Source organism: Bryobacter aggregatus MPL3 (assembly GCF_000702445.1).
In the GTDB taxonomy this organism is placed as follows: domain Bacteria; phylum Acidobacteriota; class Terriglobia; order Bryobacterales; family Bryobacteraceae; genus Bryobacter; species Bryobacter aggregatus.
This window is the reverse complement of the sequence record NZ_JNIF01000003.1, coordinates 2,932,033-2,989,703: the sequence shown is the minus strand read 5'-3', so window position 1 is coordinate 2,989,703 and position 57,671 is coordinate 2,932,033. Positions and strand designations below refer to the sequence as shown.

Here is a 57,671-nt window from a genome sequence, read left to right as displayed (position 1 = left end):
GCGCTCGCTAAAGACCACACTGGTCAACATCGAATACTGCGCCTCGATCACCTGTCTCTTGCGAATGGTCTGATCCTTGCGCAACATTCCGGACTGCTCCAGTTCCTGCTCGCGCTTGGCCGCTTCAATACCCGCACTGCGATCAACCACGCGAAAGCAGCCACTCTGCTGCATCATCAACCGCATCAGTGAGAGCGGCGATGGCAAGGCATAACGGGACATATACGCATAGCCGCTCGGGTCTTCCACCAAGGCAATCGTCGCGATGGGAGCCGCGCAGCGCATCAGGTCTTTTGCCGCGTTGTGCGCGCCTGCGCTGCCAGCCGATCCAGTCACCTCACTCCCCCCTTGCCCTTTTTCCGTTTGACGGCAAGAGATCTGGGCCAGAACAAGAACCACCAATAGCAAACGAGACATCTCTTAAGAGATTACACTCCACTGCGACCCGATCTCGTAAGGAATGACCCGATCCGTATGGTTGCCGAGTTTGTTGAGAAAGCGCTCGATTGGCTCCCGTACCGGCTCCACGCCGAGACTAAAAGTCTGGTGGTGCACCGGCAGGATGCGATCGGCATTCGCCCAGTCTGCCATCTGGATGGCCTCCTCCGGCGTACAGTGTGCCTGGATCCAGGGATTGTAGGCACCAATGGGCATGATCGCTAAGTCCGCAGCTTTGGCGCCGGCGGCTTCGCGAAACAGCGGCGTGAAGGCTGTATCGCCTCCGAACAAAACTTTGTAGCGGCCTGCTTCGATGAGGTATCCGTTGTAGCCGCGATACGTGTCGCGCCGCACCCGCGCCCCCCAATGCCGGACCTCCAGCGCCTTCACCCGGACAGGGCCAACCGAGCGGCTTTCACGCCACCCCAACTCCTGGATCTCCCCCCACTTGGCAGGGTTCAGCAGGTCGGAGGTCTGCCGCGCACAGATCACCGGAATCTCTTTTCCGGCAATGGCTTTCAGGCTGGGAATGTCCCAGTGATCGAAATGCGCATGACTGAGCAGCACCAGATCGATGCGTGGAAGCGCATCAATCGTAAGCGCGGGCTTCACAAGCCGTTTGGGGCCAATCGTTCCAACGAAGACATCGACACCGACACGATCGCTGAATACCGGATCGATCAAAATATGGAAGCCATCGATCTTCACCAGACTCGTCGAGTGCCCCAGCCAGGCGACATGCAGGCCCCGGTCAGGCCAGTCTTTTGGAGTCGGTCGATGGGGTGCTTCTGGAATGACACGAGACATATCGTCGTACAGTTGCCTCCAAAAGAAGGGCGGAGCTTGTTTGTAGGCGGCATAGCCGAGAGCCGCAAGAGAAGCCGCGCCCGTCGCGCTGAACAGCAAACGTCGACTAATAGCCAAAACGCTCCTCCTTCCAGGGATCCCCGTGATTGTGATATCCGTTCCGCTCCCAGAAACCCGGCTTGTCTTCAGCCAGCAACTCGAGGCCACCCAACCATTTCGCGCTCTTCCAAGCATAGAGTTGAGGGACAATCAATCGGGCCGGCCCGCCGTGTTCCGGCGCCAAGGCAATGCCGTCGTGGTCAATGGCGACCAGCGCATCGGCCGAAAGAAAATCCGCAATCGGAAGATTCGTCGTCCACCCGTAGTCATAACCCAGAGCACTGACAAACTTGGCCTCCGGCTTGACCCCGCCAGCCAGCTCCATCAAGGTAGAAACCAAGACGCCACCCCAGGTATTGTCCAAACGGCTCCAGCGGGTGACACAATGGAAATCCGCAAAAACTTGAGCCCGGGGGAGTGCGAGAAAGTCTTCCCAACTGAGGCTGACTTCGCGCTCGACCAGTCCGAAAATGTCCAACCGCCACTTGCTCAGGTCAATCGGCGGAGTGCCGTTCGCATCTAATACCGGCCACTTGACGGTCTGACTCTGCCCCGGCGGGATTCTTTGCTCACGTTGCGTGTCCGGAGAAATGATCATCTGTCTATTAGGATGCAGCACTTTCGGCCCGGGCTTCGAAAGGTGGGTCCGGATACCCCCATCAGTTCCAAGAAATACCCGCATTCACAGGATGCCGCCCCAATCCAGGACCTGTTAGTCTCGAAACAATTCAAGCGAGAAGATTCTCTAGTCTGCATAACTATATTCCCAGAGGGAATACAACATTGCAGAGCCTGAAATGGATGGTGCTACTCATCGTCTCGCTGGTTACCGCCGACGCTGCGGAAACCAAAGCCAAATTCGTGGGTGGAACCCTGGCGAACTTTAAGAGTGGCCAGGATGGCGTTTTGGGAATGAATCGCGCCGAAGTGATGTCTTTCGGCTTCAGACAGGAACTTGTCGAGATTCCCTACGCGCAAGTCCGCTCTCTCGAATATGGGCAAAAAGTAGACAGGCGATATTTAGAAGCCCTGCTGATCTCCCCGATGTTTCTCCTGGCAAAGAAACGAGATCACTACCTGACAATACATTTTCGAGACTCCAAAGGTTCCGACCAGGCGATCGTGCTGCAACTGCCGAAAAGCATTGTGCGGCCCACGCTCGCAAGCCTGGAAGCACGGACCGGATTAAAGGTGGTCGTTCAAGATGATGAAGCAAGGAAGACGTACCGCAGCTAAGCAGCTATTGCTCAGTTTTGGCTGGAGCGGCATGGCCCTGGTGGGCGCCGAACACAACACTCCCGGCATGGCAGACGCCGCAAGAGTCACCCCGCCCGGCACTCCACTGGAAGATGGGCTCTCCCAACTGGCGGCGGTCCGCCGGCTGCACATCCAGGAACTCAGTGGAGGAGAGGCCGCCCTGCAAATTCGCGACATGATTATCGCCGCCATCCAGGCCGCCGGCTTCTTTACCGTCACCGAAAACCCCGAGCGGGCCGACGCTTTTCTCCGAGGCACCGCCGAAGATTTGGTTTTTACCGATCAATTTGCGTCGCACGACTCGGTTGGCGTCCGCAGCGGAGCCGCCATCGGCCGCGGCAGCACGAATAGCCGGAATTCGGAGCGGAACTCAGCCTCCGTTGGGTTTAACCAGAGCGAAGATGTCAAAATCGCCGAGCGGAAACACGAAGCCGTTGCCGCCGTACGGATTGTCAACAAAGAAGGCGATGTCCTGTGGTCCACAACGCAAGAGAGCTACGGAGCCAAGTTCCGTGGGGCCTCCGCGGATGTCGCCGAAAAGATTACCCGCCAACTCCGGGCGGACCTGGACCGCGCGCGGAAAATTCCGCGCATCGGCGCACAACGTGAAACCAGAGCGAGCCTCTGGGTTTCAAAGGCCGGCTAGGCGCACTTGCTTCCTGGTTCCGGTATGTCCGGCAATGACCTCAACGCTCGACTTGGCTACAGAGAAGTGCGCCGCCAGCACTTTGCAAAGTTCTTCGTTGGCCTTGCCATTCTCCGGCACTGCCGCGACCTTCACCTTGAGGGCTCCGTCGGCCATGGTTCCGATCACTTCACTACGCACCGCGCGGGGGATTACTTTAACGTGAAGAACCATTGCTCGCCAGCCTTGATCTCGACCGGATGCGGCAACGCCACCTGACCACGTTGGCCACCCAGTTCGAGGAAGGCAATCTTCTCTAGCAAGCAGGAACCTTTGCCGTAGCAGGCAACGCCTACTTGCGTCACCGAAAAAAGCTTCGTGTTGGGAGGCAGTTCGAGAGCCAGCCGCATCCAGCCGCTTCGCTCCACGCTCAAACGCGTGTCGCCGAGGTGGCTCATGTACATCGGCTTCTCTGCCCCGCGCAACTGGATGCCGAAAGCCACCCGGCCTCCATCGCGTTGGGTCGACTTGAACTCCATGTAAGCATAATTCGCGGGGTCGGAGATGTCTTCACCACGAATGGTGCCGTAAGGCCGCAACTTGCCTTCGCGGGCTAGTTCTTCGCGCATCACCTTCCAGGTTTCCGGCTTCAAGTCCATCACATACTCGCGGGAGTGATCGCGCAGGTCGACCAGCATGGGGTCAAAATCGTAGCGTTCGCCCTTCTTCTCCGTGACGGCATCCACCATATTGTTGCGGGTCACCGGCACGAGCAGGGGCCGGTCGCCCTCGAAGGGGCCATTGAAAGGAACATCCTTATGGTCGCGAGTCTGGATCTCGCGGCGTGCAGCCGAACCGTCCGGCTTGAGCCACACCTTGTACAGATACTCGATGTCGGTGGTGCGGCCCCAGCGGGCCATCAGCGCCCGGGTGGAGGTGCCGCCATCTTCGTTGGAAAAGATCACCGTATAGGTGAGGGAGTTCTCGTTTGCATCCCATTCGACATACATCAGGAGGGGGATGTCGGATTGCGTGCCGATGGTGTCGGCCCGCTGGTAGAGAATCGGCGCGTGACGCTTCAAATCCGCCGGTTGGCCCAATCCCGTCATTGCAAACAGCAGCAGGAGCAGCAAAGCCTCGAGAGTCCGAAAGAGTAATCCCGTCGAACAAGGTTTTTCCAAAATCGCGTCCACCATAGCCCCTTCTTCCCTGCCTCGCAGTTCTTCCACCGCGCCGCTCAACACTACCACTTTCGGGCTTTCTTCAGAATTGCGCAATGCGCGGATCTTCGCGAGGCCATCAGCCAGGGTCGGAATCCGCAGATCCATCAGAACCAGATCCGGGGAATCGTGAACCTCGACAACCGTGTAGCCTTTCGCCTCCAACAACATGCCCCGGAGTTGCCGCTGGTCCGGGTCATCTTCGATCAAGTGAATTTTGGGCTTCACTCGAAGACCACGCGACCGATGACCATTTGCGGCATCGCCTGGCTCCAGCTTTTGGGAATCTGATCAAAAGGCAAACGGAAGTCCTTGGTTTCATGCGCCTTCAAGCCACCGCGATCCGGGCGGACAATCGAGACGGTCTCCCGGAGGACCACCTGCTGATAGGGATCATGAAAGATGCAGATCAGGTCGACCCGGCGGAGCGGTTTCTCCCCCCGGTTCGTAATCTTTCCGGTAATCTCTACCAGCTGCTGACCGCCGAAACTCTCCGCGGCCTTCATTTCCACTCCGCTCAAAGCCAAATTCCGGATGTAGTCTTTCGCTTCTTCCGGACTCGCCGGAGTCCCTTCGGACCCCGAATTACATCCGAGAAGTGTGACAAACAGAAACAGAGCGACGAACTTCATCTCCTGACAGGATATACGCAGTGTGTTGCCACCACGCCAGAAAATATATTAGCAATAAGCACTCATATAAATAGACAATATAAGACTAATGACCTATTCTAAGGATGTAAGGCATTATGGACTTCAATCGCTTCACAGAAAAGGTTCAAGAATCACTGCGTGCAGCGCAGGGATTGGCGCTTCGCCAACAGAACCAGCAAGTTGACGTGGAACATGAAATCGTCGCCCTTCTGGAACAACAGAATGGGTTGGCGCAGGCGATTCTCAGGAAAGCTGAGATCCAGCCTGAATTATTGAAGGAGCGGCTGGAACGCGAGATCGACAAGCTGCCCAAGGTTTCCACTCCGAGCGGCGGACCCGATCAGGTCTACATCACGAGCCGGCTTACCAAGCTCTTCTCCGATGCAGAGGAGGAAGCGAAAAAGCGTAAGGATGATTTCCTGAGCGTGGAGCACATTCTTCTGGCCGCAACAGGAGATAGTGGAGCCACAGGAAGGCTGCTGAAAGAAGCCGGCGCCCGCAAGGACAAACTCGAAGCGGCCATCCAGAGCGTCCGAGGAGCCCAACGCGTGACCACACAGAACCCAGAAGATACCTACGAATCCCTCGAAAAATATGGCCGGGACCTGACGGCAGCCGCCTCCCAGGGCAAATTGGACCCGGTGATCGGACGCGACGAAGAGATCCGCCGCGTGATTCAGGTGCTTTCGCGCCGCACTAAGAATAATCCGGTGCTGATCGGAGAACCCGGCGTCGGCAAAACCGCGATCGCCGAAGGCTTGGCGCAGCGGATCGTTCGCGGCGATGTCCCCGAGGGCTTGAAGAACAAACGCGTGGTTTCGCTCGATATGGGCGCGCTGATTGCAGGCGCAAAGTACCGTGGTGAATTCGAAGAGCGGCTCAAGGCCGTGCTGAAGGAAGTAACGTCTTCCAATGGCCAGGTGATTCTGTTCATCGACGAGTTGCACACGGTCGTGGGTGCGGGAAAGACCGAAGGGTCGATGGACGCGGGCAATCTGCTGAAACCGGCGCTGGCACGTGGCGAAATGCATTGCATTGGCGCGACAACGCTCGATGAGTATCGCAAGTACATCGAGAAGGACGCCGCGCTCGAACGCCGTTTCCAGCCGGTCATGGTCGATCAACCCTCCGTGGAGGACACAATTTCCATCCTGCGTGGCTTGAAGGAGCGCTACGAGGTCCATCACGGCGTCCGCATCAAGGATGCTGCGCTGGTGGCTGCCGCGGTGCTGTCCAATCGCTACATCACCGATCGTTTTCTGCCTGACAAGGCGATCGATCTGGTGGATGAATCGGCCGCCAAGCTCCGTACCGAAATTGATTCGATGCCTGCCGCTCTTGACGAGATCTCCCGCCGTGTCATGCAGCTGGAAATCGAGCGCACGGCGCTGGCCAAAGAAGACGACCCGGCATCAAAAGACCGCCTGGAGCGCCTGGAAAAAGAGCTCGCCGACTTGAAGAGCGATGCTGACGGGCTGAAAGCACAGTGGGATCTCGAAAAGGGAGGCGTCGACCGGCTCCGTTCCATTCGCGAACAGTTGGAGCAGAAACGCGCCGATCTCGAGAGAGTGGAGCGCTCCGCCGACTACAGCGCCGCGGCGAAGATCAAGTTTGGCGAGATTCCGCAACTGGAACGCGATCTCGCCGATACCGAAGCCAAACTGGCTGCCAATCAGGGGCAGGCCAAGATGCTGAAGGAGGAAGTGGACGAAGAAGACATCGCCGACGTTGTCGCCCGCTGGACCGGGATTCCGGTTTCGAAACTCCTCGAAGGCGAGATGCAAAAACTGCTCCACCTGGAAGCCGAGTTGCACAAGCGCGTCATCGGCCAATCGGAGGCTGTCACCGCCGTCTCAGAAGCAGTACTGCGGGCCCGCAGCGGCATCAAAGATCCCAAACGCCCCATCGGCAGCTTTATCTTCCTTGGTCCCACCGGGGTGGGGAAAACGGAGTTGGCGCGTGCGCTGGCCAGTTTTCTGTTCGATGACGAGAAGGCGATGGTGCGCATCGACATGACCGAATATCAAGAGAAGCACAATGTGTCGCGCCTGCTAGGCGCGCCTCCGGGATATGTCGGCTATGAAGAGGGAGGCCAGTTGACCGAACTCGTGCGGCGCCGTCCCTACTGCGTGGTGCTCTTCGATGAGATTGAGAAGGCGCATCCCGATGTGTTCAACGTCCTCCTGCAGATTCTCGATGAAGGCCATCTGACCGATGGACAGGGCCGCCGGGTTGATTTCAAGAACACGATCATCATCATGACCTCCAATCTCGGCTCACACCGCATCCTCGAGTATCGGGGAGACTCGGAAGATAACTTCGACGGTGTCGAGTACGAAATGATGAAGATCTCGGTGATGGAGGAGTTGCGACACTTCTTCCGGCCGGAGTTCCTCAACCGTGTCGATGAGACGATCGTCTTCCACTCTCTGACCGAGGAGCATCTGAAGCAAATTGTTGAGATTCAGCTGGAAACGTTGCGGGCTCGTCTCGCCGATCGCAAGATCACGCTAATTCTCACGGACGCGGCACGTGCGCATCTGGTGATGATCGGTCATGATCCTGCATTCGGAGCGCGGCCGCTAAAGCGGGCCATCCAAAAGGAGATCGAAACGCCGCTGGCGCGGAAACTCCTGAGCGGGGAGGTGCGCCCGGGCATGGAGGTCGACGTCGATCTGGATCATTCGACAGGAAATCTGCGTTTTGATCCGGTCTTGTTAGCCTAAGGATTCATGGACGACTTACAGTTTGAGAAGGCAGAGTTTTCGAATCCGGCCGGAGTCGGGCCCTGCGTGGTGTGCGGGGCCCGCATCCATGCAAGCTATTACACGGTCAACGGCCAAGCTGCCTGCCCCAATTGCGGGGTGAACTTGAGCAAGTCGCAAGAGGCGCCGCAGAAATCGGTGTTGCTGCGTGGAATCCTATATGCGCTAGGGGCGGCGGTGGCCTGCTCGATCGCCTATGCCGCCATTCTCACCATCACGAATTATGAACTCGCGCTGATCTCGATTGCAGTCGGCTGGCTAATCGGCACCGCCGTGCGCAAGGGAACCAATGGATTGGGAGGCCGGCCGATGCAGATCATTGCGGTGGTCGCGACCTATGTCGCCATCTGCGGCAGTTGGTTCTTCCAGGCTGTCTGGGACTTGTACCAGTCCGGACGCGAACCTGTGTCCAATTCCGGATATGTAATCATGCTTAGAATTTCGATGGCCAAGCCTTATCTGGAGATGCGGGGAGATGGCTTGAGCGGCATTCTCGGGATTGCCATTCTGTTCTTTGGTCTCCAACAGGCGTGGCAGCAAACCGGCAATGCGCAACTGAGCATCGCAGGTCCTTTTTCGACCGCGGTCGCTAAACAGGAGAGTTAGTGGAACAGCCAGAATTTTGCCAGGAGTGTGGGAACACACTTCCCTCAGGAGTCCTTGCCTGCCCACAATGCCAGCGATTGGTCTTCACCAAAGAACTGCAAGAGCTGAATCAGCGTGCCCAGGCAACTCTCGCGGTGGGCAACATCGATGCGACGCGCGATCTCTACCAGCAGATGCTTGCGCTGTTGCCTCCGGGATCGTCCCAATTCCAATCGATCATCGCGCGGCTCAACGAATTGCCGCCCCCGAAAATGGAGCATCCGGTTCCTGAGGATCAACCCTGGAAGAAGCTGGTGGGCAGCCTGGGCGTCGCTGGCGCCATTCTCTGGAAGTTCAAGACCTTCGCACTCATCCTTTTGACCAAGGGGAAGTTTCTGTTCCTTGGGTTGACGAAGATGCAAACGGTTTTCTCCATGTTTGCCTCGATGGGCGTCTATTGGGCGCTCTATGGCTGGCGCTATGCCGTAGGCCTGGTGGCCAGCATCTACATCCACGAAATGGGCCATATGTGGGCTTTCCGGCGTTTTGGCATCCCTTCGTCCGCGCCGATGTTTATTCCGATGTTCGGCGCGTTTATCCGTTCCGAAGCGGCGATTCGCAATCCGAAAGAGGATGCGCGCATCGGGCTGGCGGGCCCCTGGTGGGGCTTTGGCGCGAGTCTGTTTTTTGAAGGGATGGCGCAGCTTTTTGACCAACGCTGGATGTCTGCTGTCGCCCATACCGGCGCGGTGATCAACCTCTTCAACCTCTTGCCCGTCTTTGGGCTTGATGGCAGCCATGCCTACAAAGTGCTCGGCAAACGGCAGCGCGGGATGCTGCTGGCGACGATGCTGCTGCTCTGGTATTTGAGCGGCGAGACGATGTTCTTTCTGGTCTCACTCGGCGCGGGCTACAAGTTGTTCACCAAGGACTTGCCAGATGAAAACGACGAAGGAATCTTTCTCCAGTTTGTCGCCCTCCTTTGCGCCTTCGGACTGCTCAGCGTACTGACAGCGCATTGGGATCGTGGCCTGTTGAGTGGCGCTTAAGACATGGAGCGAGTTCCTTTTCGCGCGACAAACGCCGCCACCACCTATGACCACATCCAGAAGCTGCCGGTCTCGCTGTTGCTCGACAACATCCGCAGCATGTACAACGTCGGCAGCTTCTTCCGCACGGCCGACGGAGCTGGCATTGAAAGCATCTACCTGAGCGGCATTACCGCGCGCCCACCGAAGAACGCCATCACCAAAACCGCACTCGGCGCCGAAGAGAATGTTCCTTGGATCGACTGCCCGGATGCACTCGAGACCACCAGCGCGTTGCAGTCGCGCGGCTACGAAATTGCCGCGATCGAGACGGCCGTTACGGCGGTGGATCTTTTCGACTGGAAGCCGAAGTGGCCAGTGCTGCTGCTCTTTGGTCATGAAGTGGATGGCATCCAGCCGGAGTTGCTCGCCCGTTGCGACACCTATGTGCGGCTTCCGATGCTGGGAGCCAAGCATTCGTTGAATGTCTCGAGCGCCGGAGCGATTGTGCTCTACGAGCTGCTGCGCAAGTACCGCGGCTCACGCTGAACCCTACGAAGGCGGTATTCTGAAGCGCCGAGCATCTTATTTATGAAGTCAATATTCGTTTCGATTGGATTGCTGCTTTCTCACGCTCTGCTGCTCGCGCAAGCTCCAGCCACCGCGCCTGTTCCGCCGCTGCCACCGGTGGATTTCAAGATCAAAGCCAATTGGTGGCTGCGCGAATCTTTTGGTATCGAGCCGCTGCTGACCAGCGCGGTGGTTGGCGGCTACCGGATGTTGAATCCTCCGAATGCCTATCCGCGCGAGTGGCGCCAGGGAGCGGCAGGCTACGGCCGGAATGTCGGCAACAATCTCGCTTCAAATGTCGCGGGAAGCACGGCCCAGTTTGGAGTCGCCAGCTTGATCGGAGAAGACCCGCGTTATCATCCCTCCGGCGCCAGCAGCATCAAAAGGCGTATCGGCCATGCGCTGCTGTTTACCTTCGTCGATAAGTCAGATCGGGGCCGCAGGATGCCGGCTCTCTCGAACTTTGCCGGGGCCATCGCTGCCGGCTTCATCACCAAAACCTATATGCCACAGGGCTTCAATGATTCGGTCCACGCCGGACAGTGGACGCTCATCAACTTTGGCACCTTCGCCGGCAGCAATTTGCAGGAGGAGTTCAAGCCGGAGTTGAGGAGGCTTGGGAAGAAATTACATCTGCCTCTGGGACGCTAAACTCTTGGCATGGTAACTCGTCTGAGTTGTATCGCGGCCCTCGCATTCGTTGGGCTGTTACAAGGTCAAGGTGATATTCCGAAGGGCTTTCAGCCGCCCTTGGGCAATCGGGATTACGACAAACGGGAAGTGATGGTTCCCATGCGTGACGGGGTGAAGTTGTTCACCTCGATCGTCGTCCCCAAAGGTGCGAAAGGCGCGCCGATCCTGCTGACGCGCACGCCTTACAACGCAGCTGCGCGCACCAAGCGTGCCGATTCCCTTTCGATGCTCGCCACCTTGCCCCAGGGGGATGAAGTCTTTGTGGCCGACGGCTACATCCGGGTGTTTCAAGATGTGCGCGGAAAGTATGGTTCCGAGGGTGAGTACGTCATGACGCGTCCGGTGCGGGGCCCCCTCAACCCGACCGCTACTGACCATGTCACCGATGCTTATGACACGATCGATTGGCTGATCAAGAATGTTCCGGAAACCAATGGCAAGGTTGGGATGATCGGCTCTTCCTACGAAGGCTTCACGGTGGTGATGGCCCTGCTTGGACCGCATCCCGCGCTGAAAGTGGCGGCTCCCGAAAGTCCGATGGTGGATGGCTGGATGGGTGACGACTGGTTCCACTACGGCGCGTTTCGCCAGCCAAATTTCGATTACAGCGCGGGCCAGACGACCAAGACCGGACAGGGCACGCGAGTGCGCCGCGATGGCTATGACGATTACGAAGAATTCCGCCGCGCCGGGTCTGCGGGCGACTTTGCCGAAAAGCATGGCCTCGACCGTCTCCCCTGGGTGCGCAAGATGATGGAGCATCCGGCCTACGATGCGTTCTGGCAGGGACAGGCGCTCGACAAGATGGTGGCCGCCAAGCCGAGCACAGTACCGACGATGTGGATTCAGGGAATCTGGGATCAGGAAGACGAGTGGGGCGCGATCCAGACCTATCTGAAGCTAAAGGCGGCAGGCAAGACCGCCACCAACTATCTGGTGATGGGGCCGTGGCGGCACAGCGGCGTCAACTATGACGGAAGCAGCCTGGGGCCGCTGAAGTTTGAGGGAGACACCGCCTTGCAGTTTCGGCGCGATGTGCTGAAACCCTTCTTTGACACTTACCTGAAGGATGGAGCGAAGAAAGCAGATACCCCGCCCGTGTTGATCTACAACACAGGCGAGAACCATTGGGATCGCTTGCGGCAATGGCCGCTCGCCTGCGAAGCAGGATGCGCCGCGCCGCTGAAGCCGATCTATCTGCAGGCAAAGTTTGGCTTGGGCTTCGAGAAGCCGGGCGGAGCCGCCGAAGGCGACTCCTATGTGTCCGATCCCGCCAAGCCCGTTCCCTATCTGCCGCGTCCGATTCGCTTTTCAGAAGGCGAGCGCTGGCGGACCTTCCTGCTGGCGGATCAGCGCGCGGTTGCCGATCGTACGGACGTCCTGGTCTATCAGACACCAGTGCTCAGCGCGCCTGTCCGCATCAGCGGGGAACCGATTGCCGATCTGCTGGCCACCACCACCGGATCCGATCTCGACTGGGTGGTGAAGCTGATCGATGTCTATCCCGACGAAGTTCCGAGCCAGATGGAGATGAGCGGCTATCAGCTGCCGGTGTCAATGGACATCTTCCGCGGCCGCTATCGCGATAGTTTTTCAAATCCATCAGCGATTTCACCGGGAAAGCCAACACGCTTCAAGTTTGTGCTGCCTACCGCGAATCACGTGTTCCTGCCTGGCCATCGGATCATGGTGCAGATCCAATCGAGCTGGTTCCCACTCTATGACCGCAACCCGCAAAGCTATGTTCCCAATATCTTCTTTGCCAAGCCAAGCGACTATGTCAAAGCAACGCAAACGGTATTACGTTCTGGCGATCAGGCGAGCGCGATCTGGCTGCCGATCGTACCGCAGCACTAAGTTGGGCTCAGGCGGGCACGTTTGTTGGCCGGTTATGCCAGACTGAGATTTTCAGGAAGTATTTCATGGCAGTCGACATTCGCAAACCAGACCCCCGTTATTCGATCTTGGGCCGTAGCAGAAATCTTCGCTGGGAGAATACGGCCACCGAGATCACTCTATGCGAGAGCAATGAAGACGCGGCGGCCGCCTTGCAGCGGATTGTCAGTGCAGGCAAGCGGCCCACCATTCGCAGCGGCGGGCACTGCTACGAAGACTTTGTGATGAATAACCCCGGCGGCAGCATTCTCGATTTATCGCTGCTGACCGAGTCTCATGTGAAGAATGATTCCCGCTACTACATTGCGGCGGGAAAATCGCTGGGAGATACTTACCTCGACCTCTATAAACGCTATGGGCTCACCATCCCGGCGGGAACTTGTTACTCAGTGGGAGCAGGGGGGCACATCAGCGGCGGTGGCTATGGCTTACTCGCCCGGCTGCATGGCCTTACCGTCGATTGGGTGTCGGCAGTGGACATCCTGACCGTGGACGCCAAAGGCAAGGTGGTGCAGCGGCGGGTGGATCGCAAGACGGACGCCGATCTGTTTCGGGCTTGTCTCGGAGCAGGCGGCGGCAACTTTGGGGTCATCACCGGCTTTCTGTTTGACAAGCTGCCGCCCGCGCCCCGCGAAATCGCACGGGCCTCGGTCTCCTTTGATTGGACGACGATGACGGAAAGCCGCTTTGTGAAGATTCTCACTACTTATGGAAATTACTGGGAGACACGCGGCAAAGATCCGGACACTTGGGGCATGTTCGCCATCTTTCCGATCTCACACAAATCGGCTGGCTCTTTTGGCTTTTCCGTGCAGTTCTGCAATCCGGATGGCAGTTGCGACGATTTGAAACCGCTACACGAATTCCTCGAATTGTTCCGGCCTTGTGAGCCGAGAGCCGCGATCGCAGGCCAGCCGGAGAAGGACAGGATTCCGAAAGTGGATCTGCGCGCCGAGACCTGCTCGGTATCGCAGAACGTGAATCAGACGCCCTGGCTCGACGCGACGATTGGACGCGGCAGCGGTGGGGGTGGAGCTTCCCGGGCCAAGTACAAGTCCTCCCATATGAAGAAGAATTTCAGCGAGGCGGAGGCGAAAGTCTTCTATCAACACCTGACGCGAATGGTGCCGGGAGTGGATCTTCGCGGATCGCTCGTAGCCGTGGATGCTTATGGCGGGGCGACGAATCGCCCCGAGATGGCGCGGCAGACCTCCAACTGGCAAAGATCGTCGATCCTGAAATTACAGTTTCAGAGTTATTGGAATCGCAAGGAGCAAGACGCCGGGCGATTGCAATGGATGGATGAATTCTTCACGGAGGCTTACAGCGGGACGAACGTAAATCCAAAGTTTGCGGGCACGCCCTATCCAGGCGAACACTACGAGGGCTGCTACATCAACTATCCCGATGTCGACATGCTGCGTTACCCACACTGGCCGCAGCTCTATTACGGCACGGGCGATCTGTATCCGTTTTTGCAGAACGTGAAGCGGAACTACGACCCGAATAACATCTTTCATCACTCAATGTCGGTGCGGCCATGAAGGAAACCACTCGCCGTTTGTTTCTCCAGAGCCTGGCGGCAGCCGGCACCTTGTCTGCCGCGGCCGGCTCGATTCGCTATGCCGGCAACGGAATCGACACCATTGAGGGGATTGGGGTGGACGGAGTGATACGCAGCCGGACGCCGAGCCGTGCGCCGGTGGACGTGGTGCTCTCGCAGGACCATCGCTTCCTTTATGCGGTGAATGGAATCGCCGAGTATGAAGGACTGCCGCGCGGAACAGTCGAGACCTTCGCGATGGGTAAGGACGGCTTGCGCCTCCTCCACGTCGCTCCGCTGTCGCTCTCCGCGATCCTGCCAAGAAGCGCCGCGCTGTCACCTGACGGCCAGTATCTTGCTGTGGCGGTATTCGGAGGCGGCGCCTACAACATTCTGCGAATCGAGAATGGGCGGGCAGATGCCGTGACTGGCATCGTAAAGCTGGCCGATGGAGTACGTCCAGCCAAGGTGGCGTTCGCCCCGAGTGGGAACATTCTCATTGGAAGCGATTTCGTCAGCGGCCAAACCCGTAGCATGCGATTTGAGAATGGCAATTTAACGCTCCTTTCCTAACCCGAAGAGAGCGGCGCTTGTGATACAACAAGCCTTGGCTGCAACTAGTCCCAAATCATGAACGTCTACTCATCATGAAGGTCGCGTGAAGTGAATCGTTATTTTCTCGCTATTTTCGTCGCCTCCACCATACCGCTCACGGCTCAGAACACGCCCCTTCGCTTCGAGGAGGGACAGGCCCTGCTGCAGACCTATTGCCAGGGCTGCCACACAGGCAAGACACCGGCAGGCGGATTCCATCTCGATCGCGTCAAAGATACGGCTTCGTTTCTTGCGAATAGCCATTCCTGGGTCCGGCTACGGACCCGGATCGAAAACGGCGACATGCCGCCGCGCGGACTTCCGGCGCCAAGCGCTGCGCTACGGGAACGCTTTGCGAATTGGGTCGATACGACACTGCATACCGAAGCTTGTGCAGCGGGCATTGTTGCCGGACCGAATCCGCTGCGCCGCTTGAATCGCGACGAGTATACCGATACGGTCCAGGATCTGCTTGATATTCATCTCGATATCGGCCACGCCTTGCCAGCGGACGGCGCAGGCGGGGAGGGATTCGACAACGCGGCTGAGACTTTGTTTCTTTCGCCGCTGCACTCGGAAAAGTATCTCGAGACAGCGAAGCTGGCCACAGACTTTGCCGCAAAGGAATTCAAAAGCAGGGCGCGCATTCTGATTGCGAAGCCTGGGCCTGGGGTCACGGCCGATCAGGCGGCTCATCAGATTCTTGCGGCCTTTCTGCCTCGTGCCTTCCGCCGTCCCGTCACCGAGCAGGACATCGCGCCCTATCTCGAACTCTTCCGCGCCGCGCGCAAGAACGAGGAAGCCTTCGAGCCGGCGATTTTCTTCACCATCCGCGCGGCGCTGGTTTCGCCGAACTTTCTCTTTCGCAAGGAACCGGGGCAATACGCGTTAGCCTCGCGCCTTTCCTATTTTCTCTGGGGGAGCCAACCCGATGAGTTGCTCGTGGATCTGGCTGCACAAGGGCGGCTGCAAGATCCCAAGGTATTGCTGCCGCTGATCGATCGCATGATGCGCAACGATCGATCGATGACGTTCGCCAAACGCTTTGTCGAACAGTGGCTGCACACGCGCGACCTGGGCGGCGAGAAGGTGCCAGACAAGAAGCTGTTCCCGCTCTACGCCTCGAGCGAAGACTTGCGGGGTGACATCCGGATGCAGCCGATCCAGTTCTTCCGCGAACTGATCTTGCGGAAAATGTCGCTGCTGAATTTGATCGACTCGGAATACACGATCGGCACGCGCACGCTGGAGAAGCACTTCGGATTGAAGCTGCCGCTGAACCAGAATGCGGCCAGCCAGCCGCAATGGATCAAGTTGCCCGAGGGCAGCAATCGCGGTGGCGTTCTCGGAATGCCGGCCATTCTGGCTGTGTCGTCGTACCCCTACCGGACGAGTCCGGTGCTGCGAGGCGCCTTTATTCTCGATTCAATCCTCGGCACGCCGCCTCCCCCTCCGCCGCCGAATGTCCCCTCACTTGAGGAGCCTGCCGCCGGAGCAGCGCCGAAGTCGGTGCGTGAGAGGTTGACGCAACATCGTGCGAATCCGACCTGTGCCAGTTGCCATAGCCGTATCGACCCGCTTGGCTTTGCGCTGGAGAATTACGATGCGGTGGGAGCCTGGCGTACCAGCGATGCCGGACAGCCGATCGATAATTCCGGCCAGATTGGCGGAAAGACCATCCAGGGGCCAGACCAGTTGAAGCAACTGCTGCTCGACAAGAAGGACGTCGTGCTGCGCAATCTGACCAATAAGATGCTCGGCTATGCACTCGGGCGGGGTTTAACCTTACGCGACTCCTGTACCGTGGACGCAATCGTTGATAAGGTGAAGCAGAACGGCTATCGAGCCGATGTGTTGGTACAAGAGATTGTGTTGAGCGTGCCATTCCGGCGGCCCATCGAAAGCAAGGAAACAGCGAAACCATGAGCAAGAACAAACTCCAACTTTCCCGGCGCTCCCTCCTGCGTGGAGCGGGCGTCACACTTGGGCTCCCGTGGTTGGAAGCGATGTCGTCCGCTGCTCCGGCGCAAGCGGCCAATCCGGTGCGCATGGCTATGCTGTACATGCCCAATGGCGTGAATCCCGATTGCTGGACGCCCACCGGCACCGGAAAGGATTTCCAGCTCTCCCAGAGTCTGAAGCCACTCGCGCCCCTGCAGGACAAGATCGTCGTGCTGCGCAACCTTTGGAATGAAGGCTCGAAGGCCGGCGACGGCCACTATGTGAAAGAGGCGGCGATCCTCACCTGCGCCACGATCAAGAAGACGCCCGGCGCCGACATTGGCAACGGCATCTCGATGGATCAGGTGGCGGCGCAGCGCGTAGCGAACCAGACGCCGCTGCCCTCGCTCGAACTCGGCGTAACACCCGTCGCGATCGGAGTCGATGCGGTAGTGGGTTATACGAGAATCTATGGCTCGCACATTGCCTGGAGCAGCCTGACAACGCCGCTCGCGCGGGAACTGAATCCGCGGGCGGTGTATGAACGTCTCTATCGCGCCGCATCAGGTCCGCAGAATGGCAGCAAGCTCGATACGCTGCTGCTGGACCGTGTGCAGTCCGACGCCAAGCGGCTCCGTGCCCAGGTAGGCGTAGCGGACCGTCACCGGCTGGATGAGTATATGAGCGTAATGCGATCGCTCGAAGAGCGGGTCGAGCGTTCGAGCAATCAGACGCAACGCGCCTGGAAGTCCCGCATGCCACTGGACCTCAAAGCAGCGCCGACAGACCGGCCCGCCGATCACGCCGAGCATGTACGGCTGATGCTCGATATGATCGCCGTCGCCTTCCAGAGCGACACAACTCGAGTGTCTACTTTCATGTTTGGCAATGCGGTCAGCAATGTGAGCTTCCGCTTCCTTGAAGGTGTGACGGCCGGACATCACGACGTCTCACATCACGGCAAAGACCCGGAAAAGCTGCGCCAGTACGAGATCATCACCAACTGGCATGTGCAGCAGTATGCGTATCTGCTGAACAAGCTTGAGGCAATGAAGGAAGGCGATTCGACGGTGCTCGACAATTCGATGATTCTGTTTGGCTCCGCATTGCACAATGGTGACCGGCACGATCCGCACAATCTGCCGCTGGTGTTGGCGGGCAAAGGGGGAGGCCGTGTCATTACGGGCCGCCATCTGGTCTATGGCGAAGATAGCCCGCTTGCCAATCTCTATGTCTCCATGCTGGACGCCTTTGGCGCGCCGGTCGAGCGCTTCGCAGACAGCACCGGGCCGCTGGCAGGTCTGATGCACACATGAGAATCGCGACGCTACTCCTGCTAGCCACGGCGCTGTCTGGCGCAGACTTCAATGGCATCTGGCTTGGCTCTTTTGAGCCCCGGCCTGGCATCACGGAGGACATCGCCTTTCAGTTCACACAGAAGGGATCCGTGTTGACGGGAAAGCTCTATGGCGACTACCAGAGCACGCCGATTGCAAAGGGTACGATTGCCGGAGAGTTGATCAGCTTCCTGCTGGTGCGCCAGGAGCAAAGTGGCAACGAGATCAACGAGAACCGCATTCGCTTCACTGGCCGCATGGTAAACGGAGAGATCGAACTGACGCGGGAGCGGGAAGCCTCGACGCGCGCCGGCTCCGGTGCGGCGGCCACCTTGCGCAACAATCCTCGCCATAGCTTCCGGCTCAAACGTTTGCCCTAACTTCGATAGACTGGGCCCCATGCCGCACAGATTGCTGTTGTTGCCACTGATCGTGGCCTGCCTTGTGGCGCAGGAACCCGATCCCCTCGCCGGCTATCGCATGCCCACCTTCCTTCGCGTTGCTCCGGGTCAGGTGCTGACGCTGCATCTGGCCGGCTTTGCCTTAGGAGTGAACGAGCCCCAACTGGCTCCAGGCTCAGACCTGACCGCTCCACTGGCCGGAGTTCAAGTGTCGCTGCGGACCACGAAGACCCTCGCCGTGCCGATCCTCGGAATCGCTCCGACCAACACTTGCGGCGCAGTCTTCGTCGTCGGTGGATGCAAAGGCCAGCGGCTGTTGGCGATCACGATTCAGATTCCCTTTGAACTGGACACCGGAGAGGGTAGCGGCGTGATTTCGGTGAGTGAAGGAACAAACATCGCAGAGTACCGAGTGCGCATTGTGCCCGATCAAGCCCATGTCATCAGGGCTTGCGATGCACAGGCAATCCTGAACGGAACTTACCGGCCAGACTGCCGCAGCGCAATCACACATTCTAACGGCAAGCCCGTATCGGAGGAAGATCCGGCGCATGCAGGAGAGACACTGGTCGCCTATCTATACGGACTGGGACGGCCGGATGCACCCGTGCAAACCGGCACTCCGACGCCTGCGATCGCGCCGCGGGTCTCATCGCTATACTCCTTCTCTATGCTGATCCGAGCCGCGGTCCCCAGATGGTTTGACGCGCAGCCCGGAGCGATCTCCTCCGAGGTCCAGTTTGTTGGGATGACGCCGGGCAGCGTCGGACTCTATCAAATCAACTTCACGGTCCCAACACTGACAGAGGAGTCCGTTGCTTGTGTGGCAGCCGGGGATTTTACGAATGCAACAATCATTTTCCAGTTCCCAAACTCCAGCGCCGAAGCAAAATTCTGCATAGCAAAGTAAGTGCCAACCCGTTATAACTAGACTGTGCTTCCACTTCTTTTTCTTCTTGCCGCCGATCCACTCTGGACGGCGAAGCCGCTCACCGCGCCGCATCAATTCACGAAGGAGATTGAAGGGCCAGCCGTCGATCGCAACGGCAACATCTATGCGGTGAGTTTTCAGCGCACGCCCACCATCGGTAAGGTGACTCCCGACGGCACAGCGTCGCTGTGGATCGAGATGCCGGATGGATCACTGGGCAACGGCATTCGATTCGATCGCAAGGGCATGATGTTTGTCGCAGATTACAGCGGCCACAACGTATTGCGCATCGACCCAGCCACCAAGCAAGTGAGCGTCTTCGCGCACAACGCATCGATGAACCAGCCGAACGATCTCGCCATAGCGCCGGATGAAACGCTCTACGCAAGCGATCCCAATTGGCAGAATGGCACGGGGCAGATTTGGCATATCGATCACAAGGGCCAGATCAAGAAGGTGGCGGGCGATATGGGCACGACCAATGGCATCGAGGTGAGTCCTGATGGCAAGCGTCTTTATGTGAATGAGAGCGTGCAGCGAAAGATCTGGGTTTTCGACATCCAACCCGATCACACGCTCCAGAACAAGCGGCTACTGATCGAGTTTCCGGACTTCGGCTTCGATGGCATGCGCTGCGACAGCAAGGAGAATCTCTACGTGACGCGGCACGGCAAAGGCACGGTGGCAGTGGTTTCCCAGCAAGGCCAAGTGCTGCGCGAGATCGATGTCCTGGGCAAGAAGCCGACCAACCTGACCTTTGGTGGCCCCGATGGCAAGACCGTCTACGTGACGGAGGTTGAGCACGGCCGTCTGGTGAGTTTTCGCACCGATCTGCCCGGCAGAGAGTTTATCGAGGCGGCAAAGGATCGCTCCAACGGGAATCCCGGAGCAACTCCTCGTCGGTGAGCGAGTTCAGAAACGCGAGCAAGTCGGCACGGTCGCGATCGGTCAGCTCGAAAGGCCGCAAGATCGTTGACTTGTTCGGATGATTTTTTAGCCCGCCCTTGGCGTAGTGGCTCAGCACATCATCAAGTGTTTTGAGGCTGCCATCGTGCATGTAAGGAGCGGTGAGAGCGATGTTCCGGAGGCTCGGCGCGCGGAACTTTCCGACATCCTCGGCAACCTGGCTCGTCTCGTAGAGACCACGATTCGGCGCCGCGTAATCGGAAACACCGGTATTGAACATGGAGGAGGCGTCGCCGCCCAGGTTCCAACCGCCGTGGCATTGGAAGCAGCCGCCACGCTCGCTCGAAAAGTAGAAGAGCTCGCCACGCTTGGCCGCAGCAGAGATCGCAGAGGCTTCCCCGCCCCAGCGATAGCGGTCATAGGGAGAACGCATCGAGACAATGGTGCGCTCAAAGCTAGCGATTGCCTTGGTCAGATTCGGGAGTGTGAAGGCGTCCGCCTCGCCGGGAAAGGCTTGCGGAAAGAGGCGCTGGTAGCGAACGTCCGCACGCAGTATTGCCAGAAGCTTTGTCTCGCCGCCCTTGAGACCGAGTTCGATGGGCTTCTCGCCGAGCATTGGCACCAGCGCCTGCTCTTCCAGCGAATCTAAGCTGTTGTGCGCCCAGGTGAGCCGCTTGGCATAGGCGACATTGACCAGGCTCATGCTGCTGCGCGGATGTAACTCTCCGGTGGTCCCTTCCGACTGCGCCCGTCCGTCCGTGAAGGCCAGTTCCTGCCGATGGCAACTGCCGCAACTCGTTTTGCCATTGACCGACAGACGCCGGTCGTAGAACAGATAACGTCCCAACTCCACCTTTGCCGCACTCATCGGATTGGCCGCAGGAACCGGAGGAGCCGGAAAGCCCTTCGGCAGCTTCCAATCAAAGTCACTGGCCAATGTGAGTGCCAGCAGGATAGCAAAAGAGTTAGGCAACCAAAGCTCCTGTCTCCGTGGTGTCGTAACCAGCTAGAACTTCCAGCTTGCGCCGCAACGTGGCGCGCTGGAGCACGTCGAGAAATGCTTTGACCGCCGGAAGCTCTCCGGTGCGGCGGCGCATCACCAGATCGTAACGTTCGCTGTGGAGCGGAATGAAATCGAGACCGAAGGTTTGCGCCGCGGAACGGGTGGCCAGACAGACATCCGCGTCCAAGGACAGAACACAGTAGGCTGCCGCCAGATGTCCATAAGCGATGCGATCGAAGCCACGGACTTTCGCTTGCGGAATGCCTGCTTTTTCCAGCAACTGCTCCAGCAGGCCACGGCTGCCGGAGCCGGGTTCCCGATTGATGAACTTCACATTCTTCCGCGCCAGATCGTCAATCCGATTGATGTTTTTGGGGTTGCCGGAGGCCACCACCAAGCCTTCTTCCCAGCGGGCGAAGGTCACCACGAGGAAGTCCTCGTTTGGATATTCGTTGCGCAAGAAGGGCAGATTAAACTCACCGCTTTTCGCATCTTCCAGATGCGAGCCTGCGATGTGAACTTTTCCTTCTGTCAGCCAGGTCAGCGCCAGTTTGCTCGAAGCCGGAGCGGAGACAATCTCGACACCACTGATGCGCTCCACCATGCGGGAGAGAAGACCGGTGGCGGGGTCGCAACCTGCCAGAATCAGCCGCTTCTGGCTCGCCTCTTGCTTCTCAAACACCAGCAAATCCGCCTTCGCCGCTGACTTGGCCGGCGCTTTGACAATCCCATCCGCCTCCGGCAGATAGTAAGGCGTCGCGCTCACAGGAACACTCACCCAACGCGTGCCCACCTGGCAAATACGCATCGGCTGTCCTTTACTCACAGAAGTGGCACTGAGGACTTCGGCGGCAAAAGTTTCGGGAGACTTCGGAGCAGCGCCAGCCAGCGAGAACAACTCGTCGACGGTCACCTCAAGTTCGCGAGCCAGATTCAAGGCCAGTTCTGTATTAGGAACATAGGTGCCAGCTTCAATCGCATAGATCGTCTGGCGGCTGACTTCCACCCGCCGGGAAAGCTCCGTGGCAGTGACACCACGACTCTTCCGGATCTGACTCAGCCGATTCTCGACGCGCATTTTCACATCCGCTATTTTCGCAGTTGCACGACTTCCAGCTTGGTCAACATACGCACCGAACGTGCGCCAGGCTTGTCTTTCGGCACCACCAGACGAAAACGTCCCTGTGCGCCGAAAAGTGGTTTGCCGTTTGCCGTGTCGGCGAGCAGGATCTCATTGTCAATAAAGGCTGGATCCAGTTCGCCAATCGAGAAGACAACCTGATAGCCATCCTGCGCCTCAGCCAAAACATAGGTGGTCAGCGCTTTGCCGCGGAGCTGTGCGCCTTGCGGCACTCCGGCTTTCTTCAACACTTCATGAAGCCAAACCCCTTCGTAGGCGGTTTCCATTCCACTGCTATTGGTCTTGACTGCTGCGCGCGGCATCTTCGCCAAGTCCTCGGCGGATAGTGTCAGAGGCTGCGGGACAGCACCGCTGACCTGGACTGTGGGTGGGGCCTCCTGGGCAGAAAGGCCGCAGGCCAGCAGCAGAGCGCAAACAAAGCTACGTCTTGTATTCATGACACTGTCTTTCTAGTTTAACTCCTGATTAAAAGCGGATCTTCGCCACAAACTCAAAGACACGCGGATTGCCGGCGCTCGTGATGGAGCCAAAGGCGGCGCTGCCGAAACTGCCATTGGGATCATTCAAGGGAGGAGTATTCGATACGTTGAACGCTTCCGCGCGCAGTTCCAGTTGGAGTTGTTCCCGAAAGCGGAAAGTTTTCCCGAGCATCAGATCGGCGTTCTGGAGACCGGGGCCCCGCACGGGGTTGCGAGAGGAGTTGCCGATCACAAATTGCGGCACACTCACAAACGCAGAAGTGTCGAAATAGCGCGCAACACTCCGTCCGTCCAACTCATTCGGATTGCGGGTGCGATTCGGACGCTGGACCGCAAAACCAAGACTCGAATTATTGTTCGTCGCCTGTGTGACCGCGACGGTGTCGCCGGATTGGATCCGCAGCAGCCCTGCAATCTGCCAGCCGGAAATCTTCCACACTTTCGGAATTTCATAGACCCAGCCCATGGCGAAGACTCGCGGGATATCACCGCTCGACAGATCTTTTTCGAGATGGCGATTGTAGGCATCCGCCGCCCCCGTGTTGCCAAGCACAGGGCCGGTGAAGATGGTTTGCGAAAACACGCTCGAGGCGTCGTCAATCAGTTTCGAGTAGGTATAGACGGCATTGAGCGTGAGTCCTCGAGAAAGCCGCTTTTCCAGCTTGATCGATGCGGCGTGATAGCTCGAGTTGCCGACATTGTCACGAAAGAGCGCCACGTTGGTGAAGCGCGGATAGGGTCGCAGCAGTTGTTGCTGGGCCAGGGTGGCAGCGCCGAGTGAGGACGAGGCCGGAATCTGTCCGAAGTAGGGATTCGTCACACGAGTCAAAAGCGCGGTGCCCATCGAAAGATACTGCGAGGGGAGTTGGTTGATGTTCGCATCCGGAATGCCAAGCCGCGTGTTTTTGGAACCGAGATAGGCAGCTTCGACATTCCAGTTTTTGCCGATCGTTCTCTGGACAGTGAAATTCCACTGCTGCGAATAGCCGGAGCCATTTGTCCGATCAACCCCAAAGACACCCTGCCCAAGACCGGAGTTGGGATTGGGAGCAGTCACTTGAACCGTAGGGCCACTCGAGAGCGCAAAGGCGGCGTTGAGGTTATCTGGAGACTGCTGCCCAAGCGTTTGCACAAAGGGAAACTGGGGAATCGTAAACGGCGTCGTGATTCCACTTTGCTCAGAGAAAACCATGCCGTAACCGGAGCGGACCGTCCAATGGTTGCCCATCCGATACGCGAGCCCGACACGCGGACCGAAGTTGCAATACTCCAGATTGCGTGCGGTGTGAGGAAACTCGAGAAGCTGCGTATTCAGGTTGAACACGGCCCCTTGATTATTTCGCTCCGTCGAAGGAAAGTTGAGCGTGTAACGTGTGCCGATGTTCAGTGTGAGGCGGGGAGAGACCTTCCAGTCATCGCCAATAAAGAACTCTGCAATGTGCGCACGCGGCTCGATCACATTTTTCTGGATATCAATGCTAAAGGCATTCACTTGCCCCAGCAGGAGCGAAGCCAGTGCGTTGCCGCTTCCTGTCACAGCGGAACTGTTGGTGCCGGTTGTCGAGAACCCAAAAGAGCCTGTTGGGTTCGGAGGGTTGAGCACGCTCAGCGCCTCGCGGCGAATGTCCGCCCCGAACTTGATTGTGTGCCGCCCGCGAACCACGCTGACCGTATCGAGAAACTCAGTCACGGAGGTGCTGAACTTCGAGTTCGCTGCCGTCGTGGGCCCCAGTTGCTGGAAGCCGGCAACACTGAAAATGGGCAGTACCGAACTGAAGGAATTCGCGGGAAGTCCGGGAATGGTAACGCCCCCATTCTGGAGGGAGGTCTGATCTAAAGCGCGCCGCGAATAGCCGAAACGGAATTGATTCAGAATGTTTGGAGAAAGTACCCAATTGTAATCGCCCACAAGTGCATCCCCGCGCGTCACCGCATGTCCAATGACCCCTGAGCTGAGAGTGCCGCTGCCATCCGGGAGCGGAGTGACCGGGTTGTCATCGTCACGGAAGAAGGTATAGCGCGCAAAGACACGGTGCTTTTCGCCAAAGTAGCGATCGATGCGGAAGTCGGCTTGATCCTGATTGTCCGGCTCGGTCGCGGTACGGACAAAGTTATTCGCACCCGTGACATTCGGCAGTGGATAGTGCTGGAGCAGTTGCGCCGCGATCGGATCGATACGGCTTGCCGGGATTGTATTGTTGGGAAACTGCACGCGAGGCGAACTGAGCGGATCAAAGATCGCCTGCGTGAAGACACCCTGACGTTGCGTGAGCGTCGGGACGACACTGAAACGTGTGATGCCGGTGCGCAGCCTGGTCCCTTGCCAATCGGCAAAGAAAAAGGTCTTGTTCTTCTCGATGGGGCCACCTAAGGTGACTCCGTATTGATTGCGGCGGAACTGTGGTTTCGGTCCTGATTGGGCAAACAGGTTCCGCGCATTCAGCGCCTCGTTGCGAAAGAATTCGAAGGCGCTGCCGTGGAATTGATTTGATCCGGATTTGCCAATCACCATCACGGTGCCGCCATTGGAGCGGCCGTACTCCGGCGAGTAAGCATTGATGTTCAGCTTGAACTCCGCCATGCCGTCAATGATCGGGTAGTAGACCACTTGTCCAGGCTCCGGTTGCAGGACACTGATACCGTCGTAAATGTATTCGTTCGTGCGCGGCCGGCTGCCATTGATGCGGGGAAGGAATTGGCCGTTGGGCAGCGCCACCCCCGGCGCCAGCGTAACGAGAGGAATGAAGTTGCGGCCATCCAGCGGAAGAGTGAGAATTTTACCCTCGTCCATATGAAAGCTCAGCTCACCGCTTGCAGTTTGCAGCAGCGGCGCCGCAGCCGTGATTTCGATGGACTGGGAGGGCTGCCCCACTTCGAGCGTGACATTTAGCAGAGTCCGGTCCGCGAGTCGCAAACGAATTCCGGTCTGGCGGTAGCGCCGAAAACCTGGTTGCTCCACCTTCAGGAGATATTGCCCCGCAGCCAAACCCAGCAAATGATACTCGCCGCGCTCATCGGTGCGTGTGGAGGATCGGGTCGCGGTGGCCTGATCTTCCACTTCGACCAGTGCCTTCGCAATCGGAAGGCCAGCAGGGTCTTGGATCGCACCGAAGAGTTCCGAACGGCCCGCCTGGGCAAAACCCGGGACCGCGCACAGAATACAACAAAGAAATTGCCGCAGCATGAATGTCGTTCAAGAACGACTCAGTCATGTTATCACGACGATTCCCGCTTCCTGCCGCGCGATCCGAACTCCCTCTCGAAACAAAACGGGCAGGAGAAGCATCTTCTCGGTATGAAAGCCACTACTACCACCAAAGGCAAAGCGAAGGTTGAAAAAGCGATCCACAGCGATCTGAAAGCAGCCAAGCCAGCCGATACCATCGGATCGAATGAATCTCGAGGGCGGAACAAGAAGAAGGGCCGTTAAAGCTACTTCTGGCCGTTAAGAGGCGCGATCGATTCATAGACGATCGCAGCGAATTGCGCGAGGTCTAGCATCTCGCTAGCCGCTCGCTGCGATTGCCGTAGGTATCCTGCGTTTTGAAGCCAAGCGGTGAGAACCGAAGTGCTGAGTGGACGGTCTGTCGCAGAGGCCGGAATTTGCCATGTTTTTCCGGCAAAGGACAGTACTCTTGCTAGTTTTTCGGCAGCGTTGCGCTGAGTGAGTTTCTCCTCTTTGCTTGCCTCGTAGCCAGGATTGAGACCGCGTGCGCCCAGCCACTGGAATGCTGCAAAGGCCGGATCCTGAAAGTGGAGATCCCCATAAAAGGTGATCACACCCCGCCGTTCAACGAGCAAGGTCTGCAACGCATCGACCGGCACACGCCGGAGGGGAACTTTGCGGTCGATCGCAAGATGAGCCGCAATGCCGCAAGCCTCGCCTAGGGCAATGAAAACAGGCTCCATGCGCAACGCATTGTAGGCGACGTGGCTGCAGGAACAGGCCACAGGCACCAGCAAACCATCGATCTTCTGCGGCACTACCACTCCATAGGGAACCTGAAAAGGTTCATGCTCGACGAAGATATATCCCTCTCGAACACCGGGGTGAGCCGGATCGTATTTATGATGTCCATGCGGATCAAAGGCCCATTCAATCACTGCAATGGAGGTTGGCTGGACACGGGTGCGTTGCAGCTTGGGATCGACATCGGCGTCGCGCTCCGTCAGAATGGCATCGCCCAAAATCCGGCGGCCTTGCCGGACATAGACCTGCCGCGGAATATGCTGATTGGAAGGCCATTCTTCCTTGTGCCAGCCATATTGGAGAGCATCCTGGCGAACAGTCTCCGGCACTTCCGGGTCGTTTTGTAAAAACCAGATCAAGCCAACATTGTGCGTACGGTAGCGCTCGTAGATTTTGCGCCGGGCCGCAGGCGAACTCGTTGGCCAAGCCCAACACTCCTCAGCTAGATCCAGCGATTCACGGGGAATTCCCGTATCGGGATGTGCGTGATCGCTATTCAATTCAAAGCGGCCATTCGGCATCGGATAGACCTGGATGACATCGCGGAAGCGCTGAATTTTGCCGGCGCGGAGATCTTCAAGGGTCAAAGCGTAATCGGCACGCTGGTAGCCATTGGGCTTCTCGATAGGGATACGCTTGGCCGGATCGTTCGTGACATGAAAGCGGAAGCAAAAAGCCTGAGTCGCCTGGTCGGCTTCGCCAGTGGAACCGGGTAGCAATGCAGTGTCGCGGAAGCGCATATAGATTCGGCCCGCGTGCGCTTCCTGATACTCGCTGCGACTTTCGCGCCCGATGCGAAAGGGCACCTTCGCCATTGCGGCGAGATCGCCCTCATAGGTCGCATCGATGAATACGGGCGCGCGCAAATCAATCCGGGTCCCTGGATCTTGGCGGCTCTCCAATGTGATGCGCGTGAGCTGATTGCGATCAACTTGCGCCGCCACCAGTTCGTGGCGCAGCAGCAATCGGATACGCGGAGCTTCGCCCTCGATCATTTGATGAAAGATCTGTTCGGCGGCACTCGCTTCATACCAATACCCATCGCGGCAAAGCTTCAGGTTCGGCTTTGCTGGATCGTTTCTGTCCTGCTCTTCATAGCGTTTGACCACGCGCCGCGTGAACTCGTAGAACAACCCACCGACGGCCTGCCGCTTTCCGATATCGGCATTGGTCAAGCCATTCGAGACAATCCCGCCGATGTGATCCTCATACTCACAAAGAATCACCGAGCGCCCCAGACGCGCAGCACTCACCGCTGCACCAATTCCACCGGGCGTTGCGCCGTAGATCACCACATCCGCCTGCTGGCTGGAGGGTGCAGCAAGCGCGGCGTGCAGTGAGGGCAAAGTGCCTGCACTCCGTATGAACGTTCGACGTGAGAGCGGTTGTCTCATTTGGTTCTCCTGACCTCACCGAGTCACTTGTGCAGGTAAAGGTAGCGGTGCAGAAGAACGATCTGGCCGCAATGATACGTGTTGTGGCTCGCCACCCCCAGGAGCATGTGGCCGATGTCGTAGGCCCGTCCTGGCACTTGCTCATTAATTTTTTTATCTTCGAGGGTTGCGGTGCGCTGGATGAGCCGTTCACTGCAATCGCGAAAGCGCCGGAGTTCCATCTGCCAACAAGCTTCCGAAAGATCGGGAATCGGCTCCCAACCCAGACGCTCTGCTTCTTCATTCGATGGGAGAGGTTTGCCTTGGAGAGCGTCGAGCACCGCCTCATGCCATGCGCGCATGTGCTGGATCAATTGCCAGATCGAATGGCTGGCAATCGGCGTCTTCGCTCCGGATTTTGAAGCATCCAGGCCATGGAGCACCTCATAGATAGCGGGTCCGTGCCAGCCTTCATGGAAGACGGAGCGGCGAATTTGTCCGGCGATGCGGATGGACAGGCGCACTGGGTATGTGAGATCCGGTATAGGAATCGTAGCAGGACTACAGGGAGTGACTGGCAGCAGGCCCGGGTGATTCTGTGCCGGAAGTGAAACAATCCACGCAGTTGCGGCCGGACCGAAGGATGGTTCCCTCACCACTCCACACCACAGAGTCTCGAAATTGGAATCGGAATGACAAGGCCGGCTCGGGCGCTACGCGGATGTCAGCTTGGGCAATGAAAAGTGTCATATGGGGAGAGGTTCGATAGACTGTGTAGTTTCGATGCTATTGGAAATGAAATCGGTGCAGAAACGCTTTGGGGGCGTGACAGCACTTCGAAACGGCAACCTCGCTGTGCGCGCGGGGGAAGTTCATTTGCTGATGGGGGAGAACGGCGCCGGCAAAAGCACGATGATGAAGATCGTCGCCGGAATGCAGCGCCTCGATGGTGGGGAGATGCTGTTTCGCGGGCAGAAGGTGGATTTCCTCAATCCCAAGGAGTCGGCCGCCAGCGGAATCGCCATGGTGCACCAGGAAAGCCTGCTCGCGCCGCATTTGAGCGTCGGCGAGAATATTTTCCTTGGCCGTGAGGAAATGGGCGGCTTTGGTATTGTCAAGCGGGCCGCCATGATGGAGCGAGCCAGCCAGTTGATTGAGCAACATGGATTCCCGCTCCAAGCCAACTGGAAAGTAGAAAAACTCAGCCCAGCCGGACGGCAACTGGTTGAGATCTGCCGCGCCATCGCCAATGGCACTTCCCTCCTGATCTTTGACGAACCCACCTCCAGCTTGAGCGAGGGAGAAACCAAAGCAGTCTTCGAAATCGTACAAAAGCTAAAACAGAAAGGCGCCGGTGTGATTTATATCACGCATCGCCTGGAAGAGCTTCGGACACTGGGCGATCGGGTCACGGTCTTGCGGGATGGTGCAACCGTACATTCTTGCGACATGTGCGACTTGAGCCGTGCACAATTGATCCAGCACATGGTGGGAAGGGATCTGGGAGCGATGTATTCGCGAGAAGCACTGCCGCCCGGTACAGAACTGTTGCGGGTGGAAGGACTGCGGCGAGGAGAAATTCTACGTGATCTCTCTCTGACAGTGCGCGCGGGAGAGATCGTGGGATTGGCCGGATTGATGGGCGCAGGGCGGACGGAGCTTTGCCGGGCCATCTTTGGCATCGATCGATTCGAAAGTGGAACGGTGAGCGTCGGCGGGAAAGTATTGAGCCTGCGTTCGCCACGCGATGCCGTCAAGGCGGGCATTGCATTGATTCCTGAAGACCGGCAACGAACGGGCTTGGCTACCCAGCTTCCCGTTGGTTGGAACCTTACGCTGGCCAGCGTCGGAGCGCATGCCCCGATGGGCATCCTGAACAAAGCGGCGCTGCGCGAAACCGAACAGAAGTACATTGAAAAATTGCGGATTAAGACCGACGGGCCCGGGCAGAAGAGCGTGCGGCTGAGCGGTGGGAACCAGCAGAAGATTGTGATCGCCAAGTGGGTGGCCCAAGGCGCCCGGGTCTTTCTGTTCGATGAGCCCACACGCGGCATCGATGTGGGAGCGAAAACGGAAGTGTTTGAGACGATGGACGAGTTAGCGCGGCAAGGCGCCGCAGTGCTGATGGTATCGAGTGAACTCCCCGAATTGATTCAGGTAGCCGATCGGATTCTGGTCATGCGGCAAGGAAAGATCACCGGAGAACTCCCCGGCAAAACGACACAGGAAGAGATCATGGCACTGGCCGCGTTCGAGGAAGAGGCGAAGGTATGATTCAACGGCTGCTCCCGTTTGGAACCCTCATTGTTTTATTTATCACTCTCTGCTTTGTCCCTAATTTTCTCAGCGAGACAAATCTATCGAGCGTCATCCGCCAGACAGCCGTGATCAACATCATGGCGCTGGGGATGACCATGATCATCATCACCGGTGGAATCGATCTCAGTGTCGGCTCCATCCTGGCCATGGGTGGTTTGCTCGGCACCATGGCGATGGCAAAAGGCCAGCCCATCGCGATTGGCATCCTCGTCGGCATCGCGACAGGCGCATTCTGGGGTTTCCTCAACGGCTATCTCACCACGCGCCTCAAGATCAATTCGTTTATCGTGACCTTGGGCACATTGGGCATCATCCGCGGCTTGACGCTTGTCATCTCGAACGGCTTGCCTGTACATGATATTCCCCCCGCTTTCAGCTTTCTCGGAGAGGGCACGGTCCTCGGAGTACCGTTTGTTCTCTGGGTACTGATGGCTTGCGCGGCCATTGTGCACTTTATCCTCGAACACACCAAACTCGGCCGCTACAGTTTTGCAATTGGCAGCAATCCCGACGCCGCATTCTACGCAGGCATTCCAGTGGCCTTCCACGTCACCTGTGTCTACGCCATTGGCGGCGCACTCACCGGCCTGGCGGGCATGATTGAAGCCTCTCGCCTGATGACCGGCCAACCCACAGCCGGACAGGGCTATGAACTCCAGGCCATTGCCGCAGTGGTCATCGGCGGCGGCAGCCTGCGCGGCGGGGAGGGCAGTGTGCTTGGCACCCTTGTCGGCGCCTTCATCATGGGTTTGCTTTCCAACGGAAGCGACCTGCAGGGCATTTCTCCGTACTGGCAGCAGGCAATCATCGGCGCCATCATCATTCTGGCAGTGAGCGTAGACGAGTTCCGCAAACGGCGCGTTGTCTAGAAGCGAAACGCGGGGCTTTGCGCGATCCTATTAAGGATGGATCTAGCCAAGTTGATCGACCACACTCTGCTTCGCGCCGATGCGACGGAAGCAGAGATTGCCCTGTTGTGTGAGGAAGCTGCGGAGTACAAGTTTTTCAGTGTCTGTGTCAACCCTTATTGGGTCGCCTATGCGGTCAACGCCCTCGAAGGAAGCAATGTCAAGGTTTGCACGGTAGCCGGATTTCCCTTGGGCGCAACGCCTGCCGCCGTCAAGCGTTGGGAAGCACAGCGGAGCGTAAACGATGGCGCGGCAGAAGTCGACATGGTGTTGAATGTGGGCGCGTTGAAGAGTGGCTTGATTTCAGATGTGGAGGTCGATGTCGCGACAACGGCGGAAATGGTCCATCTTGCCGGAGGACGGCTCAAAGTCATTCTGGAAACTTGCCTGTTAAACGATGTCGAAAAGGAACTCGCGTGCCGGATCTGCATGACGGCAGGAGCGGATTTTGTCAAGACATCGACAGGATTCTCAAAGGGCGGTGCGACGGTCGAAGATATTCGCCTCATGCGCCGCATCGTTGGAGATAAGCTAGGCGTGAAAGCGAGTGGCGGCGTGCGAAGCTATGACGATGCGGTGAAAATGGTGGAGGCCGGAGCGACACGGATCGGAGCAAGTGCCAGTATTGCCATCGTAAAGGGAGCAAGCGCCTCTGGCGGTGGGTATTAATGGCGAAGCAGAAAGAACGAACAGTTCAATTTGAAGAGCGGGCAGAGCTGCTGGACTTTCTTCTGGAAGTCGCAGAGACCACTTCTGCCACACTCGATCTCGATCAGGTCTTGGACCACGTTGGCGATGTGATCCACCGCGTGATCGGCTTTGATGTCTTCGCCATTCTTCTCTATAGCGACCGTGCGAAGCAATTGAAGGTTCGCTATTCGATCGGCCATCGCGACGAACTGGTCAGAACGCTCACAGTCAAGCCTGGCGAAGGGCTCGTGGGTGCGGCAGCCGAAAGCCGCCAACCGGTGAATGTCGGAGATGTGCGCGCGGACAGTCGTTACTTGAATGCACTGGATGCGATTCGCAGCGAGGTCGCTGTCCCGATGTTGGCGCGTGGCCGTCTGGTGGGCGTCATCGATTTGGAGAGCACACGGCTCAACGCCTATGGCAAGCGCGAAGAAGCGCTGCTGAGTCTGATCGCCAGCCGGGTGGCCTCCGCGGTGGACAATGCCCGGCTCTACAGGCGTGTCGAGCAAAACCACAAAACGCTGAAGCTGCTTACCCAACTGACCAAGGAATTCTCTTCGATTCTCGACCTCGATATTCTGCTGCAGAAGATTGCGAGCGGCGTACGAACTCTGATCCATTACGACGGCTTCAGCGTCATGCTGGTGGATGAAGCCGAACAGGTGCTGAAGAATCGTTTCAGCCTCCGCTTCGATCAACGCAAGAGCGCAGACATTCCATTGAGCATGGGAGTGACAGGAGCCGCCGTGCGGGCGCGTCATACCATTCGCGTCGCCGATGTTGCGGAAGACGAGCGCTACATTGAAACCTCAGCCGGCATCCGCAGTGAAGTTGCGGTCCCGCTGATCGTGAACGATCGCGTCATTGGAGTAATGGACGTGGAAAGCGACCGGGTGAACTTCTTTACGGAAGAGCATTCGCGCACGCTCGGGCTGCTCGCGCCCCAGGTGGCCGCCAGCATCGAGAATGCCCGGCTGTATGAAGAAGTCGCCTCACGCCAGTTGCGGATGGAACAGGATTTGATCGCCGCCCGGCGCGTGCAAAGCCTGCTGTTGCCACAGGAAGATCCGGGGATCCACGGACTCGAGATCGGAATGGGCATGCGTCCGGCCCGCGAGGTCACCGGTGACATCTATGATGTGTTCGAGATTGAAGAGAAGGTCGCACTCATCGCGTTTGGCGATTCGAGCGGCAAAGGCGCGGCTGCGGCCCTGTACGGCGCCATGGTTTCCGGCTTTCTGCGCAGCATGGCCTACCGCCGGCTCTCCCCGGCCAAGATGATGAAGGTGTTGAACGACCGGCTCTGCGAACGCCGCGTCGAAGGGCAGTATGTCACTTTGATGCTGGTGCGCTGGGACGCCGATGAAAAGAAACTGACCTTCGCAAGCGCGGGAGGCGGCCTCCCCTTGCTCATGCGGGATGGCAAAGTCACCAGGCTTCATCTCGAAGGAGTGCCGCTCGGCCTGCTCGAGAATCGGGAATATGATGAAACCGTCAGCATCGTCAAGACCGGCGATCTGGTGGGATTGTTCAGCGATGGATTTGAAGACCAGGCCAATGCCGAGGGTGTGCCATTTGGACAAAACGGTTTGAAGCAATCGTTCCAACGTTACAAGCAAGTGGCTCCAGGCTTGATCTTTGAAAAGGTGCTCAGCGACCTGGATGAGTACCGAAGCGCAGTGAGCATTCACGATGACCAGAGTGCACTGATTCTGAAAGTGAAATAGGCGATGAATTACGAATTTCGACAGGGACGCTTGTGCGTCGAAGATGTACATTTGACCTCTGTAGCCGAGCGATGCGGGACGCCGACCTACGTATACAGCGCGGGAATGATTCGCGAACGCTACCGGGAATATGCCGATGCCTTAGCAGGCTTGGACAGCCGCGTTTGCTACGCCGTCAAGGCAAACTCAAACCTTGCCATATTGAACTTACTCGTGCGCGAAGGGGCCGGCTTTGACATTGTGAGCGGCGGCGAACTCTTCCGCGTGCTGCGTGCCGGAGGCGATGCCTCAAAGGTGGTCTTCAGCGGCGTGGGCAAGACTGCCGCCGAAATCCGCTACGCCCTCGAACAGGGTGTTGCCAGCTTCAATTGCGAAAGCATTGCCGAGATCGACGTGCTCGATCAGGTGGCTGGCGAGATGAAGAAGAAAGCCCAGGTGGCCCTGCGCGTCAACCCGGATGTGAATCCGGTCACTCACGAGTACATCTCCACCGGCCTGCGCGAAAACAAGTTCGGCATCGACATGAGTGTCGTCGAAAAAGCCTACGAATATGCGGCCACCTTGCAGCATGTTGCGATGACCGGCGTCAGTTGCCACATTGGCTCCCAGATGCTCGACTCCGCACCGATGGTGGAAGCCGTCCAGCGGCTGGTGGCATTGGCCAAGCGCCTGCAAGCCGCGGGGCTCCCCATTGCGCACCTCGATTTGGGCGGCGGGCTCGGCGTCAAGTACGAAGCCAATGAGCGCACCCCCTCAATTGGGTTGGCCCTGGCTGCTCTCCGCAAAGTTGTGGAAGGAACAGGACTCGCCATCACCGTCGAACCGGGCCGCTCGATTGTGGCGGAATCCGGCGTGCTACTCACACGCGTGCTGTATCGCAAAAACAACGGAGGCAAGGAATTCACCATTGTCGATGCCGGCATGAATGACTTGATCCGCCCCTCGCTGTACAAGGCATTTCACGAGATTGTGCCGGTGGTGCAGAAGGATTCGCGAGAGATCCTGACCGACATCGTGGGTCCGGTTTGTGAAAGTGGGGATTGGCTCGCCAAACAGCGCAGATTGCCACTTATGGAGAGCGGCGATCTGCTGGCTGTGAAAACGGCGGGCGCTTACGGATTCGGAATGTCTTCGAACTACAATTCGCGCGGCCGTGCCGCCGAGGTGTTAATCGACGGCAGCCGCTTCGAAGTGATTCGCGAACGCGAAAACTGGGACGACTTAGTGCGAGGCGAACGCATCCCGTAGCACTTTCAGACTCTTGGGAACGGCAGTGAGCGGATCCTCATTGCCTTCCATCTCCAGGCTCACCCACCCACTGAATTTCGCATCGGCCAGGATCTTGGCAATGCGCTTGTAGTCGAGATCGAGGGTGTACCAGACGCCCCCGCCATAATAGGTTTTCGCCTGCACAATGGTGGCATGCGGAGCTAGGGTGCTGATGCCGTCATAAGGCTTCTCAGGGAAGTTTCCGGTGTCGAGATTGATCCCGAGCCAGGGTGAATTTACAGCCTTCCACAGATCCAGAAGAACCGCGACATTCGTCGTCAGGCCCCAATGATTTTCAAGAGCCATCCGCACTCCGGCAGACTTTGCATGCGGGATGATTTCATTGATCGAATCGACACACCAGCGTTTGGCGTCGTCCAGCTTATATCCGGCAAGTGGCGGCTCGTCCCCCTTCACCTTCATCAAATCGTCAAAGCTCTTGATCGTCTTCCAACGGCCCGAGTTCAGACGGATCGCGGGAATCCCCAGTTGCGCCGCGAGATCGATGCAATGCTTCGTATGATCGATATTCTTCTTACGCTCAGCAGCATCGGGTGAGACAAAGTCCTGATGGATGCTCAGCATCGGCAGAGAAAGCCCACGTTCAAAGGCCATCTGCTTCAGCTTGTTTAAATACTCCTTATCCTCCGACGCGAATTGCCGATGGAGAAGTTCGACACCATCAAAGCCCATGGCGTGGGCCTGTTCGATCACCTTTTCGAGCGGGTACTTTGTGCCCCGAAGATGCCAGAACGAATAGGTAGATACGGCGATCTGCTGGCGCGGTTGCGCACGCAGGAGGGGTGCAATTGTGGCAGCAAGAGCTGTTCGTCGTGTGAGAGGCATATTATGCTGAGTTTAGATCATGTCCACCAGAAGAGAATTCCTTGAAGTGAGCGCACTCGGAGGCGCAACCGCAAGCCTGGCGCAGGCGCAGAAGATATCCGCGAATGACAAGATCCGTGTCGGTTGTATCGGCATGGGGAATATGGGCCTTGGAGACGTCAAGACCGCTTCCACCGTGGATGGCGTCGAGTTCGTCGCGGTCGCCGATGTCTATGAAGGTAGGCTCACTAACGCGAAGGAGATGTTCGGCAAGCAGATCTTCACCACGCGCGACTACCGGGAGTTACTCGCACGTCCGGACATCGACGCCGTCATCATTGCCACTCCCGATCACTGGCACGCCACGCAGGCTGTCGCCGCGCTCGAAGCCGGCAAGCATGTCTACTGTCAAAAGCCGATGGTCAAGAACCCCGAAGACGGTCACAAGATCATTGCGGCCGAGAAGAAGTCGGGTAAGGTCTTCCAGGTGGGCAGCCAGCGCGTCAGCTCGATTCTCTACGCTCGCCTGCGGGAAGTGATCAAGGAAGGAAAGATCGGCGAGATCCGCATGATCGAAGCCTTCTACGATCGCAACAGCGCGCTCGGCGCCTGGCAGTATGTGATCCCCTACGACGCCTCGCCCAGCACGGTCAGCTGGGATAGCTTCATCGGCTCCGCGCCGAAGCGTCCCTTTGAACCCATCCGCTTGTTCCGCTGGAGAAACTACCAGGATTACGGCACCGGCATCGCGGGTGACTTGTTCGTCCACCTGTTTAGCGGCATCCACTATGTGATGGATTCCAACGGCCCCGAGCGCGTCTTTGCAAGCGGCGGCACTTACTATTGGAACGATGGCCGCGACGTACCCGATCTGATGATCGGTCTCTACGACTACCCCAAGACAGCCACTCACGGCGCTCATCAAATCACCCTGCGTGTGAACTTTGAAGCGGGCACCGGCGGTGGGCAGAGCTTCCGCTTTGTCGGCACCGAAGGCTACATCACGCTCGACGTCGGCAATGGCTTCACGGTCCACTCCACCCCGCGCGAGGCACGCCCCGGCTACGATCTGCAGCCCTTCCCTGCTGCCGTCAAAAAGCAGTTCCTGGACGAGTACAAGAAACAGTATCCCGACCAGAAGCCCAGCGCCGACAGCATGCGCCCCGCCACCTCCTATAGCTATAAGCTTCCGGCTGGCTATGCAGAACAGTTCGCGCATCACGCGAACTTCTACGACGCCATCCGCAACAAGCGGGCCGTCATTGAAGACGCTACCTTCGGCCTGCGCGCTGCCGCACCGGCCCTGTTGAGCAACACCAGCTACTTCGAGAAGCGGCTCGTGCAATGGGACCCGACGGCGATGAAGATCAAGGCCTAGCCAAGTTCCTCGCAAACGAAAAGGGCGAATCTGCACACAAAGCAGATTCGCCCTTTTTCATTCCCAGCTGAGCTCGTCTCCGGCAACCAGCGCCAGGTCGAGCAGCGAGTTCCGGTCGCCGTCCACCTCGACGGAAAGCAATTGCTTCGCCCACAAGCGGCGCAGTTGCATCGTCGGCAGTTCCTTCTTCCTTTGTTGCAGCACCGTCCGCACCGTCGTCCCCCAGGGTACATAGGTCGGCGTGCCATCGATCCTGGCCAGCAACTCGACAGACGCCGTCACTTCCCCCTCAAAGAGAACGCAGGCCACCTTCGCACGGGCCAGACTTGAACACGGCGCACCTGGATCTTGCTTCAGTTGTTTCTCGACGTCGCTGAGCTGTGCGACGCTGGACGCGCCAATGACAATCGCCGAGCGCTGGATTCCCGCCCGGACATAATGCGTCAGCAGGAAGAGCCGGTAGACCGGCCGCGCCCCGGCCTCACGCGCAAAGTAGAGGTCCTGCCAGCCCCGACGCAGCGATTGCCGCAACAGATCAGAACTGTACTCCACACCCAAGCGGCGAAAGTCCCCGTCCTCGCCCCTTTCGTACTGCACTGTGCTAATCCCAATGAAGCCATCCGCTGGCGACTTCCGTAGTGCCGCAGGAATACGGAAATGGGCTCGTTGGAGACTCACGCGCATGCCCGATCGCAGGTCCAGCCCGCCGCCGCCCATGCGATAGCCGTATGCGCCATAGAGGCTTTGGCCGGGGCGCATCGGAAGGCTTTCTCGAATGATCTGCTGCAATTGCAGCGCGGAGTGCGTAGACAGGCATCTTCGATGTTCCAGCGTCTCCAAGCTCGGCAGCACTTCATCGAGACTCGCATCCGCCTGCTTCCACCACGAGTCCACCGGAGACATGCGCAGGAGAGCCCGATCATCCAGAATCTGCAGTTGGAACAGATCATTGCTCACCTGGCAAGCCGCCGTGCGAGATGGGCTCAGCTTCTGTTTCGGCAAAGAGATGGAGAGTTCTTGGGTATGGAAGGAAGTGGCCGCCGGCGGAGGAAGCAACAAGCTCGCGCCGTCTTTCTCAACAATCCGAAACGCAGTGTCCGGCACGGAGAGCGTCAAAGAAGGACGCGCCCGGTGACACCCACTCAGCCCCACTATCGCAAGGCAAAAGAATATTCGAACAACAAAGGACATCGGTTCTTCCTGACAAGGAATAAAAAGGGCGAATCCGCAGCGCTGACGAATTCGCCCCATCTTTTCAATGCAACATCGCCCTACCGGGACAGCGTAAAGTTCACTTCGATCACGGTGGCCACTTCAATTGGATTTCCATTCAAGAGTGTCGGCGTGTAGCGCCATTGCTTCACACTGTCGATCGCGGTGTCGCGAAGCCGCACGTCGACAAACTCGTTGATCGGCTTCAGGCTGACAATGCTGCCATCCACCCCGATCACCGCATTCAAAAGCACGGTGCCTTGCACCCGCTCTGTACGGCAATCCGCCGGGTACAGCGGACGCACTTGGCTCACCAGTTTCGTCGCCTGGATATTGCCACCGACGCGAATCTGCTTCGGCTCGCTAGCCGGCCCGGGCACCGCAGACACCTGCACGGACTCGCGAATTCCGCCCACATTCAACGTGATCCGAATCGGGGCTTCGCCCGGCTTGCCCAGCAACAAGCCAGCCTGCTCCAGGGGACCAAATCCCGGGCTCTCCACGCGGAGCGTATAAACCCCCTCGGGCAGTGCTGGAAAATGGAAGTCGCCTGAGGCATGCGTGCGTGTGATCTCGCGCCGGTCATTGCTGCCCGCTGGGAACACAAGCGTCACCCGTGCGTCCGCAATGGGCGCGCCGCTCGGGTCCACTACCATCCCATTGGTTCCTCCCATCGTTTGTGCAACGAGATTCCAGCCAGCAATCGGCGCCAGGAGCGCGAGACTGAGCGCCGCCGTCGTCAGTAGCGTTCCTCGCGTCAGCGGTTTGTGAGAAGTGAGTGGATTGAGCAGTGCCGTCAGGCGGCGCTCGAGAGTCGATGTCGTTGCCATGGATAAACCTCCTTCAAGTTGAGGACCCGCTCGCAGATTGCGAGCGATCGAGACCAGGTGTTTCGCGTAGTCGGTGGCCCGGACTCCCGAAAGCAGCACGCCGTCATCACAAGACTGTTCACATTCCTTGTCATGCTGACGGGCGGCAAACCAAACGAGGGGATTCGGCCAATAGGCGGCGCAGGCGATTTGCGCGAGGAACTTCCAGAAGAGATCGCGGCGCAGCACGTGCATCCGCTCATGAGCGAGCACAGCCTCGAGACGCTCCGGCTCCCAATCGACAGCGTCGAGAGGGAGCAGAATTTTGGGCGCAGACAGCCCCACCACCATCGGAACTGCGATGGAGGACGAAAGAAAGGCATCCTCCTGCCACACCGTGGCCGTGCGCGCCAGACGCCAGCCCCGGAACTGCGATCCCGCCATGCGAGCGAGCAGGAGCAGCACGCCGCCCATCCAGAGCCCGCGAAGCACCGTGGCGGCATCGATGGCACTCGGGCCAAGCCGACTCCCATCCGCGGTCACAACAATCCGTGTGGCGGCACTCTGTGCAATTGGCACAGGCACGCGAAAACTCTGCACAGGCCAAAACGGCAATACCAGCAGAAAGGCCAGCGCCAGGGTCCAGATATAGTGGCGCAAGGCGGCATTGGAGCGGCGCAGCAGCCAGGTGACGCTGGCCGCGATCGCAAGCAGCAACGCCGATTGCAGACCGAGTGTCAGTGTGGAAGAGGGAATCATCGGCCCTCCTTCCTTGCTTCTTCGATCAGATCCGCCAGACGATCGAGATCGGCAAGAGGCAGCGTTGCCGACTTCGGGTCAAGCAAGGCCGCCGCCGCATCCGTCGCGGATCCGCCAAAGAAGGTATCCACCAGATGGCGCAATGCGGAACTACGGGCGCGTTCGGGGTTGACAGTCGGGAAGAAGACATAGCGGAGCTGCTCCATCTCATGACGGATGTGCCCCTTGTCTTCGAGAGTACGCAGATGGGCCCGCACCGCCGAATAGCTGGGCGCATCGGGGAGAGCCGCCTCAATGTCGGCCGCGCTGGCCCGACCCAGACGGTGGAGGATGTCCATGATCTGCCGCTCGCGGCGGCTGAGTGTTTCGTTCATACCATCCTGCTAGAAAACCAGCACATGCTGGAAATCTAGCAGGATCGAATTCCGAATGCAAGGGGTTTATTTAGGAGGCGCTTCTTTGGCCTCAAAGTAGCTTTGACGAGACTCGAGGATCGCCTTGCGCGCTTCCTTCGGACCGCCCCAGCCTTCCATCACCGTCCGCTTGCCTTCCAGTTCCTTATAAATGGTGAAGAAGTGCTCGATCTCGCGCCGTGTGTGAGGGAACACCTGATCGATGGTGTGGATTTGCTCGAAACGGGGATTCCGCGTCGGCACCGCCAGGATCTTCTGATCACGCTCCGAGCTATCGATCATGTTCAGAATTCCGACGGGCCGGACCAGCATCATGCAACCCGTGATGCTCGGCTCCGAGACGAGCACGAGAATATCGAGCGGATCGTGATCCTCCGCCAAAGTGCCGGGGATGAATCCGTAATCTCCGGGGTAATGAACGGACGCGTAAAGCGACCTATCCAGGCGGAAAAGCCCAAACTCGCCGTCATATTCGTATTTATTGGCGGAGTGCATGGGGATTTCCACAATCATCCGCACGATCTCGGGCGACTCCGGGCCAGGATCGATGTCGTACAAGGACAGTCCGTGCATAGCCCTATTAATGTAGCAAATCGCAGGGACTACTCCAGGTCCTTAGCTTTCCTCCTAAGGCAAAGAAAAGACGAATAGATGCGCGTCCGCAAGAGAGCAATTAATTTGCCAAAGGGTCTTGTTTTGCCCGGCGAATCGAATTACTATCAGGGAGTGGCGGGAAGTGGCCAGAAGTGGACCAGATTCCCAAATTCCACCTCGGATTTGATACTTGGCAGACCAACTCCAACCCGGAGACGCGGTAGCCCCACTGGGCTATCACGCGTGTTCCGTGGATGCGAAGGGTCGGCTAAAAGTTCCATCAGGCTACCTGAAGTATATGGTGGGTCTTGGGACACAGTTCTTTCTCACTTCGAGTGATGAACTCGATATTCAGATTTATACCCGAGACGCTTTCTTGAAGCAATGCGAATTCCTCGAAGAAATGGGCTTGAACCCGGATCTGGCTGAGGACGCTGAAAATACGTTGTTTCGCATGAAGGATCTCGGAGACGATGTTTCCCCTGACAGTGACGGCCGACTGACCCTCCCCCCAGTCCTTCGGCAACGGCTTGGAATTACCGAGCTGCCCGCTTCCTGTCAGATGGGTAAAGACCGCGACCATTTGGTCGTCATGACAGCGACGCGTTATGAAGCGATGCGTGAAAAGGGCCGTGCGAACGCGGCCGAAGCCGCAAAGCGAATGCGACTCGCTGGTATGCGGTAAAGGATTAAGGATTATGGCTCACTTCCCGGTGATGTCCGCGGAGGTGCTCAGTTATCTGGCGATCCGTAGCGAGAGTCGGATAGCTGATATGACCGCCGGTCTTGGGGGGCATTCCAAACAAATAGCTGCCCTCCTCGATTCTGGCGTTCTGGTAATGAATGACCGGGATGGAGAGAGCCTCGCCGAGGCGGTGGAAAATACGCGCGAATTCGCTGCGAAGATCCGCCCGACCCAGGGAGTGTTCTCCACCTTTCCCGAAAGGTTTCGAGAGATGGGCATTGGTCAGTTGGATGGACTACTCGTTGACCTCGGGGTGAGCATGAAACAGCTCACGGAACCTGAGCGCGGTTTTTCGTTCCGGCACGATGGCCCCTTGGATATGAGGATGTCTCGCGACTCCGAACAAGATCTTACTGCGGCGGACGTAGTCAACACGTTCTCTGAAAAAGAAATCGCCGACATTTTGTACGAGTACGGCGAGGAATGGAGGTCGCGGGCAATTGCCAGAGCAGTAGTCCGGGCGCGGCCGATTCATACGACTCGGCAGCTTGCCCAGCTTGCCGGTCAGGGGGCCGCGTCCCGGGATACAAAAGTATCTCCGGCAACTAAGACTTTTATGGCTTTGCGGTTGTATGTCAACCGTGAAATGGATGAGTTGAAAGCGTTACTGGAGGCTCTACCCGGACTGATGGCAGTCGGAAGTCGAGTTGTAGCGTTGAGTTTCATGAGTACGGAAGATCGGATTCTGAAACAGAAATTTCAAGAGTTTCAACGTGCGGGGTTAGCCAAGATCCTGACCAAGCATGTTGTGAAACCAAGTGATGAAGAATTAAGGCGAAACCCAGCTTCGAGAAGTGCGAAGTTAAGGGCGATTGAATGGCAGGCGGCAACTTAGGAGGACGATATGTCGGCATTAGCTCACGTATACGAAGAACAAGACAGCACAATGACGCGGAATATCCCGTCACAATCTCGCCGACCCCGCACGGCTCCGCGAGGTCACGCACACACCACGCGCCGCAAACTGCCCGCCTTCCCTGGCGAAGATCTTTACTTTGAAGCCAAAGCCATCGATAACTCGATGGTCGTTCGCGCGGACGATCCTGCGCAACGCAAGACCTCATGGCGCGCCGCTGGCGCGATCGTGACTGGCGCATTGATCTTCACTGGCCTCTTACTCCCCGGCGCCTACCGTATGGTTGCGGGCATGCAGATCCACCAGTTGCGCGACGAACAGGACCAGTTGCACCGCGAAATCGCAGAATTGCGCGCACTCGAAGCGCGCCATACCAATCTCAACAAGCTCGAACAAGTGGCTAAGACCCAGGATCTGATCGATCCCGCCCCGCAGATGGTGCAACATCTGACGCCGAAGGGGTCCTACGCCATGAACAGTCTCCCCTCCGGCAAGTAGAAAGCATTCGGCGTTTCCGCCTAGTGCTTTCTACTTGATTTTTTACTTCGCCAAGGAGCCTTCGAAATGTTAGCGCCCATCAACCCAGCCGTCGACCGCCGCGCTCGTTGGTTGCTTAGGCTGCTGATGATCTGGGGAGTGGCCGTTCTCGCACGGTTGTTCTATCTGCAGATTGTCAAACACGATTACTACGCCGACCTTGCCGAACAACAGCAGACTCGCCTGGTCGAGATCGCCGCCCATCGCGGCACCATTTACGATCGCAACGGACATATCCTTGCGATCACGGTTCCGGTAGAAACCGTTGTTGTCAATCCACAACAGGTTCCCAACACAGAAGTTGCCGCCAGTATCTTCAGCGAAATCCTCGGCCTCAACGAGAAGGAACTGCTCGGCAAGCTGGATGCGAAGGTCGCCGAGAAGCGAAAGTACTTCAAGATTGCCGAACAGATCAGCCAGGAACAGGCGAAGCGCCTGAAAAGCCTGCGTTTGGGCTGGATTCAGTTTGAATCCTCCACCATCCGCGTCTATCCCAATGACCAGTTAGCCGCTCACATCCTCGGCGGGGTCGACTTTGAGAAAGCCGGCAACGGCGGCATCGAACAAGGTCTCGAAGACGAACTGGCCGGACGTCCCGGCTACGCCCACATGGTGACCGATGTCCGCCATCGCGGCCTCGAAAGCGTTGTTGAAATCGAACCGATTCCTGGCAATGACGTCACTCTCACCATCGACTATCGCGTTCAGTTTGAGTTGGAGAAACTGCTCGGCGCGGCCGTGATCGCCAATAATTGCTGGACCGGACGCGCCCTTGTCATGGATCCCCACAACGGTGAGATCGTCGCCATGGCCAGCTATCCCACCTATAACCCGAACGATAAAGTGGTCAACATGGAGGCTCGTCAAAACCTCCCCATCCAGAGTCCGATCGAACCCGGCTCTGTGTTCAAAGTATTTACGATTGCCGGCGCGATCCAAGACCGCAAAGTCACTCCCAAAACTGGCTTTCATTGCGGCAACGGCATATTGAACCTCTTCGGACGAGTCATTCACGATCACGATCCCTACGGATATATTCCTGTCGAGGATATCCTCGCGCACTCCAGCAACATTGGCGCCATTCGAGTCGCTCAGGAACTGGGCGAAAAGCGTTTCTCTGAATACATCAAAGCCTTTGGCTTCGGCAGCAAGACCGGACTTCCCTTGCCCGGCGAATCTTCGGGCCGCGTCCTCCGCTTGTCGAAATGGACCAAGAGTTCGATTGGCTCTGTCGCCATGGGACACGAAGTGATGGCCACCACCATTCAATTGGGACAAGCCGCTTCTGTCATCGCCAATGGTGGCCAACTGATTCCACCGAAAATTGTGCGTCGCATTACAGCGGCCAGTAGCGAAGGCCCCAATGCGAACCGGGTACCACTTCGACGCACCAGCTTTGACGAGCCACAAGCAAAGATGACCACGGTCCTGTCCCCCGACGCCGTTGTTCAAATGCGAAAGATGATGGAGCACGTTGTACTTGGCGGCACCGGTCGCAAAGCAAAGATCGCGGGTTACTCCGTCGGGGGAAAGACCGGCTCAGCTCAGATCTACGACGTAAAAGCAAAACAATACTCGCACAAGTACCACGCGACCTTTATGGGATTCACTCCGGTGAACGACCCTCGGCTGGTCACCATCATTACCCTGGACGGTTCCACCAAATATGGTGGAGCAGTTTCTGCTCCCGTATTTAGTGAAGCAACCAATGCGGCGCTCCGCATTCTCAATGTCCCGCGAGACCTGCCTGATGACATCAAGAGTGAACCCGTCAAAGACATTTCCATCAACGACGCACCAGACACTGAAACTCTTGTGGAAAAGTCTGTGGAAGAAGTGGAAAACTCCGACGAGACAGTTACTAAGTCGACATTTGTGACTCCTAGCTTCGCGGGCATGACACTACGCGCAGCCCTTGAAGCTGCTTCCAAAGCAGGCTTTCGCATTGATCCAATCGGCAGCGGACTTGTCCGCGAACAATCGCCACCCGCCGGCGAGCCGGTATCTTATGGACAAAAGATCAAGTTGAGGTTTGGACGGTAGATTGACGAGCTGGAAGATTGCTGCATTATTTACGGGAATCGCACTCAAGACGCCCTACGCGCCGGAACTTGCCGCTCTTGTTGCCGATGGGCTTCACTTTGATTCGCGTCGTCTGAAAACGGGTTGGATCTTCTTTGCCTTTGTTGGCGTGAATGTCGATGGACGCAGCTACGCAGCGAAGGCCTTAGAACAAGGAGCGGTGGCGGTGGTAAGTGAGATGCCCCCGCCGCCGGGCCTTGAAAAATATTGGATCGAAGTGGTCGATGCCCGCCGGGCCTTAGCCATTGTCGCCTCGCGAATCTATGGCGATCCGACACGTCACAAGATCGATTTATTTGGCGTTACGGGCACCAACGGCAAAACCACCACGGCCTATCTCATGGCTTCGATCCTCGAAGCCGCCGGGATTCACACCGGAATGTTCGGAACCATCGAGTACCGGATTGGGAACAAAGTGTCTCAAAGTGTGAACACGACTCCCGAAAGTGTCGAACTTTATGAACACTTCGAGGAATTGATCGAAGGCGCTCCAGGAAAAGCTGCCGTGGCGATGGAAGTTTCCTCACACGCTCTCGCGCTCGGCCGGGTTTGGGGCTTCCACTTCCGAGGCGCCGTCTGGACCAATCTCACGCGCGACCATCTCGATTTCCACAAAGACATGGAAGATTACTTCGCTGCCAAGAGCGAACTCTTCCGAGGTCAGGACACCACGCCTCCCGACCTGGCCGCGATCAACTATGACGACAGCTACGGACGTCGCATTGCACTGGCGCCCACGACAGAACTTTGGAGCTTCGCGATGCGCGAAGAGTCCCCGGAAACTACGGTCCGAGCCGTCAATATACAAGCTGGATTCAACGGCCTCTGCTTTGATCTGGTGAGTCCGCTCGGCAAACATGAAATCCGCTCCCATATGTTGGGCGCGATCAATGTCTCCAATATCTTAGGAGCAGCCACCATCCTGCTCGCTCATGGCTTGCCGATCACCGCGATCCAGCAAGGCGTTGAAAATTGCCGGAATGTTCCCGGCCGCTTTGAGCGAGTCGATGCAGGCCAACCCTTCCTCGTCATCGTCGATTACTCGCACACCGATGACGCCATTCGCAACGCCATCCGCGTTGCCCGCGCGCTGCAACCTTCGCGCATCATCACCGTATTTGGTTGTGGCGGAGATCGCGATCGCGCAAAACGTCCCCTGATGGGCGCAGCTGCAGCGGAAGCCAGCGACTACGTGGTTTTGACGAGTGACAATCCTCGTACAGAAGATCCGATCGCCATCATGAATGATGCAATGGTCGGCCTGCGTCGCTTCGACACTCCACTTCTCGTCGAGCCGAATCGCGAAAAGGCGATTCAAAAAGCAATGGCGCTCGCCCGTCCTCAGGACATTGTCCTCATTGCTGGAAAAGGACACGAAGACTACCAGATTATCGGCAAAACCAAATTTCCCTTCGACGATCGCGTTGTCGCTCGTCGCGCCCTCGCTTCCCTTGGCTTTGAGAAGGGCGCCGCAAAGTGAAAGTTTCGCTCAATGATACCGGCACTCTCGTCGCAACCGGCTATGCGATCGACTCTCGAGAGGTCCGAAACGGCGATCTCTTTATCGCGCTCCCCGGCGATCATGTCGACGGTCACGATTTTGTAAAGCAGGCTTTTGAGAACGGCGCAATTGCCGCCCTGGTCGAACGTAAGATCCCGAACATCAGCGGAGTGCAGATCGTAGTTCCCAACGCCTTATCCGCGCTTCAGGATCTGGCAAAAGCAGCGCGATTGCGCTGGGGGCAGACCGTCATCGGGGTCACCGGCAGTGCGGGAAAGACATCGACAAAAGAAAACATCGCCACGCTTCTCAGTTGTGCGATCCCGGTAAGTAAGACGATCGGGAATTTCAACAACCACATTGGCTTGCCGCTTTCGATTCTGCGCATCGACGAGGCATCCAAAGCCGCCGTGCTCGAAATGGGGATGAACCATTCCGGCGAGATCGCACAGCTTTGCGAGATTGCGAAACCACAGATCGGGGTCGTCACCAATGTCGGATACGCGCACGCGGAAAACTTCGACGGCACCGACGGCATCGCTGCGGCCAAGAAAGAACTGATTGATTCCCTGCCCGCCGATGGAGTCGCCGTGCTCAATGCCGATGACCCGCTAGTCGCAAAGTTCGGCAAAGACTTCGCGGGCAAAGTAGAGACCTTTGGTCTCAGCAACGCGGCCAAGACCCGTGCTACCAATCTGACTTACAACAGCGACGGCGCTCAATTTCAGATTGAAGGACAAATTTTCCATTCGAAAGTACCTGGACGAATTGGTGTTTTGAATATTACGGCCGGTGTTGCCGTGGCGCGAATGTGGGGTGTTCCCCTCCGCCAATTGAGCGACGCCGCCCACCAGATGGAATTGCCGAAAATGCGCACCGAAAAACTCGAGCGCAACGGCGTGACGATCTGGAACGATTGCTACAACTCGAACCCGGATGCCGCAAAAGCAATGCTGGATCTGGTGCGCGACACCGCGCACGGCCGGCGGATCGCGGTGCTGGGCGAGATGCTCGAGCTTGGCCACTGGGCCGAGGCTCTCCATTCTCAGCTAGGCCTCTATGCTGTGGAGAGTGGTTTTTCTGTGCTACTTGGGATACGCGGCGCGGCTCGATTCACCATCGAGTCAGCAATGAAAGCTGGTCTGTCCGCACGCGCCGCGTGCTTTTTCGAATCTCCCGAAGAAGCCGGAGAATACCTCAAATCCATCGCCGAACCCGGCGACACCATTTTGTTCAAAGGCTCGCGAGGCACGCGGGTCGAACTCGCATTGGAAAGGTTTTTAAGTTAATCCAATGCTCTACTGGCTCCTCTTTGAAAAGCTTCAATCCGTCTACAGTCCCTTTCGACTCTTCGGATATGTGACATTCCGCACGGCCTTTGCCCTGCTCACTGCACTCTTAATTTCGTTATTACTCGGACCATGGATGATTCGCAAGTTGCGCGCCATGGCAATTGGTCAATTTATCCGCGAGGATGGGCCCAAGTCCCACGAGACCAAAGCCGGAACCCCGACGATGGGCGGTCTGCTGATCGTCATTTCTATCCTTGTCCCCACTCTTCTCTGGGCAAACCTGCGCAATGTTCAGGTTTGGATTGCGATGTGGAGTCTGGTCGGCTTCGGCGCCATCGGATTTTACGACGATTACACCAAACTCAAGAAGATGCGTAATCTCGGACTCACTGCGAAACAGAAGTTCTTCCTTCAGGTCCTCGTCGCAATGAGTATCGGTTTTATCCTTTTGTTATTGAGTGCAAAAGGAATGTATTCGACGGCGATGAACGTCCCCTTCCTCAAGAGTTTCAAACCAGACCTCATCATCACTTCGCTGGCTCAGAATCCGTGGACCTTTGCCCTCGCCTTCGCGCCGTTTTATCTCTTTATGATTCTGGTGATCGTGGGATCGTCAAACGCCGTGAATCTTACAGATGGACTCGACGGATTGGCGATCGGACTGATGATCATTGCCTCTTCTGCGATGACGGCGCTCTGCTATCTGGCAGGACATCGCGAGTTCGCCACTTATCTCGAGTTGCAGCGTGTTCCGGGCGGAAGCGAACTTACGATTTTCTGTGCCACCATGATTGGCGCCTCCCTTGGTTTTCTTTGGTACAACGCCCATCCGGCAGAAGTATTTATGGGCGATGTGGGCTCGCTGGCCCTCGGCGGAAGCATGGGCACCGTCGCCGTATTGATCAAGCAGGAATTGCTTCTGCCCTTCATCGGCGGCGTTTATGTGATCGAACTCTTAAGCGTGGTGTTGCAAGTGGGCAGCTACAAATTACGAGGCAAAAGAATCTTTAAGATGGCGCCCATCCATCATCATTTTGAGATGCTGGGCTGGAAAGAATCGAAGGTCATCGCCCGTTTCTGGATTTGTGGATTGATCATGGCCCTCTTCGCACTGGCCACCTTGAAACTGCGATAGGAGTTGTATGCGTTTTTCGGGACAGCATGTACTGGTACTGGGCCTCGCCCGCAGCGGCGTAGGCGCCATCCATCTGCTCCGTTCTCACGGCGCCCGGGTGACCGGTGTGGATAGCCGCACACTTGCTGACTTAGTCGATGTGCAAAAGCTTGTGGAAAAGTCGGAAATTTCCTATGCAAAAGATGTCGACGCTTCCTTGCAGGGCATCGATTGTGTCGTTGTCTCCCCCGGCGTACCCGCAACGCATCCCTTACTCCAGGATGCGCGGCATCTGGGGATTCCCGTTCTTGGCGAAATCGAACTGGCTTATCTTTTTCTGCGCGGGCCGATCCTGGCAATTACTGGCTCAAACGGTAAGACAACCACCACATCTCTCGTTGGACATATTTTGAAGGAAGGGCGAGTCGCGTCTCAAGTGGGTGGAAATATCGGATACCCCGCCACAGAGATGACAGCGGCTTCCACCTACCAACAATGGAACGTCCTGGAATTGTCGAGTTTCCAACTTGAATCCGTCCATCAGTTCCATGCAGAACTCGCGGCGGTCTTAAATGTCACACCGAACCATCTCGATCGCCATGGCGACTTCGACAGCTACGCCGCGGCCAAAGCTAAGATCTTTGCCAATCAGCGGAACTCAGATTGGGCTGTCCTCAATGGAGGGAATGCAGCGAGCGCCGCTTATGCGGCAGCAACACCCGCGAACTTAGCCGTATTCCAAGGCCCAGCCGCGCAGATCGACGATGACTGGATCGAACTGTTCGGAACCAGACTGATGCCGATCCGCGACATCCGCTTGCCCGGAAAACACAATCTCGAGAACGTCATGGCCGCGGCCGTACTTACCTCTCTTGCCGGTGCGGAACGCTCCGATATCGCAAATGCAGTAGCTACATTTCAAGGTGTGCGGCATCGATTAGAGTTCGTTCGCAACCGGAACGGCGTCAAATTTTATAACGATTCCAAGGCGACCAGCGTGGACGCCACCGTGAAAGCTCTTGAGGCGCTGGATGGCCCGCTGTGGGTCATCCTTGGTGGGCTGGACAAGGGCGGCAGCTATCTTCCGCTGCTGCCCTTGTTACAGGAAAAGGCAAAATCCGCCCTTCTCATTGGAAAAGCAGCCCCCATTATTGAGGAGCAATTACGCGGGAAAATCAATCTGCAACAAAGTGGCGACATGGCCACGGCGATCGCTTTTGCCGCCTCCCAGGCGCAACCGGGCGACACCATTTTACTCGCGCCGGCATGCGCCAGTTATGATCAATTTCGCAGCTATGAAGACCGCGGCGACCAGTTTCGCCAGGCAGTTGAGCAGTTATAGGAACATCAGATGGCACGCAAGCAGACAGACTGGACTCTATTCTTTACCGTCATGATGATGACCTGCATCGGTCTGATCATGGTGTACAGTGCAACCTCGGTGACAGCCGCACTGCGCGGCGGCGACATGGAAGCATCGTTCCTGCGGCAACTCTTTGCTGCTCTCATCTCTTTCTTCTTATTGATGTGGTTGAAGAGGCAGAACTACTTACTACTCAAAGATCCCATGTGGGCGTTCATCCCCCTGGGACTTGTACTGGCATCCTTGCCGATTGCCTATTTCATGGACGGCCGCACCCATCGCTGGATTCGAACGCCGCTCATTCAGCTGCAGCCTTCTGAGTTCGCCAAGCCCGCGCTCATTGTCTTTGTCGCTTACTTCCTCACGCGGCGCATGGCCGCGATCAATAGCCGTTACACGCTCTTGCCTGCAGCCATGACCTTGGCCGTCTTGTCCGGCGTCGTACTTGTCTCGGACCTGGGAACCTCCATCGCACTGGTCCTCCCCGTGATCGCCCTGCTCTATGTCGCAGGTATCCGGAAGCGTTATCTTCTGGGTGCGGCCGGAGTCGCGCTACTGGTCATGACAGTGGGCGTGGCCGTGAAGCCTTACCGCATGGCGCGCGTCATCGCCTTTGTTGATCCGGACTATAACGTCATCTCCAAGATTGATCCAAACGGGTGGCTGAAGGGCTATGTATCAAATTCCACCTCCACCACCGACCCGAATTATCAGATCAATCAGGCCAAGATCGCCGTTGGCTCCGGCGGAGCATTAGGTCTTGGCATCATGGGCGGCCGGCAGAAGATGCTCTTTCTCCCTGAGGCCCACACCGACTGTATCTATGCCGTCGTCGGCGAAGAACTCGGGCTCTGGGGAGCCTCGGCTCTATTGGGCGGATACTTCGTCATCTTCTGGCGGGGCTTCCGCCTCTTCTGGCTGGCGAAAGAGGACTTTGGCCGCTTCCTCGCACTCGGAATCAGCATCTCCCTGCTCGTCCAGGCGCTCATCAACATCAGCGTGGTGCTGGGCATGGGTCCGGCCAAGGGCATCCCCTTGCCGCTGATCAGCTATGGCGGCAGTTCGCTGATGAGCACGCTGATTTCGTTGGGTATTTTGATGAGCGTGAGTGAGGACGCCCAGTGGCTGGAAAGCGCTTCTTGATGGCCGGTGGCGGCACGGGCGGACACGTGATGCCCTTGCTGGCGGTCGCCGAGCAACTGCGCGCGCGCGGCCATGAGCCCTATTTTGTCGGCACCCGCAATGGTTTTGAAGCGAGACTGGTCCCCCAACGTAGTTTCCCGATGGAATACATCGAGATCGGCGGCTATCAAGGCGTCGGCCTTCTGCGAAAAACAAAACTCGCCTATCAACTGCCAAAGAGCATCGGCCAATGCCTCCAATCAATCCGGAAGAAGCAGCCGGCCGCCTGCTTCAGTCTCGGCGGTTATGTCGCCGCCCCTCCTGTCGCCGCCAGCCTCTTGCGAGGGGTGCCAGTCGCCATCATGGAGCCGAACGCGATGCCCGGCATGGTGAACCGGCTAATGGGCCGCTACGCCCGTAAGGCGCTGCTGTCCTTTCCAGAAGCGGCACAGTTCTTTCCGCGGGAAGCCGTTGAGATCACCGGCCTGCCCGTGCGCGAAGCCTTCTTCGAGATCGCACCCAAGGCCCGCGGTCCCTGGCTCCAGGTGTTCATCACCGGTGGCAGTCAGGGATCGCAAACCATCAACAAGGCCCTGCGCGAAGTCTGGCCCCTATTAAAGGAAAGCGGACTCGCCGTCCGTCTCATACACCAATGCGGCAAGCGTGAGGAAGAGGCGCTACGCCGCGACTTTGCCAGCACCGGGCTAGAGGGCAGCGTCAGCGCCTTTGTCGACGATATGCCCGCAGCCTTTGCACAAGCGGACTTGGTCATTTGCCGCGCCGGCGCGGGCACCGTGAGTGAACTGGCTGCGGCGGGAAGACCAGCTCTGCTGATTCCCTTCCCCTTCGCAACCGACGACCATCAGACGAAGAATGCGCAAGCCGTCGTCAAGGCAGGCGGGGGCATGATGATGCGTGACGCGGACTGCAATGGCGCCTCTTTGTTCGCCGTCATTCGCCGTTGCGTCGAGGATCGCAGCAGTCTGGAAACGATGGCGGAGCGGGCTCGTTCTCTCCGCAAACCAGGAGCCGCGGCGCGGGCGGCCGACATTTTGGAAGAAATCGCGCTAAAAACAATAGTAGGTAGTAATGTTTTTTCGTAAGCAGCATTTCCATTTTACGGGCATTGGCGGAATCGGTATGAGTGGCATTGCCGAGGTCTTGCTGACCCTTGGAAATCAAGTCTCCGGTTCTGATTTGAAGTCCACCCCCATTACGCAACGCCTTGCGGAACGGGGTGCGCGCATCTTTGTGGGCCATGCCGCCAATAACATCGGCGAGGACGTCACAGCCTTAGTGGTCACCTCCGCCGTCGACGAAAGCAATGCGGAGATTCAGGAAGCCCGCCACCGCAAGATACCAGTGATTCCGCGTGGCGAACTGCTCGCTGAGCTCATGCGGCTAAAGTACGGCATCGCCATCGGTGGCAGTCACGGCAAGACCACCACCACTTCGATGACCGCCACCATCCTCTCCACCGGCGGTCTCGACCCCACCGTTGTCGTCGGTGGCCGCGTCAGCACCATGGGCGGCTCCAACGCTCGTGTCGGCCAAAGCGACCTGCTCGTGGTCGAAAGCGACGAGAGCGACGGCAGCTTCCTCAAGCTGGCGCCAATCATGGCTGTCGTCACCAATATCGACCGTGAGCATCTCGATTTCTACAAGACCTTTGAACGCGTGCTAGCCAGCTTCACGGACTTCGTCAATCGCGTCCCCTTCTATGGCGTCGCAATCGTCTGCATCGACGATGAGAATGTACGCCGCATGCTTCCTGATGTGAAGCGCCGCGTCATCACCTACGGCACCACGCCGCAGGCCGATCTGGTGATCCGCAATGTGGAACCCGGCAAGACCCTCACCAGTTTTGAGCTGCAATGGCGCGGCGATGCGCTCGGCCGCTTTGAGGTTCAGGTTCCTGGCGCGCACAACGTATTAAATGCAACGGCCGCAATCGCCGTCTCCATCGAGTTGGGCCTTGATGTGTCGAAGATCGCGGAAGGCCTAGCCGCATTCCGTGGTGTCGATCGCCGCTTCCAGTTCAAAGGCGAAGTCGCCGGAGTCACCGTCATCGACGATTATGGCCATCACCCCACAGAGGTCCGAGCCACGTTGAGCGCGGCGCGCCAACGGCAATTCTCAAAGATCCACGTCCTCTTCCAACCTCACCGCTACACGCGGACCCAGATTCTGATGGACGATTTCGCAGGCAGCTTCTTTGACGCCGATTCGGTCACCGTGCTGCCCATCTATGCAGCAAGCGAAGAAGCAATTGCAGGCGTCTCGAGTGAAACGCTGGTAGAAAAGATGCGTGGCCAGGGACAGCGCGATGTCGAGTACTCGCCGAGTCTCGAAGCCGCGGCACGCAGCTTGGCAGCCAAGGCAAAGAGCGGAGAAATGATCCTGACCCTGGGCGCGGGAACCGTCTCCCAGGCAGGCGAAATGATTCTTGCGGAGTTGAGCAAATAATGGCGTCAGAGAAAGAGAAGAAGAAGGCAAGCAAGGAATCGACGATAGACTTCTCGAAGATTCTCAGCCGCTCCGTCATGGCTTGCGGCCTGATTGTGCTGATCGGCGGAGGCGTGCTGCTCGAAGGCCAGGTGGAGCGCTATCTGATGCGCGATACGAGATTTTATCTCGAGCGCGCCCCCGAGTATGGCGACCCGCCACCCAATCTGCAAATCGATGGCCTGCATTACGCCAGCCGCGAGATGGTCCTCAAAACCTTTGAGGAAGATCTCGGCCGCAGTGTCTTCCTCCTACCTCTGGATAAACGGCGCACGGAACTGATGTCCAAACCCTGGATTCGTGATGCAACAGTATCCCGTCTCTGGCCCAATCGTGTGAGCGTGCAGATTCTCGAGCGCAAGCCAGTTGCCTTCGTCAAGCGGGAAGGGGGCGCAGAGACCACCGTCATCGACAGCGACGGCGTTCTGATGGAAGCCCCGCCCGCGGCAAGCTTCAGCCTGCCGGTCGTCTCGGGTGTTGGGCCAGAGGTGAGCGATGAGGCCCGGCGCTTCCGCATCCACCGCGTCGAGCGGCTGATCAAAGATCTGGGAGAGCACGTCAAAGAAATCGGTGAAATCGATGCCGAAGACAGCGACAATATGCAGATCGTGCAGGCGCTACACGGGAAAGCCGTCACGCTGGTGCTGGGCAACCGCAACTTCAAGTTGCGCTATGAGAATTTCCTGGCGATGGCGGACCAGTTGATGGAGAAACTGCCCAACGCCCAGAGTTTCGACCTCAGACTCGAAGAGCAAGTAACCGCAGCGGAAAAGAAAACGCCGAGGAGGAAAAATGGCCAGTAAAGGGAATTACGCTGTTGGCGTTGACGCCGGAAGCGCCTGGACGCGTTGCGTCATTTGCGAAGTCGTCGACGATGCGCTCGAGTTTCGCGGGCATGGCCTCTTCGAGTCGAAAGGCTGGCTCAAAGGTCGGGTCACCGATCAGAAAGCCCTCACCGAGGCGATCCGCTGGGCCGTGCAGATGGCCGAGTGCCAAGCTCTCGTTTCCGTCGGCGGTGTTGTCGTCGGCTTGGGCGGTGGCGGGATCGATGGCATGACTTCGCGTGGAGTCTACGAGTTCGGCCGGCCACGCCACGTCGACTCCGGCGACATGAGCTATGTGATCAAGCAGGCGGCCGAGGTGAAACTCGAACATGACCGCATGATCCTCCAGGTCTGCCCGCAGGACTTTGTTCTCGATGGCCGTGCGAATATTCGCAACCCGAAGAACATGTCCGCAACTCGCCTCGAAGCCCACGTGCACCTCATCACCGCGAGTGAACAGGAACACAACATCATCCAAGGCGCGATCAACGAAGCGCACCTGGCCATGGACGAGAGCATCTTTGAGCCTTGCGCCGCCGCCTATTGCGCTACCAGCGATACGGAGCGCGAACACGGGGTTGGCGTCATTGACATCGGCGCACACACCACAGACGTTGTCCTCTATGAGGGCGAAGCGCTCGTTGGCAGCTTCAGCGTCGGCATCGGTGGCGACCACTTTACGAAAGATCTTTCGTATTATTTGACCAGTAGCCGTGAAGACGCCGAACTACTGAAAGAAGAGTTCGGCTGCGCTTTGCTGGGCCTGTCGAGCGGAAACACGCTCATCGAAGTCCCTGGAAGCGAAGGACGCGCCCCACGCGAGATCTCCCGTTGGCAGATCGTTGAGATTCTGGAGGCCCGTGCCGAACAATTATTCCAGGTGATTCGCAAAGAGATTGAGAGACTGGGAATGGACGGCAGTCTGCAGGAAGGCGTCGTTCTCACTGGTGGTGGCGCGAAGTTGCCTGGGATGCTGGACATCGCCGAGCGCGAACTGAACTGCCCCTCCCGAAAGGGATTGCCCGAGCACATCAATGGATGGCCGGAAGAATTGATGAGCCCGGAGTGGACCGCGGTGGCCGGAATCGCAATGTATGCCGGGCGCATGAAATTGCGTCGCGATAGCAAGCGCAGAACGCCGCGTCTGTTGAATCTGGTGTTGCGTTAAGGAGTCGGAAATGTTGAACCCGTTGATGAATGGAAGCAAGTTGAAGTTCTCGCTGGAGGACGACTTTTCGCTCAACACAAAGATCAAGGTGATCGGAGTGGGTGGCGGCGGCAGCAATGCCGTTGCGCGGATGATGGATTCTGGCCTGACGGGTGTGGAGTTCCACATCATGAACACCGACAAGCAGGCCTTGCAAGCCTCCCCGGTGCCCAACAAGCTCGCCATCGGGACCAAGATTACCAATGGCCTGGGCGCGGGCGCCGATCCCGCCGTGGGCCGCAACGCCGCCCTCGAAGACACCGACAAGATCATCGAGATTCTTGAAGGCGCGGACATGGTCTTTGTCACGGCCGGCCTTGGTGGCGGCACCGGCACCGGTGCGGCGCCTGTCGTTGCAGCGCTCGCCCGCGAACTCAACGCCCTTACCGTCGCCGTCGTCACCAAGCCCTTCGATTTCGAAGGTCCCCGCCGCCGCAAGAGTGGCGAACGCGGCCTCTGCGAACTCGCCAACGCCGTCGACACCGTCATCCCGATTCCCAACGATCGCCTGCTCTCCCTCGTGCCCAAGGGCACCAGCTTCTTTGAAGCCTTCCGCATCGCCGACGATGTGTTGCGCCAGGCCGTACAAGGCATCAGCGACATCATCACGACTCCCGGCTTGATCAATCGTGACTTCTCCGACATCAAGGGCATCATGACCGGCATGGGCTACGCCATGATGGGCACCGCTTCCGCCACAGGCGACAACGCCGCGATGGAAGCAGCGGAACAGGCCATCAGTTGTCCGCTTCTCGAAGAAGGTGGCGTGCGCGGTGCGCGCGGCATCCTGATCAACATCACCGGCTCCAGCCGTCTTGGGCTGCATGAGGTGAATGCGGCCTGCTCGCTCATCCGCCAGGCAGCGGCCTTCGACGACGTGCAGATCAACTTCGGCGTCGTCATGAACGAGAGCATGGGCCAGGAAGTCAAAATCACGGTCATCGCGACGGGCTTTGAACGGGAGACGCTGCCGCAGATTGAACGGCGCGTCCGGCAAAGCGAAATGCCGGAAGTCATCATGGGTACGCCTCACTATCTGAGCGCCAGCGCATCAGCGGCCCCACAGCCGCTCACCTTCCCCGCTTTTGAGAACTTCCCCACGCCCACAGAACCAGTAATTATCGAGCCGCAAGAGCCCGAGGCCTACGCCTTTGCGCCAGAGCCGGTGGAGGAACCCATGGCGCCTCCCCCGCAGGAAGCAGCGCCCGAAGAAGATGACTACGACATGCCAGCGTTCCTGAAGCGGGAACGGCGCCTCTTCCAATAAGCCAGAACTAGCTACCCATCTGATCTAGCGGGAGATCACCAGATTTCCAGCTAGCTATTCATCGCCGAAGGCAATTGCCGGGGCCGAACGAAAACGGA

General features: G+C 57.8%; 53 protein-coding genes (1 of these 53 running past the window's edge). 36 read left to right on the top strand and 17 right to left on the bottom strand.

Features of this window, described 5'->3' with window-relative positions; all coding sequences use genetic code 11:
• The 3 genes in view from M017_RS0113995 to M017_RS0113985 are tightly spaced (at most 3 nt apart) and all read right to left on the bottom strand, a layout consistent with a single transcriptional unit that may run on beyond the window.
• On the bottom strand, positions 1-417 hold the 5' portion of the coding sequence (locus tag M017_RS0113995) for a CsgG/HfaB family protein (RefSeq protein ID WP_031498685.1). The gene continues 354 nt to the left of window position 1, outside the view; only the first 417 of its 771 coding nucleotides appear in the window; it begins with the start codon at positions 415-417; its stop codon lies beyond the left edge, outside the window.
• A 3-nt stretch (positions 418-420) separates the two neighbouring features.
• Entirely contained in the window at positions 421-1,362 is a 942-nt protein-coding gene (locus M017_RS0113990) for an MBL fold metallo-hydrolase (RefSeq protein ID WP_238325891.1), read from the bottom strand.
• Complete coding sequence (locus M017_RS0113985; protein WP_031498683.1) at positions 1,352-1,942, bottom strand: sulfite oxidase-like oxidoreductase; 591 nt, start codon at positions 1,940-1,942, stop codon at positions 1,352-1,354. Before M017_RS0113985 ends, M017_RS0113990 begins: the two co-directional genes overlap by 11 nt.
• Before the next feature lie 185 nt (positions 1,943-2,127).
• On the opposite strand from M017_RS0113985, the gene M017_RS0113980 reads away from it, so the two are divergent.
• Positions 2,128-2,580 (top strand): hypothetical protein, encoded by a 453-nt coding sequence (locus tag M017_RS0113980; RefSeq protein WP_155121408.1) that lies wholly within the window; start codon positions 2,128-2,130, stop codon positions 2,578-2,580.
• Entirely contained in the window at positions 2,549-3,247 is a 699-nt protein-coding gene (locus tag M017_RS0113975; protein ID WP_162179923.1) for a hypothetical protein, read from the top strand. Before M017_RS0113980 ends, M017_RS0113975 begins: the two co-directional genes overlap by 32 nt.
• Here the strand turns inward: M017_RS0113975 and M017_RS0113970 are convergent.
• From M017_RS0113970 to M017_RS0113955, 3 genes are read right to left on the bottom strand one after another with little or no spacing between them, the layout of a single operon-like run.
• Positions 3,233-3,460: a DUF167 domain-containing protein gene (locus M017_RS0113970; RefSeq protein ID WP_031498679.1), complete on the bottom strand. Its 228-nt coding sequence runs from the start codon at positions 3,458-3,460 to the stop codon at positions 3,233-3,235. The two genes, M017_RS0113975 and M017_RS0113970, sit on opposite strands and share 15 nt — an antisense overlap.
• Positions 3,439-4,674: a response regulator transcription factor gene (locus tag M017_RS28745; RefSeq protein ID WP_080507751.1), complete on the bottom strand. Its 1,236-nt coding sequence runs from the start codon at positions 4,672-4,674 to the stop codon at positions 3,439-3,441. Before M017_RS28745 ends, M017_RS0113970 begins: the two co-directional genes overlap by 22 nt.
• Positions 4,671-5,078, bottom strand: a complete 408-nt coding sequence (locus tag M017_RS0113955; RefSeq protein ID WP_031498677.1) for a hypothetical protein — start codon at positions 5,076-5,078, stop codon at positions 4,671-4,673. Before M017_RS0113955 ends, M017_RS28745 begins: the two co-directional genes overlap by 4 nt.
• A gap of 116 nt (positions 5,079-5,194) precedes the next feature.
• On the opposite strand from M017_RS0113955, the gene clpB reads away from it, so the two are divergent.
• The 13 genes from clpB to M017_RS0113890 all read left to right on the top strand — a co-directional run bounded on the left by clpB (position 5,195) and on the right by M017_RS0113890 (position 20,289).
• Positions 5,195-7,825, top strand: coding sequence for an ATP-dependent chaperone ClpB (clpB, locus tag M017_RS0113950; RefSeq protein ID WP_031498675.1), 2,631 nt, complete (start codon positions 5,195-5,197; stop codon positions 7,823-7,825).
• 6 nt (positions 7,826-7,831) lie between these two features.
• Positions 7,832-8,470 (top strand): hypothetical protein, encoded by a 639-nt coding sequence (locus M017_RS0113945; RefSeq protein WP_031498673.1) that lies wholly within the window; start codon positions 7,832-7,834, stop codon positions 8,468-8,470.
• A gap of 77 nt (positions 8,471-8,547) precedes the next feature.
• A complete protein-coding gene (locus M017_RS27725) occupies positions 8,548-9,498 on the top strand; it encodes a site-2 protease family protein (RefSeq protein WP_031498671.1) in 951 nt (316 codons plus the stop codon).
• A 3-nt stretch (positions 9,499-9,501) separates the two neighbouring features.
• Positions 9,502-10,026: an RNA methyltransferase gene (locus tag M017_RS0113935; protein ID WP_031498669.1), complete on the top strand. Its 525-nt coding sequence runs from the start codon at positions 9,502-9,504 to the stop codon at positions 10,024-10,026.
• A 42-nt stretch (positions 10,027-10,068) separates the two neighbouring features.
• A complete protein-coding gene (locus M017_RS0113930; protein ID WP_031498668.1) occupies positions 10,069-10,698 on the top strand; it encodes a hypothetical protein in 630 nt (209 codons plus the stop codon).
• 9 nt (positions 10,699-10,707) lie between these two features.
• Positions 10,708-12,597 carry a CocE/NonD family hydrolase gene (locus M017_RS0113925; RefSeq protein WP_031498667.1) on the top strand — a complete coding sequence of 630 codons (1,890 nt, stop codon included), beginning with the start codon at positions 10,708-10,710 and terminating at the stop codon, positions 12,595-12,597.
• Between the two features lie 65 nt (positions 12,598-12,662).
• Positions 12,663-14,180, top strand: a complete 1,518-nt coding sequence (locus tag M017_RS0113920) for an FAD-binding oxidoreductase (RefSeq protein WP_031498666.1) — start codon at positions 12,663-12,665, stop codon at positions 14,178-14,180.
• Entirely contained in the window at positions 14,177-14,752 is a 576-nt protein-coding gene (locus M017_RS26645; protein ID WP_031498664.1) for a beta-propeller fold lactonase family protein, read from the top strand. The genes M017_RS0113920 and M017_RS26645 overlap by 4 nt, the downstream gene beginning before the upstream one ends.
• A 90-nt stretch (positions 14,753-14,842) precedes the next feature.
• Positions 14,843-16,699 carry a DUF1588 domain-containing protein gene (locus M017_RS0113910; RefSeq protein WP_031498662.1) on the top strand — a complete coding sequence of 619 codons (1,857 nt, stop codon included), beginning with the start codon at positions 14,843-14,845 and terminating at the stop codon, positions 16,697-16,699.
• Entirely contained in the window at positions 16,696-18,030 is a 1,335-nt protein-coding gene (locus M017_RS0113905; protein ID WP_031498661.1) for a DUF1552 domain-containing protein, read from the top strand. The genes M017_RS0113910 and M017_RS0113905 overlap by 4 nt, the downstream gene beginning before the upstream one ends.
• Positions 18,027-18,431: a hypothetical protein gene (locus M017_RS0113900; protein WP_031498660.1), complete on the top strand. Its 405-nt coding sequence runs from the start codon at positions 18,027-18,029 to the stop codon at positions 18,429-18,431. Before M017_RS0113905 ends, M017_RS0113900 begins: the two co-directional genes overlap by 4 nt.
• A gap of 19 nt (positions 18,432-18,450) precedes the next feature.
• On the top strand, positions 18,451-19,362 hold the full coding sequence (locus tag M017_RS0113895; RefSeq protein WP_031498659.1) for a hypothetical protein: 912 nt from the start codon (positions 18,451-18,453) through the stop codon (positions 19,360-19,362).
• A 24-nt stretch (positions 19,363-19,386) separates the two neighbouring features.
• Positions 19,387-20,289 carry an SMP-30/gluconolactonase/LRE family protein gene (locus tag M017_RS0113890; RefSeq protein WP_051670068.1) on the top strand — a complete coding sequence of 301 codons (903 nt, stop codon included), beginning with the start codon at positions 19,387-19,389 and terminating at the stop codon, positions 20,287-20,289.
• Here M017_RS0113890 and M017_RS0113885 read toward each other — a convergent pair.
• Genes M017_RS0113885 through M017_RS0113870 form a run of 4 tightly spaced genes read right to left on the bottom strand, consistent with a single transcriptional unit; the run spans position 20,231 to position 26,096 of the window.
• The gene (locus M017_RS0113885) at positions 20,231-21,262 is read right to left on the bottom strand and encodes an MbnH family di-heme enzyme (RefSeq protein ID WP_031498654.1); all 1,032 of its coding nucleotides are present in this window, start codon (positions 21,260-21,262) and stop codon (positions 20,231-20,233) included. The genes M017_RS0113890 and M017_RS0113885 overlap by 59 nt on opposite strands.
• Entirely contained in the window at positions 21,255-22,370 is a 1,116-nt protein-coding gene (locus M017_RS0113880) for a substrate-binding domain-containing protein (protein ID WP_031498652.1), read from the bottom strand. Before M017_RS0113880 ends, M017_RS0113885 begins: the two co-directional genes overlap by 8 nt.
• 11 nt (positions 22,371-22,381) lie before the next feature.
• Positions 22,382-22,870, bottom strand: coding sequence for a molybdopterin-dependent oxidoreductase (locus M017_RS0113875; protein WP_031498650.1), 489 nt, complete (start codon positions 22,868-22,870; stop codon positions 22,382-22,384).
• A gap of 28 nt (positions 22,871-22,898) precedes the next feature.
• Positions 22,899-26,096: a TonB-dependent receptor gene (locus M017_RS0113870; RefSeq protein ID WP_031498648.1), complete on the bottom strand. Its 3,198-nt coding sequence runs from the start codon at positions 26,094-26,096 to the stop codon at positions 22,899-22,901.
• 111 nt (positions 26,097-26,207) lie between these two features.
• Between M017_RS0113870 and M017_RS30435 the strand changes: the two genes are divergently transcribed.
• Positions 26,208-26,342, top strand: coding sequence for a hypothetical protein (locus M017_RS30435; protein WP_272945392.1), 135 nt, complete (start codon positions 26,208-26,210; stop codon positions 26,340-26,342).
• A gap of 2 nt (positions 26,343-26,344) precedes the next feature.
• On the opposite strand, the gene M017_RS0113860 is transcribed toward M017_RS30435, so the two are convergent.
• A complete protein-coding gene (locus M017_RS0113860) occupies positions 26,345-28,228 on the bottom strand; it encodes an FAD-dependent oxidoreductase (protein ID WP_051670066.1) in 1,884 nt (627 codons plus the stop codon).
• Positions 28,229-28,299: 71 nt separating this feature from the next.
• Positions 28,300-28,779, bottom strand: a complete 480-nt coding sequence (locus M017_RS0113855; RefSeq protein WP_031498645.1) for a DinB family protein — start codon at positions 28,777-28,779, stop codon at positions 28,300-28,302.
• A gap of 280 nt (positions 28,780-29,059) precedes the next feature.
• Here M017_RS0113855 and M017_RS0113850 point away from each other — a divergent pair, with 280 nt between their 5' ends.
• From M017_RS0113850 to lysA, 5 genes are read left to right on the top strand one after another with little or no spacing between them, the layout of a single operon-like run.
• Entirely contained in the window at positions 29,060-30,529 is a 1,470-nt protein-coding gene (locus M017_RS0113850) for a sugar ABC transporter ATP-binding protein (protein WP_238325890.1), read from the top strand.
• A complete protein-coding gene (locus tag M017_RS0113845; protein WP_031498642.1) occupies positions 30,526-31,443 on the top strand; it encodes an ABC transporter permease in 918 nt (305 codons plus the stop codon). Before M017_RS0113850 ends, M017_RS0113845 begins: the two co-directional genes overlap by 4 nt.
• 36 nt (positions 31,444-31,479) lie before the next feature.
• Entirely contained in the window at positions 31,480-32,151 is a 672-nt protein-coding gene (gene deoC, locus M017_RS0113840; RefSeq protein WP_031498641.1) for a deoxyribose-phosphate aldolase, read from the top strand.
• Positions 32,151-33,899: a GAF domain-containing protein gene (locus tag M017_RS0113835; RefSeq protein ID WP_031498640.1), complete on the top strand. Its 1,749-nt coding sequence runs from the start codon at positions 32,151-32,153 to the stop codon at positions 33,897-33,899. Before deoC ends, M017_RS0113835 begins: the two co-directional genes overlap by 1 nt.
• A 3-nt stretch (positions 33,900-33,902) precedes the next feature.
• Positions 33,903-35,147, top strand: coding sequence for a diaminopimelate decarboxylase (lysA, locus tag M017_RS0113830; RefSeq protein WP_031498638.1), 1,245 nt, complete (start codon positions 33,903-33,905; stop codon positions 35,145-35,147).
• Here the strand turns inward: lysA and M017_RS0113825 are convergent.
• Entirely contained in the window at positions 35,121-36,014 is an 894-nt protein-coding gene (locus M017_RS0113825; protein ID WP_031498636.1) for a sugar phosphate isomerase/epimerase family protein, read from the bottom strand. The two genes, lysA and M017_RS0113825, sit on opposite strands and share 27 nt — an antisense overlap.
• A 19-nt stretch (positions 36,015-36,033) precedes the next feature.
• Between M017_RS0113825 and M017_RS0113820 the strand changes: the two genes are divergently transcribed.
• A complete protein-coding gene (locus tag M017_RS0113820; protein ID WP_031498635.1) occupies positions 36,034-37,371 on the top strand; it encodes a Gfo/Idh/MocA family protein in 1,338 nt (445 codons plus the stop codon).
• A 57-nt stretch (positions 37,372-37,428) separates the two neighbouring features.
• Here the strand turns inward: M017_RS0113820 and M017_RS0113815 are convergent, their stop codons facing one another.
• The 4 genes from M017_RS0113815 to M017_RS0113800 all read right to left on the bottom strand — a co-directional run bounded on the left by M017_RS0113815 (position 37,429) and on the right by M017_RS0113800 (position 41,137).
• Positions 37,429-38,487, bottom strand: coding sequence for a hypothetical protein (locus tag M017_RS0113815; RefSeq protein WP_031498634.1), 1,059 nt, complete (start codon positions 38,485-38,487; stop codon positions 37,429-37,431).
• 155 nt (positions 38,488-38,642) lie between these two features.
• Entirely contained in the window at positions 38,643-40,151 is a 1,509-nt protein-coding gene (locus M017_RS27720) for a M56 family metallopeptidase (protein WP_051670061.1), read from the bottom strand.
• Entirely contained in the window at positions 40,148-40,525 is a 378-nt protein-coding gene (locus M017_RS0113805) for a BlaI/MecI/CopY family transcriptional regulator (RefSeq protein WP_031498632.1), read from the bottom strand. The genes M017_RS27720 and M017_RS0113805 overlap by 4 nt, the downstream gene beginning before the upstream one ends.
• Before the next feature lie 66 nt (positions 40,526-40,591).
• Entirely contained in the window at positions 40,592-41,137 is a 546-nt protein-coding gene (locus tag M017_RS0113800; RefSeq protein WP_031498631.1) for an inorganic diphosphatase, read from the bottom strand.
• A 271-nt stretch (positions 41,138-41,408) separates the two neighbouring features.
• On the opposite strand from M017_RS0113800, the gene M017_RS0113795 reads away from it, so the two are divergent.
• The 14 genes from M017_RS0113795 (at position 41,409) to ftsZ (ending at position 57,573) form a co-directional block, all read left to right on the top strand.
• On the top strand, positions 41,409-41,843 hold the full coding sequence (locus M017_RS0113795) for a division/cell wall cluster transcriptional repressor MraZ (protein WP_155121407.1): 435 nt from the start codon (positions 41,409-41,411) through the stop codon (positions 41,841-41,843).
• Positions 41,844-41,856: 13 nt separating this feature from the next.
• The gene (rsmH, locus tag M017_RS0113790) at positions 41,857-42,738 is read left to right on the top strand and encodes a 16S rRNA (cytosine(1402)-N(4))-methyltransferase RsmH (protein WP_031498629.1); all 882 of its coding nucleotides are present in this window, start codon (positions 41,857-41,859) and stop codon (positions 42,736-42,738) included.
• A 51-nt stretch (positions 42,739-42,789) separates the two neighbouring features.
• Positions 42,790-43,257 (top strand): hypothetical protein, encoded by a 468-nt coding sequence (locus M017_RS0113785; protein WP_031498627.1) that lies wholly within the window; start codon positions 42,790-42,792, stop codon positions 43,255-43,257.
• Between the two features lie 66 nt (positions 43,258-43,323).
• The gene (locus tag M017_RS0113780; protein ID WP_031498626.1) at positions 43,324-45,339 is read left to right on the top strand and encodes a penicillin-binding protein; all 2,016 of its coding nucleotides are present in this window, start codon (positions 43,324-43,326) and stop codon (positions 45,337-45,339) included.
• The gene (locus tag M017_RS0113775) at positions 45,329-46,858 is read left to right on the top strand and encodes a UDP-N-acetylmuramoyl-L-alanyl-D-glutamate--2,6-diaminopimelate ligase (RefSeq protein ID WP_238325888.1); all 1,530 of its coding nucleotides are present in this window, start codon (positions 45,329-45,331) and stop codon (positions 46,856-46,858) included. The genes M017_RS0113780 and M017_RS0113775 overlap by 11 nt, the downstream gene beginning before the upstream one ends.
• A complete protein-coding gene (locus tag M017_RS0113770; RefSeq protein WP_035957803.1) occupies positions 46,855-48,168 on the top strand; it encodes a UDP-N-acetylmuramoyl-tripeptide--D-alanyl-D-alanine ligase in 1,314 nt (437 codons plus the stop codon). Before M017_RS0113775 ends, M017_RS0113770 begins: the two co-directional genes overlap by 4 nt.
• A 4-nt stretch (positions 48,169-48,172) precedes the next feature.
• A complete protein-coding gene (gene mraY / locus M017_RS0113765) occupies positions 48,173-49,306 on the top strand; it encodes a phospho-N-acetylmuramoyl-pentapeptide-transferase (RefSeq protein ID WP_031498623.1) in 1,134 nt (377 codons plus the stop codon).
• A 7-nt stretch (positions 49,307-49,313) separates the two neighbouring features.
• Positions 49,314-50,627, top strand: coding sequence for a UDP-N-acetylmuramoyl-L-alanine--D-glutamate ligase (murD, locus tag M017_RS0113760; protein ID WP_031498622.1), 1,314 nt, complete (start codon positions 49,314-49,316; stop codon positions 50,625-50,627).
• A 9-nt stretch (positions 50,628-50,636) separates the two neighbouring features.
• Positions 50,637-51,791 (top strand): FtsW/RodA/SpoVE family cell cycle protein, encoded by a 1,155-nt coding sequence (locus M017_RS0113755; RefSeq protein ID WP_031498620.1) that lies wholly within the window; start codon positions 50,637-50,639, stop codon positions 51,789-51,791.
• Entirely contained in the window at positions 51,770-52,873 is a 1,104-nt protein-coding gene (gene murG, locus M017_RS0113750; protein ID WP_238325887.1) for an undecaprenyldiphospho-muramoylpentapeptide beta-N-acetylglucosaminyltransferase, read from the top strand. Before M017_RS0113755 ends, murG begins: the two co-directional genes overlap by 22 nt.
• Positions 52,860-54,236, top strand: a complete 1,377-nt coding sequence (gene murC / locus M017_RS0113745) for a UDP-N-acetylmuramate--L-alanine ligase (RefSeq protein ID WP_031498616.1) — start codon at positions 52,860-52,862, stop codon at positions 54,234-54,236. Before murG ends, murC begins: the two co-directional genes overlap by 14 nt.
• Positions 54,236-55,078 carry a cell division protein FtsQ/DivIB gene (locus M017_RS26635; protein WP_035957802.1) on the top strand — a complete coding sequence of 281 codons (843 nt, stop codon included), beginning with the start codon at positions 54,236-54,238 and terminating at the stop codon, positions 55,076-55,078. Before murC ends, M017_RS26635 begins: the two co-directional genes overlap by 1 nt.
• Complete coding sequence (gene ftsA, locus M017_RS0113735) at positions 55,068-56,267, top strand: cell division protein FtsA (protein WP_051670057.1); 1,200 nt, start codon at positions 55,068-55,070, stop codon at positions 56,265-56,267. The genes M017_RS26635 and ftsA overlap by 11 nt, the downstream gene beginning before the upstream one ends.
• Before the next feature lie 10 nt (positions 56,268-56,277).
• Positions 56,278-57,573 carry a cell division protein FtsZ gene (ftsZ, locus tag M017_RS0113730; RefSeq protein ID WP_202901653.1) on the top strand — a complete coding sequence of 432 codons (1,296 nt, stop codon included), beginning with the start codon at positions 56,278-56,280 and terminating at the stop codon, positions 57,571-57,573.
• The last annotated feature ends 98 nt before the right edge of the window (positions 57,574-57,671 follow it).

What these genes read in the sequence shown, in the direction of transcription:
- M017_RS0113780 (WP_031498626.1), top strand. Translation starts at nt 43,324, where the DNA reads ATGTTAGCGCCCATCAACCCAGCCGTCGACCGCCGCGCTCGTTGGTTG.
- M017_RS0113800 (WP_031498631.1), bottom strand. Translation starts at nt 41,137, where the DNA reads ATGCACGGACTGTCCTTGTACGACATCGATCCTGGCCCGGAGTCGCCC.
- M017_RS0113985 (WP_031498683.1), bottom strand. Translation starts at nt 1,942, where the DNA reads ATGATCATTTCTCCGGACACGCAACGTGAGCAAAGAATCCCGCCGGGG.
- M017_RS26645 (WP_031498664.1), top strand. Translation starts at nt 14,177, where the DNA reads ATGAAGGAAACCACTCGCCGTTTGTTTCTCCAGAGCCTGGCGGCAGCC.
- M017_RS0113895 (WP_031498659.1), top strand. Translation starts at nt 18,451, where the DNA reads ATGCCGCACAGATTGCTGTTGTTGCCACTGATCGTGGCCTGCCTTGTG.
- M017_RS0113880 (WP_031498652.1), bottom strand. Translation starts at nt 22,370, where the DNA reads ATGCGCGTCGAGAATCGGCTGAGTCAGATCCGGAAGAGTCGTGGTGTC.
- lysA (WP_031498638.1), top strand. Translation starts at nt 33,903, where the DNA reads ATGAATTACGAATTTCGACAGGGACGCTTGTGCGTCGAAGATGTACAT.
- murC (WP_031498616.1), top strand. Translation starts at nt 52,860, where the DNA reads ATGTTTTTTCGTAAGCAGCATTTCCATTTTACGGGCATTGGCGGAATC.
- M017_RS0113835 (WP_031498640.1), top strand. Translation starts at nt 32,151, where the DNA reads ATGGCGAAGCAGAAAGAACGAACAGTTCAATTTGAAGAGCGGGCAGAG.
- clpB (WP_031498675.1), top strand. Translation starts at nt 5,195, where the DNA reads ATGGACTTCAATCGCTTCACAGAAAAGGTTCAAGAATCACTGCGTGCA.
- M017_RS0113845 (WP_031498642.1), top strand. Translation starts at nt 30,526, where the DNA reads ATGATTCAACGGCTGCTCCCGTTTGGAACCCTCATTGTTTTATTTATC.
- M017_RS27720 (WP_051670061.1), bottom strand. Translation starts at nt 40,151, where the DNA reads ATGATTCCCTCTTCCACACTGACACTCGGTCTGCAATCGGCGTTGCTG.
- mraY (WP_031498623.1), top strand. Translation starts at nt 48,173, where the DNA reads ATGCTCTACTGGCTCCTCTTTGAAAAGCTTCAATCCGTCTACAGTCCC.
- ftsA (WP_051670057.1), top strand. Translation starts at nt 55,068, where the DNA reads ATGGCCAGTAAAGGGAATTACGCTGTTGGCGTTGACGCCGGAAGCGCC.
- murD (WP_031498622.1), top strand. Translation starts at nt 49,314, where the DNA reads ATGCGTTTTTCGGGACAGCATGTACTGGTACTGGGCCTCGCCCGCAGC.
- M017_RS0113920 (WP_031498666.1), top strand. Translation starts at nt 12,663, where the DNA reads ATGGCAGTCGACATTCGCAAACCAGACCCCCGTTATTCGATCTTGGGC.
- M017_RS26635 (WP_035957802.1), top strand. Translation starts at nt 54,236, where the DNA reads ATGGCGTCAGAGAAAGAGAAGAAGAAGGCAAGCAAGGAATCGACGATA.
- M017_RS0113875 (WP_031498650.1), bottom strand. Translation starts at nt 22,870, where the DNA reads ATGAATACAAGACGTAGCTTTGTTTGCGCTCTGCTGCTGGCCTGCGGC.
- M017_RS0113870 (WP_031498648.1), bottom strand. Translation starts at nt 26,096, where the DNA reads ATGCTGCGGCAATTTCTTTGTTGTATTCTGTGCGCGGTCCCGGGTTTT.
- M017_RS0113755 (WP_031498620.1), top strand. Translation starts at nt 50,637, where the DNA reads ATGGCACGCAAGCAGACAGACTGGACTCTATTCTTTACCGTCATGATG.
- M017_RS0113925 (WP_031498667.1), top strand. Translation starts at nt 10,708, where the DNA reads ATGGTAACTCGTCTGAGTTGTATCGCGGCCCTCGCATTCGTTGGGCTG.
- M017_RS0113905 (WP_031498661.1), top strand. Translation starts at nt 16,696, where the DNA reads ATGAGCAAGAACAAACTCCAACTTTCCCGGCGCTCCCTCCTGCGTGGA.
- M017_RS0113930 (WP_031498668.1), top strand. Translation starts at nt 10,069, where the DNA reads ATGAAGTCAATATTCGTTTCGATTGGATTGCTGCTTTCTCACGCTCTG.
- ftsZ (WP_202901653.1), top strand. Translation starts at nt 56,278, where the DNA reads ATGTTGAACCCGTTGATGAATGGAAGCAAGTTGAAGTTCTCGCTGGAG.
- M017_RS0113820 (WP_031498635.1), top strand. Translation starts at nt 36,034, where the DNA reads ATGTCCACCAGAAGAGAATTCCTTGAAGTGAGCGCACTCGGAGGCGCA.
- M017_RS0113955 (WP_031498677.1), bottom strand. Translation starts at nt 5,078, where the DNA reads ATGAAGTTCGTCGCTCTGTTTCTGTTTGTCACACTTCTCGGATGTAAT.
- deoC (WP_031498641.1), top strand. Translation starts at nt 31,480, where the DNA reads ATGGATCTAGCCAAGTTGATCGACCACACTCTGCTTCGCGCCGATGCG.
- M017_RS0113935 (WP_031498669.1), top strand. Translation starts at nt 9,502, where the DNA reads ATGGAGCGAGTTCCTTTTCGCGCGACAAACGCCGCCACCACCTATGAC.
- M017_RS0113805 (WP_031498632.1), bottom strand. Translation starts at nt 40,525, where the DNA reads ATGAACGAAACACTCAGCCGCCGCGAGCGGCAGATCATGGACATCCTC.
- M017_RS0113970 (WP_031498679.1), bottom strand. Translation starts at nt 3,460, where the DNA reads ATGGTTCTTCACGTTAAAGTAATCCCCCGCGCGGTGCGTAGTGAAGTG.
- M017_RS0113975 (WP_162179923.1), top strand. Translation starts at nt 2,549, where the DNA reads ATGATGAAGCAAGGAAGACGTACCGCAGCTAAGCAGCTATTGCTCAGT.
- M017_RS0113825 (WP_031498636.1), bottom strand. Translation starts at nt 36,014, where the DNA reads ATGCCTCTCACACGACGAACAGCTCTTGCTGCCACAATTGCACCCCTC.
- rsmH (WP_031498629.1), top strand. Translation starts at nt 41,857, where the DNA reads ATGGCTCACTTCCCGGTGATGTCCGCGGAGGTGCTCAGTTATCTGGCG.
- M017_RS0113900 (WP_031498660.1), top strand. Translation starts at nt 18,027, where the DNA reads ATGAGAATCGCGACGCTACTCCTGCTAGCCACGGCGCTGTCTGGCGCA.
- M017_RS0113785 (WP_031498627.1), top strand. Translation starts at nt 42,790, where the DNA reads ATGACGCGGAATATCCCGTCACAATCTCGCCGACCCCGCACGGCTCCG.
- M017_RS0113945 (WP_031498673.1), top strand. Translation starts at nt 7,832, where the DNA reads ATGGACGACTTACAGTTTGAGAAGGCAGAGTTTTCGAATCCGGCCGGA.
- M017_RS30435 (WP_272945392.1), top strand. Translation starts at nt 26,208, where the DNA reads ATGAAAGCCACTACTACCACCAAAGGCAAAGCGAAGGTTGAAAAAGCG.